The sequence below is a fragment of the Lewinella cohaerens DSM 23179 genome (genome assembly GCF_000379805.1).
In the GTDB taxonomy this organism is placed as follows: Bacteria; Bacteroidota; Bacteroidia; order Chitinophagales; family Saprospiraceae; genus Lewinella; species Lewinella cohaerens.
Map to the genome: position 1 here is coordinate 115,344 of NZ_KB903565.1, position 57,671 is coordinate 173,014.

At 46.1% G+C, this 57,671-nt stretch carries 45 protein-coding genes (2 of these 45 cut by a window edge); 25 read left to right on the forward strand and 20 right to left on the reverse strand.

Annotated elements, in window-relative coordinates; all coding sequences use genetic code 11:
- From A3EU_RS0121860 to A3EU_RS0121875, 4 genes are all read left to right on the forward strand, one after another.
- Window positions 1–136: the end of an adenylosuccinate synthase gene (locus tag A3EU_RS0121860; protein ID WP_020538339.1), read on the forward strand. 1,142 nt of this gene lie to the left of the window's left edge; the window shows 136 of its 1,278 coding nt (coding positions 1,143–1,278); the start codon falls outside the window, past its left edge; the stop codon is at window positions 134–136.
- A 12-nt stretch (window positions 137–148) separates the two neighbouring features.
- A complete protein-coding gene (locus tag A3EU_RS0121865) occupies window positions 149–847 on the forward strand; it encodes a hypothetical protein (protein WP_020538340.1) in 699 nt (232 codons plus the stop codon).
- A 44-nt stretch (window positions 848–891) separates the two neighbouring features.
- Window positions 892–2,025, forward strand: a complete 1,134-nt coding sequence (locus A3EU_RS0121870; RefSeq protein WP_020538341.1) for a 1-acyl-sn-glycerol-3-phosphate acyltransferase — start codon at window positions 892–894, stop codon at window positions 2,023–2,025.
- Between the two features lie 61 nt (window positions 2,026–2,086).
- Window positions 2,087–3,619 carry a family 20 glycosylhydrolase gene (locus A3EU_RS0121875; RefSeq protein WP_020538342.1) on the forward strand — a complete coding sequence of 511 codons (1,533 nt, stop codon included), beginning with the start codon at window positions 2,087–2,089 and terminating at the stop codon, window positions 3,617–3,619.
- Window positions 3,620–4,080: 461 nt separating this feature from the next.
- On the opposite strand, the gene A3EU_RS33175 is transcribed toward A3EU_RS0121875, so the two are convergent.
- On the reverse strand, window positions 4,081–8,034 hold the full coding sequence (locus A3EU_RS33175; RefSeq protein ID WP_020538343.1) for a T9SS type A sorting domain-containing protein: 3,954 nt from the start codon (window positions 8,032–8,034) through the stop codon (window positions 4,081–4,083).
- A 515-nt stretch (window positions 8,035–8,549) separates the two neighbouring features.
- Here A3EU_RS33175 and A3EU_RS0121885 point away from each other — a divergent pair.
- Window positions 8,550–9,908 (forward strand): dihydrolipoamide acetyltransferase family protein, encoded by a 1,359-nt coding sequence (locus A3EU_RS0121885; protein WP_020538344.1) that lies wholly within the window; start codon window positions 8,550–8,552, stop codon window positions 9,906–9,908.
- A 247-nt stretch (window positions 9,909–10,155) separates the two neighbouring features.
- Window positions 10,156–11,175 carry an adenosine deaminase gene (gene add, locus A3EU_RS0121890; RefSeq protein WP_020538345.1) on the forward strand — a complete coding sequence of 340 codons (1,020 nt, stop codon included), beginning with the start codon at window positions 10,156–10,158 and terminating at the stop codon, window positions 11,173–11,175.
- A gap of 220 nt (window positions 11,176–11,395) precedes the next feature.
- Here add and A3EU_RS0121895 read toward each other — a convergent pair whose 3' ends face one another.
- Entirely contained in the window at window positions 11,396–12,928 is a 1,533-nt protein-coding gene (locus A3EU_RS0121895) for an NADP-dependent isocitrate dehydrogenase (RefSeq protein WP_020538346.1), read from the reverse strand.
- Between the two features lie 102 nt (window positions 12,929–13,030).
- Here A3EU_RS0121895 and A3EU_RS0121900 point away from each other — a divergent pair, with 102 nt between their 5' ends.
- The gene (locus A3EU_RS0121900; RefSeq protein WP_020538347.1) at window positions 13,031–13,960 is read left to right on the forward strand and encodes a LysR family transcriptional regulator; all 930 of its coding nucleotides are present in this window, start codon (window positions 13,031–13,033) and stop codon (window positions 13,958–13,960) included.
- Here the strand turns inward: A3EU_RS0121900 and A3EU_RS0121905 are convergent.
- Together A3EU_RS0121905 and A3EU_RS0121910 are read right to left on the reverse strand one after the other, a co-directional pair.
- Complete coding sequence (locus tag A3EU_RS0121905; RefSeq protein ID WP_020538348.1) at window positions 13,950–15,200, reverse strand: CinA family nicotinamide mononucleotide deamidase-related protein; 1,251 nt, start codon at window positions 15,198–15,200, stop codon at window positions 13,950–13,952. The genes A3EU_RS0121900 and A3EU_RS0121905 overlap by 11 nt on opposite strands.
- A 10-nt stretch (window positions 15,201–15,210) precedes the next feature.
- Window positions 15,211–15,969 carry a biotin--[acetyl-CoA-carboxylase] ligase gene (locus A3EU_RS0121910; protein ID WP_020538349.1) on the reverse strand — a complete coding sequence of 253 codons (759 nt, stop codon included), beginning with the start codon at window positions 15,967–15,969 and terminating at the stop codon, window positions 15,211–15,213.
- A gap of 204 nt (window positions 15,970–16,173) precedes the next feature.
- On the opposite strand from A3EU_RS0121910, the gene rsfS reads away from it, so the two are divergent.
- From rsfS to A3EU_RS35080, 3 genes are all read left to right on the forward strand, one after another.
- Entirely contained in the window at window positions 16,174–16,563 is a 390-nt protein-coding gene (gene rsfS / locus A3EU_RS0121915) for a ribosome silencing factor (protein WP_020538350.1), read from the forward strand.
- 121 nt (window positions 16,564–16,684) lie between these two features.
- A complete protein-coding gene (gene ftsH / locus A3EU_RS31380) occupies window positions 16,685–18,703 on the forward strand; it encodes an ATP-dependent zinc metalloprotease FtsH (RefSeq protein WP_020538351.1) in 2,019 nt (672 codons plus the stop codon).
- A 111-nt stretch (window positions 18,704–18,814) separates the two neighbouring features.
- Entirely contained in the window at window positions 18,815–18,940 is a 126-nt protein-coding gene (locus A3EU_RS35080; protein ID WP_020538352.1) for a hypothetical protein, read from the forward strand.
- 101 nt (window positions 18,941–19,041) lie between these two features.
- Here the strand turns inward: A3EU_RS35080 and A3EU_RS0121930 are convergent, their stop codons facing one another.
- Both A3EU_RS0121930 and A3EU_RS0121935 read right to left on the reverse strand, forming a co-directional pair.
- A complete protein-coding gene (locus tag A3EU_RS0121930) occupies window positions 19,042–20,865 on the reverse strand; it encodes an AMP-dependent synthetase/ligase (RefSeq protein WP_020538353.1) in 1,824 nt (607 codons plus the stop codon).
- Between the two features lie 93 nt (window positions 20,866–20,958).
- On the reverse strand, window positions 20,959–21,525 hold the full coding sequence (locus tag A3EU_RS0121935) for a YqiA/YcfP family alpha/beta fold hydrolase (RefSeq protein ID WP_020538354.1): 567 nt from the start codon (window positions 21,523–21,525) through the stop codon (window positions 20,959–20,961).
- 126 nt (window positions 21,526–21,651) lie between these two features.
- On the opposite strand from A3EU_RS0121935, the gene hemA reads away from it, so the two are divergent.
- Window positions 21,652–22,881 carry a glutamyl-tRNA reductase gene (gene hemA, locus A3EU_RS0121940; RefSeq protein ID WP_020538355.1) on the forward strand — a complete coding sequence of 410 codons (1,230 nt, stop codon included), beginning with the start codon at window positions 21,652–21,654 and terminating at the stop codon, window positions 22,879–22,881.
- 141 nt (window positions 22,882–23,022) lie between these two features.
- On the opposite strand, the gene A3EU_RS0121945 is transcribed toward hemA, so the two are convergent.
- From A3EU_RS0121945 to A3EU_RS0121970, 5 genes are all read right to left on the reverse strand, one after another.
- On the reverse strand, window positions 23,023–25,968 hold the full coding sequence (locus tag A3EU_RS0121945) for a TonB-dependent receptor (protein WP_026211530.1): 2,946 nt from the start codon (window positions 25,966–25,968) through the stop codon (window positions 23,023–23,025).
- Window positions 25,969–26,015: 47 nt separating this feature from the next.
- A complete protein-coding gene (locus A3EU_RS31385; protein ID WP_020538357.1) occupies window positions 26,016–28,961 on the reverse strand; it encodes a TonB-dependent receptor in 2,946 nt (981 codons plus the stop codon).
- Between the two features lie 250 nt (window positions 28,962–29,211).
- Entirely contained in the window at window positions 29,212–30,186 is a 975-nt protein-coding gene (locus tag A3EU_RS33180; RefSeq protein ID WP_020538358.1) for a FecR family protein, read from the reverse strand.
- 123 nt (window positions 30,187–30,309) lie between these two features.
- Complete coding sequence (locus tag A3EU_RS0121960) at window positions 30,310–30,846, reverse strand: RNA polymerase sigma factor (RefSeq protein ID WP_020538359.1); 537 nt, start codon at window positions 30,844–30,846, stop codon at window positions 30,310–30,312.
- A 318-nt stretch (window positions 30,847–31,164) separates the two neighbouring features.
- The gene (locus A3EU_RS0121970) at window positions 31,165–31,752 is read right to left on the reverse strand and encodes a DUF3109 family protein (protein WP_020538361.1); all 588 of its coding nucleotides are present in this window, start codon (window positions 31,750–31,752) and stop codon (window positions 31,165–31,167) included.
- Between the two features lie 111 nt (window positions 31,753–31,863).
- Here A3EU_RS0121970 and A3EU_RS0121975 point away from each other — a divergent pair, with 111 nt between their 5' ends.
- The 6 genes from A3EU_RS0121975 to A3EU_RS0122000 all read left to right on the forward strand — a co-directional run bounded on the left by A3EU_RS0121975 (window position 31,864) and on the right by A3EU_RS0122000 (window position 37,548).
- Window positions 31,864–32,268 (forward strand): hypothetical protein, encoded by a 405-nt coding sequence (locus A3EU_RS0121975; protein ID WP_044086320.1) that lies wholly within the window; start codon window positions 31,864–31,866, stop codon window positions 32,266–32,268.
- A 95-nt stretch (window positions 32,269–32,363) separates the two neighbouring features.
- Window positions 32,364–33,677 carry a citrate (Si)-synthase gene (locus A3EU_RS0121980; protein WP_020538363.1) on the forward strand — a complete coding sequence of 438 codons (1,314 nt, stop codon included), beginning with the start codon at window positions 32,364–32,366 and terminating at the stop codon, window positions 33,675–33,677.
- A gap of 9 nt (window positions 33,678–33,686) precedes the next feature.
- A complete protein-coding gene (gene gcvH / locus A3EU_RS0121985; protein ID WP_020538364.1) occupies window positions 33,687–34,082 on the forward strand; it encodes a glycine cleavage system protein GcvH in 396 nt (131 codons plus the stop codon).
- A gap of 54 nt (window positions 34,083–34,136) precedes the next feature.
- Window positions 34,137–34,511 carry a VanZ family protein gene (locus tag A3EU_RS0121990; RefSeq protein ID WP_020538365.1) on the forward strand — a complete coding sequence of 125 codons (375 nt, stop codon included), beginning with the start codon at window positions 34,137–34,139 and terminating at the stop codon, window positions 34,509–34,511.
- 15 nt (window positions 34,512–34,526) lie between these two features.
- Complete coding sequence (locus A3EU_RS35310; RefSeq protein WP_020538366.1) at window positions 34,527–35,507, forward strand: energy transducer TonB; 981 nt, start codon at window positions 34,527–34,529, stop codon at window positions 35,505–35,507.
- 235 nt (window positions 35,508–35,742) lie between these two features.
- Entirely contained in the window at window positions 35,743–37,548 is a 1,806-nt protein-coding gene (locus A3EU_RS0122000; protein ID WP_020538367.1) for a tetratricopeptide repeat protein, read from the forward strand.
- Window positions 37,549–37,637: 89 nt separating this feature from the next.
- Here the strand turns inward: A3EU_RS0122000 and rpmH are convergent, their stop codons facing one another.
- The 4 genes from rpmH to serS form a co-directional block, all read right to left on the reverse strand.
- Window positions 37,638–37,793, reverse strand: a complete 156-nt coding sequence (rpmH, locus tag A3EU_RS33685) for a 50S ribosomal protein L34 (RefSeq protein ID WP_071596869.1) — start codon at window positions 37,791–37,793, stop codon at window positions 37,638–37,640.
- 95 nt (window positions 37,794–37,888) lie between these two features.
- The gene (gene frr, locus A3EU_RS0122005; protein ID WP_020538368.1) at window positions 37,889–38,452 is read right to left on the reverse strand and encodes a ribosome recycling factor; all 564 of its coding nucleotides are present in this window, start codon (window positions 38,450–38,452) and stop codon (window positions 37,889–37,891) included.
- 101 nt (window positions 38,453–38,553) lie between these two features.
- A complete protein-coding gene (locus A3EU_RS0122010; protein ID WP_020538369.1) occupies window positions 38,554–39,234 on the reverse strand; it encodes a zinc metallopeptidase in 681 nt (226 codons plus the stop codon).
- A gap of 114 nt (window positions 39,235–39,348) precedes the next feature.
- Window positions 39,349–40,623, reverse strand: coding sequence for a serine--tRNA ligase (gene serS, locus A3EU_RS0122015; protein WP_020538370.1), 1,275 nt, complete (start codon window positions 40,621–40,623; stop codon window positions 39,349–39,351).
- 373 nt (window positions 40,624–40,996) lie between these two features.
- On the opposite strand from serS, the gene rho reads away from it, so the two are divergent.
- Window positions 40,997–42,967 (forward strand): transcription termination factor Rho, encoded by a 1,971-nt coding sequence (gene rho, locus A3EU_RS0122020; RefSeq protein WP_020538371.1) that lies wholly within the window; start codon window positions 40,997–40,999, stop codon window positions 42,965–42,967.
- 502 nt (window positions 42,968–43,469) lie between these two features.
- Here the strand turns inward: rho and A3EU_RS0122025 are convergent.
- Genes A3EU_RS0122025 through A3EU_RS0122035 form a run of 3 tightly spaced genes read right to left on the reverse strand, consistent with a single transcriptional unit; the run spans window position 43,470 to window position 45,724 of the window.
- A complete protein-coding gene (locus A3EU_RS0122025; RefSeq protein WP_020538372.1) occupies window positions 43,470–44,309 on the reverse strand; it encodes a 5-oxoprolinase subunit C family protein in 840 nt (279 codons plus the stop codon).
- Window positions 44,302–44,997, reverse strand: a complete 696-nt coding sequence (locus tag A3EU_RS33185; protein WP_020538373.1) for a carboxyltransferase domain-containing protein — start codon at window positions 44,995–44,997, stop codon at window positions 44,302–44,304. Before A3EU_RS33185 ends, A3EU_RS0122025 begins: the two co-directional genes overlap by 8 nt.
- A complete protein-coding gene (locus A3EU_RS0122035; protein WP_020538374.1) occupies window positions 44,969–45,724 on the reverse strand; it encodes a 5-oxoprolinase subunit PxpA in 756 nt (251 codons plus the stop codon). Before A3EU_RS0122035 ends, A3EU_RS33185 begins: the two co-directional genes overlap by 29 nt.
- A 344-nt stretch (window positions 45,725–46,068) precedes the next feature.
- On the opposite strand from A3EU_RS0122035, the gene A3EU_RS0122040 reads away from it, so the two are divergent.
- From A3EU_RS0122040 to A3EU_RS0122055, 4 genes are all read left to right on the forward strand, one after another.
- Window positions 46,069–46,584, forward strand: a complete 516-nt coding sequence (locus tag A3EU_RS0122040) for a membrane protein (RefSeq protein ID WP_026211531.1) — start codon at window positions 46,069–46,071, stop codon at window positions 46,582–46,584.
- Window positions 46,585–46,758: 174 nt separating this feature from the next.
- The gene (locus A3EU_RS33190) at window positions 46,759–49,707 is read left to right on the forward strand and encodes a S8 family serine peptidase (RefSeq protein WP_020538376.1); all 2,949 of its coding nucleotides are present in this window, start codon (window positions 46,759–46,761) and stop codon (window positions 49,705–49,707) included.
- Window positions 49,708–49,712: 5 nt separating this feature from the next.
- The gene (locus A3EU_RS0122050) at window positions 49,713–50,267 is read left to right on the forward strand and encodes a dihydrofolate reductase family protein (protein WP_020538377.1); all 555 of its coding nucleotides are present in this window, start codon (window positions 49,713–49,715) and stop codon (window positions 50,265–50,267) included.
- 26 nt (window positions 50,268–50,293) lie between these two features.
- A complete protein-coding gene (locus A3EU_RS0122055; RefSeq protein ID WP_020538378.1) occupies window positions 50,294–50,788 on the forward strand; it encodes a hypothetical protein in 495 nt (164 codons plus the stop codon).
- Here the strand turns inward: A3EU_RS0122055 and cydB are convergent.
- Window positions 50,782–51,816: a cytochrome d ubiquinol oxidase subunit II gene (cydB, locus tag A3EU_RS0122060; protein ID WP_020538379.1), complete on the reverse strand. Its 1,035-nt coding sequence runs from the start codon at window positions 51,814–51,816 to the stop codon at window positions 50,782–50,784. The two genes, A3EU_RS0122055 and cydB, sit on opposite strands and share 7 nt — an antisense overlap.
- A 55-nt stretch (window positions 51,817–51,871) precedes the next feature.
- The gene (locus A3EU_RS0122065) at window positions 51,872–53,239 is read right to left on the reverse strand and encodes a cytochrome ubiquinol oxidase subunit I (protein WP_020538380.1); all 1,368 of its coding nucleotides are present in this window, start codon (window positions 53,237–53,239) and stop codon (window positions 51,872–51,874) included.
- Between the two features lie 264 nt (window positions 53,240–53,503).
- Here A3EU_RS0122065 and A3EU_RS0122070 point away from each other — a divergent pair, with 264 nt between their 5' ends.
- The 3 genes from A3EU_RS0122070 to A3EU_RS0122080 form a co-directional block, all read left to right on the forward strand.
- On the forward strand, window positions 53,504–54,922 hold the full coding sequence (locus A3EU_RS0122070) for an MBL fold metallo-hydrolase (protein WP_020538381.1): 1,419 nt from the start codon (window positions 53,504–53,506) through the stop codon (window positions 54,920–54,922).
- A 44-nt stretch (window positions 54,923–54,966) separates the two neighbouring features.
- Window positions 54,967–56,592, forward strand: a complete 1,626-nt coding sequence (locus A3EU_RS0122075; RefSeq protein ID WP_020538382.1) for a 4Fe-4S dicluster domain-containing protein — start codon at window positions 54,967–54,969, stop codon at window positions 56,590–56,592.
- A 200-nt stretch (window positions 56,593–56,792) separates the two neighbouring features.
- Window positions 56,793–57,671, forward strand: the start of a protein-coding gene (locus A3EU_RS0122080; protein ID WP_020538383.1) for a molybdopterin-dependent oxidoreductase. Its footprint extends 1,989 nt past the window's final position; the window shows 879 of its 2,868 coding nt (coding positions 1–879); its start codon is at window positions 56,793–56,795; its stop codon lies off the right edge, out of view.

Below are 57,671 nucleotides of genomic sequence, written 5' to 3' on the forward strand. Positions count from 1 at the left end.
TGTAGCCACCTATGGTATGCTGCCCGAGGCTGCTCAAGGGTTCATCACAGAAATGGAAGAACGACTTAAAGTACCAGTAACAATGGTGTCTACCGGGCCAGGTAGAAGACAGTTGTTAGAGAAAATACAAGGATAAAATAACAGAAGAATGCTGCAAGTTCCTATCTATCTGACAGTATTCTTTGTGTTAATTACTTTTACAACCACAGCCTTGTTTTGGTGGGTTTTAAAAGTGAGCAAAAACGCTGAGCACCAGCCAAAATGGAGCCGCCTTTTTTTAGGAGGGAGCTTCCTTTGGCTGGGGCTACAAGCGTTTTTGTCTTTTCAGGGCACTTATTATGAACACCTGGATGCGCTCCCTCCACGCATTGCGATTTTGGGATTGATTCCGCCGCTGATGCTTATTGTTACCCTGTTTTTACTGCCCAACGGCAAGCGATTTATAGACAGCCTGCCGCTGCCGTCGCTGACGATGCTTCATGTGATCAGGATACCCGTAGAGCTGGTATTATACGGCTTGTTTCTGGCGGGCACTATTCCCGAGTTGATGACCTTTGCAGGTCGGAATTTCGATATTCTTGCAGGGCTCACCGCACCATTGATTGTCTATGTCGGTTGGCGGCCCTCCTTTCGACGAAACTTGTTGATTGGGTGGAATGTGGTCAGTCTGGCACTCTTGTTGAATATCGTAATTCATGCGCTACTGGCGGCCCCCTTTCCTTTACAGCAGCTTGCTTTTGATCAGCCTAATATCGCTGTGTTGTATTTTCCCTTTAGTTGGTTGCCTACTTATGTGGTGCCGGTGGTATTGTTTTGTCACTTGGCGGCGTTACGGAAGTTGTATTAAATTTCAATATCGCTACCTTTAGCGGATAAACAAGTAAAACTACAATGGAGCAAACCCCATCTATTCGCCTAAGTGTGTTGGAAGATCACGAAGTGGAAGCTGCTGTCCAAGAACTTTTTGGAAGCGCAAGCCTGTTAGCGAGCATGAAGACCTTCATGCCCACAGAGCTGTATGAAGAGCTGCTTAGGGCTAAAGATGAGGTGAAAAGTACCCTTGATTTTCAGGAGAAAATGATGTTGGTGTTTCTGCGATTTGTACGCGAATTGAGTATTACCGAACTGACGAATAGCGGCCTCGAACAACTTGACCCATCCCAGAAGTACCTATTCATCTCTAATCACAGAGACATTGGCTTGGATTCGGCATATCTCAATAAAGCACTCTTTGAAGCAGGTTTTACGACCACTCAAATTGCCATAGGAGATAATTTGATGACCCACCGCTTGGCCGAATTGATTTTTCGGATCAATAAAAGTTTTGCAGTAGTACGCTCAGGTAGCCCTCGAGAGTTGTACCAGCACTCGGTGAGGATGTCTACCTATATTCACGAGATGGTCCACACAGGAAAGGATTCGATTTGGATCGCCCAACGGGAGGGCCGCTCCAAAGATGGTAATGACCGTACCCAAATTGGGATGCTAAAAATGCTCAGCCTTAGCAAGCAAGATGATTTGATTGATCATTTTGAAGAACTGAACATCGTACCGGTATCAATCTCCTATGAATACGACCCTACAGGCTTGGTGAAAACACTCAGTCATCTGCGAAAGCTAAATGATCCTGAATTTAAAAAATCTTTCACCGAAGATATCCAGCATATCTTACTTGGAATCAAAGGTCAAAAAGGGCACGTTCATTTCCATTTTGGCAAACCGATAAATTCGCGCTTACAACCCCTTCGAGCGCTAGATAACGCCAAGAAACAGCTGGAAGAACTGGTGGCCCTCCTGGATAAGTCTATTCACAATAATTACCGCCTGCATCCTATCAATTATATAGCGTGCGATTTGTTGCAAGGTGGTCAAAAGTACAAGTCCTACTACACGTCAGCAGAGCTGCGGGAGGTCAATGTTTTCTTCGAAAAACAGCTTGCGCTGCTTCCTTCCGATCAAATTGAAGATGGCCGTAAGTACCTACTGGGGATTTATGCCAATCCGGTTTGGAATAGGGAAGGGTAAAGTTAGAAGGCACTTTCAAAGTGCCTTCTAACTTTTTTTACATAAAACCATTTGCCCTGCCATGAAAAATCTACCCTTCTTACTGATCATTGCATTACTTGCGTCCTTTTCCTGCGAAAATCCTGCCCCTACCGATTTAAATAAAGCCGCACTAATCCCTTTTCCTAAAGAAATCTTTCCTACTCACGAACGATTTTGCTTGCAAAACGGCACTGTGATCCATGTGCAGGAGCACCTTCTTCCCTTTGCGGAAGCTATGGGGGAAACGCTAGCGGCAGCCACTAATCTGGACATTGTTGTTGAAAAAGGGGATGTCACAAGCGGCCCCAGCCACATCTATCTGGAATTACTGGGTGATGATATGGATGACGAGGGGCCAGAATCTTATGAACTGAATATTAAGAAAAAGAAAATCTACCTGGTCAGTAAGTCCGAGGCCGGCCTTTTTCGGGGCCTTCAGACACTGCTGCAGCTGTTGCCTACTACACCCACGGAGGACAATCACTGGGTCGTTGCCTCAGGGGTGATCACCGATGCGCCGCAGTATGACTATCGCGGGGCCATGCTCGATGTATCGCGTCATTTCTTTGGTGTAGACGATGTCAAGCGTTTTATTGACCTCATTGCTTTGTGTAAAATCAATTACCTCCATTTGCATTTAGCAGATGATCAAGGCTGGCGCATTGAAATAAAATCGTGGCCCAACCTCACTACCCACGGCGGTAGTACCCAGGTAGGTGGCGGATCGGGCGGCTATTACACCCAGAACGACTATCAGGAAATAGTGCGTTATGCGGAAAGCCGCTACGTGACTATCGTACCGGAAATCGATATGCCGGGCCATACAAATGCTGCATTAGCCTCTTATCCGGAGTTAAATTGCAATGGAGTATCTCCCGAGTTGTACACCGGTACGGAAGTAGGGTTCAGTACCCTTTGTACCTCCAAAGAAATTGTCTATCAATTTGTAGATGATGTAGTACGCGAGATTGCTGCCATGACACCCGGCCCTTATTTTCACATCGGCGGCGACGAATCACATGTAACTGCACTGGAAGATTATATCCCCTTCATCGAACGTGTGCAAGATATTGTTACCAAATACGACAAGCAGGTGATCGGATGGGATGAAATCTCCCACGCGGAGCTGCGGGAAGATGGCGTAGTACAATACTGGGCGATGGCCGAAAATGCGCTGCGCGGAGTAGCGCAAGGAACCAAGGTTTTACTCTCTCCGGCACATAAAGTATACCTGGATATGCAGTACGATTCTACTACAGAGTTAGGCCTGCATTGGGCAGCATATATTGAGTTGGATAGTGCCTATTTGTGGTCGCCGGAAACACTGGTGCCAGGTATTGGCAAAGAAAATATCCTTGGCATTGAGTCACCCCTCTGGACGGAAACCATCACCAATATGGATGAGATCGAATACATGGCCTTTCCACGTTTATTGGCCCATGCAGAGTTGAGTTGGTCACCAGCTGAGGCTCGTAATTGGGACCATTTTTCAGACCGACTAGTACGTTATGCGGAACACTTAAAGCAATTGGATATCGATTATTATGCTTCTCCGGTTATAACCTGGGAATAGAAGGCAAGTCTAATTATTTGGGGCCATGCCTTCTCCCGTCCCGACTTTTCTAGTCGGGACGGGATCGGCACCAGGCTATCCAGTCGCTACTGCTCCTTTTTATCCTTGTGTCCTCCTCCTCCTCCTCCTCCTCCGTGCGGCGTGCTACAGCCTACGGCTTGCGCACTGCTTTAGGCCGATGAGTAGGGCCAAGGAAGCACGTTTCTCGTATGAATTTGATCTTGGGCTTATCTCGCCCGTCACTAAGTGGTTTAGCTACGCTGATCGTCCTTCTAGTCCTCAGAGTTCAACGCAGTCAGAGCTAAAAAGGACAGATGGAAGTTTCCCATATCACATAGTAACGGGTATCGTTGCAAAATGGTCAAACAATAAAAAGGGTAGAAGAACAGACCTTGAAAATTAGGCTATCCCTCTACCCCTTTAATAATCATCTTTCTACCATTTGCCCTGAGGCAAATAGGTTACGCCTTGATAAAGCGCTTTGTAATCACTTGCTTGCCATCATTACTGCGCAGGAAATAAGTTCCGGCAGGTAAATTAGCAACATCAACGGTAGTGCGCACCTGATCGGCGCTGATAATGCGCTGATAAAGTACTTGGCCATTGAGGTCAACAATCGTTAATTCGATGTTCTCATTACTCACACTGTTTGTAGTGAGTGCTACCTGCAATTGATCTACAGCAGGATTAGGGAATAATTGCACCTCTAATATTGCTGGACCTTCCGTTACGGCATTGCTTTGCGGAATATTTGGTGCAAAACCTTCCGTACGGTTTACCGTAATAAAAATGTCTGATAGGTTGAAACAACCATCACTCAAAGCTACTTCGGCTGCATTATCACCCACAACGGCGATGATATTGCCGGTGTAAGCCAATCCCCAAACGCGGCAAATACCAGCAGGAGCATCTTCGAAATCCGCAGAATCACCGCTTGGTAAACCTAGTATGATGTTGTTTTCATCTGTAATAACGTAAGTGAAGTTCTCACCAACAGCAGCAGTGTTGACAAACTGGATAATATCTGCCTCACCATCTCCTACCGTTACGGTTACATTCGTTTCGCCATCAATGGTGCTTACCATACCACCGTTTACAGCAGTTCTTTCTACTGCAATTGGGTTCGATAAATCGAAGCAGCCTTGTAGGTCCGATGCATTTAAGCCTACTTCTGCACCTATAAGTCCGTCTTCGAAACTCAAGTGCCAAACCAGGCACGTCCCTTCGCCTGCGCCATCAAAATCTACGGCACTGGGCATTGGCGGTAAGCCTAGAATATTCCCTTGGTCATCGGTTACGACCCAAGCGGAGTTGCCGCCACTATTACCTATTAGCGTGATAGCTCCTTCTTCGATCATATCTGCTACGCCATCACTTACACAGAAGCTGAATGGACCACCTTCAAGCATGCCACCATCTGGCTGGTTACGATTCACGGTAATTGGATTAGAAAGGCTGAAGCAACCTTGTAGGTCCGCCGCGTTCAAGCCTACTTCTGCCCCTACAAGTCCGTCTTCGAAACTCAAGTGCCACACGAGGCAAGTACCTGCGCCCGCACCATCAAAATCTACCGCACTCGGCATTGGTGGTAAGCCCAGAATGTTTCCTTGGTCATCAGTTACGACCCATGCAGAGTTGGTGCCCGAGTTGCCTGTTAGGGTAATTGATCCTGGTTCCAACATATCAGCTACGCCATCACCTACACAGAAGGTAAATGGTCCGCCTTCAAGCGTTCCGCCCTCTGGCTGATTGCGATTTACACTAATAGGATTAGAAAGGTCGAAGCAACCTTCTAAGTCTGTGGCATTCAATCCCACTTCAGCCCCTACAAGTCCATCTTCGAAGCTGAGGTGCCACACGAGACAAGTACCTGCGCCAGCGCCGTCAAAATCTACAGCGCTAGGGGTAGGAGGTAGGCCGAGGATATTACCTTGTTCATCGGTTACCACCCACGCAGAGTTAGTACCACTATTACCTGTAAGAGTAATTGCATCTTCCGGAAGGTTGTCCACAATGTCGTCGCCTACACAGAAGGTGAAAGGTCCACCGGTAAGGAAACCACCGTTGCTGTTACAAAGGTTGTCACAATCTGCTCCTTCTACTCTGTTAATAGTAATAGGATTAGAAAGGTCGAAACAGCCTTCTAAGTCCGCTGCGTTCAAACCTACTTCAGCCCCTACAAGTCCGTCTTCGAAGCTGAGGTGCCACACGAGGCAAGTGCCAGCGCCTGCATCATCAAAATCTACGGCACTCGGCATTGGTGGTAAGCCTAAGATGTTACCTTGATCATCAGTTACAACCCATGCAGAGTTGGCTCCTGAGTTACCTGTTAGGGTAATTGATCCTGGTTCTAGCATGTCTGCTACACCATCTCCTACGCAAAACTCGTATACGCCCCCTTCGAGTGTACCACCGTCTGGCTGATTACGATTTACGCTAATCGGGTTAGAAAGGTCGAAGCAACCTTCTAGGTCTGCTGCATTTAAGCCTACTTCTGCACCTACAAGTCCGTCTTCGAAGCTGAGGTGCCACACGAGGCAAGTACCTGCGCCAGCGCCGTCAAAGTCTACGGCACTTGGCATAGGTGGTAAGCCTAAGATATTACCTTGATCATCGGTTACGACCCAAGCAGAGTTGGTTCCTGAGTTACCGGTAAGGGTAATCGCCCCTGGTTCCAACATGTCAGCCACACCATCGCCTACACAGAAGGTAAATGGTCCGCCTTCAAGGGTACCACCGTCTGGCTGATTACGATCTACGCTAATAGGATTAGAAAGATCGAAGCAACCTTCTAAGTCCGCTGCATTTAATCCTACTTCTGCTCCTACAAGTCCGTCTTCGAAACTGAGGTGCCACACGAGGCAAGTACCTGCGCCAGCGCCGTCAAAGTCTACGGCACTTGGCATAGGTGGTAAGCCTAAGATGTTACCTTGATCATCGGTTACGACCCAAGCAGAGTTGGTTCCTGAGTTTCCTGTTAGGGTAATCGCTCCTGGTTCCAGCATATCAGCTACACCGTCGCCTACACAGAAGGTAAATGGTCCGCCTTCAAGGGTGCCACCGTCTGGCTGATTACGATTTACGCTAATCGGATTAGAAAGGTCGAAGCAACCTTCTAGGTCTGCTGCATTTAAGCCTACTTCTGCTCCTACAAGTCCGTCTTCAAAGCTGAGGTGCCACACGAGACAAGTACCTGCGCCAGCGCCATCAAAATCTACGGCGCTAGGCATTGGCGGTAAGCCTAGAATATTCCCTTGGTCATCGGTTACGACCCAAGCGGAGTTGGTGCCTGTATTTCCAGTAAGGGTAATAGACCCTGGTGCTAGCATGTCGGCCACGCCATCACCTACACAGAATTCGTATACGCCGCCTTCAAGTGTACCGCCGTTCGGTTGGATACGATTTACACTGATTGGGTTAGATAGATCGAAGCAGCCTTCTAAGTCAGCGGCATTTAAACCCACCTCTGCACCTACAAGTCCGTCCTCAAAGCTGAGGTGCCATACGAGGCAAGTGTCTACACCGGCGCCGTCAAAGTCTACGGCACTCGGCATTGGCGGTAAGCCTAGAATATTACCTTGATCATCAGTTACGACCCAAGCAGAGTTGGTTCCTGAGTTTCCGGTAAGGGTAATAGATCCAGGTTCTAGCATGTCAGCTACACCGTCGCCTACACAGAAAGTAAATGGTCCGCCTTCGAGGGTACCACCATCCGGTTGGTTGCGATTTACGCTAATTGGGTTAGATAGATCGAAGCAGCCTTCTAAGTCAGCGGCGTTCAACCCCACCTCTGCACCTACAAGTCCGTCTTCAAAGCTGAGGTGCCAGATGAGGCAAGTACCTACACCCGCACCATCAAAATCTACGGCACTCGGTATTGGTGGCAAGCCTAAAATATTACCTTGATCATCGGTTACGACCCAAGCAGAGTTTGTTCCTGCGTTTCCGGTAAGTGTAATAGATCCAGGTTCTAGCATGTCAGCTACACCGTCGCCTACACAGAAGTTGAAAGGCCCGCCCGCAAGCATTCCGCCTTCCTGACCGCCATTACTGTCTATCTCTATAAAGTTAGCAGATAGGGAGTAGCAGCCAGAAGCCAGTTCTGTTTGACCAAGTATATCACCTACTTCGGCAGTGATTGAACCAATAAGGCTAAAGGTGTAAACCCGTAGGCCATCGCCCAGCCCCGAGAAGTCAATTGTATTGGCGTAGTCAATGTGAACGATAACATCATCGGCATTGATAACGACAAAAGCATGAGGCAAGCCCGCTGGTTTGCCTTTGAAACGAATGAGGATGGGCTCACTGCCATCATCACAAAAAGAAGCCTCGTAGCCAGGGGCTACGCTGATTTGTCCTGGAAAGCAAGGGAATTGAGCTTGGACACTCCATGAAAGGAGCATAGCGAATCCCATGAATAGTAGTCTTGAAAACATCATTTTGAGGTTTGGTGAAATTATAATGGTGTAATTTTGCACAGAACGGAGCATAGGTCTGGCTCGCGAATACTCGACGGAAGTAAGTATGCGTAGACTCTTTGTATGTCCAATAAATATTTAGATCAGGTGTAGAAAGAGGATCAGAACTGAAAAAGCTTCCCGAACCATTTCTTTCTTGCTGCGAAATAAGCGTATAGCTATCACAGAAGTATCACAGTAACCTTGCTATAGTATAACATGGTTACAATCACCGGGGAAATGTAGGTATTGCCGTATTATTTTAGGCTTTTTTGTCGTTCGCAAAACAAAGTTCTAGGAAAAGGTAGATTATTAATGCTTTGCCTAATTATTATCGTTGAAACGAGAAAAACCTTACTTTTGTGGTGCCCAAATTTCAGGTTTTTGAAAACCTGAGGTTTATAACCACTGTTTAATAGTTGGGCCTTGCATGGCTCAACTAACCAAGTAACCAAATTCAAAGTAACCGTTTTATGGCGCAGGTAGAATTGATAATGCCCAAAATGGGGGAGAGCATCATGGAAGCTACCATCCTCAATTGGGTCAAGAAAGAAGGCGACCAGGTAGAGATGGACGAGACGATCCTTGAGATTGCTACGGATAAAGTAGACTCTGAGGTCCCTAGTCCGGTCGCTGGCACGATCAGTAAGATCATGTTTCAGGTAGATGATGTTGTAGAGATCGGTAAAGTGATTGCGATCATTGCAACAGAAGGCGAGAACGCTACACCGCAAGCCAGCCCTAGTGTTGCTGAAGCTGCTCCAGCTAGTGCTCCTGCATCATCTAATGGTGCAAGTACAAGTACTAAGGTAGCTGCACCTGCACCTGAGTCTACTCCTCAACCCGCTCCTGCTACAGTAAGCGTTAGTTCTGGAGATCGTTTTTACAGTCCGTTGGTGCGTAATATTGCCAAAGAAGAAGGTGTTTCACAAGCAGAATTAGATGCCTTACCTGGTACCGGGAAAGAAGGACGGGTGACAAAAAAAGACATGCTGGCTTATTTGGAGAACCGCTCTTCCGCTCCGGCAGCTGTCGCTACTCCTCAGCCCGCTACTGCCCGGCCTGCTTCACCTGCGATTGATCAACCGATTGCTAGTTCAATGGCCGATGCCTCAGGAAGCGGTAACGTAGAGATCATCGAAATGGATCGGATGCGCCGTTTGATCGCTGATCACATGGTGAACTCCAAGCATACCTCTCCGCACGTAACCTCGTTCGTAGAGGCAGACGTAACCAATATCGTTAATTGGCGAGAGAAGAATAAGCATGCTTTCCAGCAGAAATTTGGAGAGAAAATTACCTTTACTCCGCTATTTATCGAAGCAATTGTACGGGCAATCCATGATTATCCAATGATCAATGTTTCGGTGGACGGAAAGAATATTATCCGCAAAAAGAACATCAATATTGGTATGGCTGCGGCCCTGCCTACGGGCAACCTCATCGTACCCGTGATCAAAAATGCGGATCACCTCAGCCTTATCGGGCTCACCAAAGCGGTCAATGACCTCGCTAATCGAGCACGGGGTAATAAGCTGAAACCAGAAGACATTCAGGATGGTACTTTCACAGTGACCAATGTAGGTACTTTCGGCAATGTTATGGGTACGCCCATCATCAACCAGCCGCAGGCAGCGATTATGGCAGTAGGAGCTATCCGTAAGCGTCCGGCAGTGGTAGAGACAGAATTTGGCGACCTCATCGCCGTACGGCACATGATGTTCTTGTCTATGTCTTACGATCACCGTATAGTAGACGGTATGTTAGGAGGTTCTTTCCTCCGCAGAGTAGGAGACTACCTGGAGGCATTTGACGCGAATAGAAGCTTGTAATAGTGTAAAAGTTAGGCGGGTGTAAGCGTGTAAAGGTTAATAACTCTTACACCTTTACACTTACCCAACCCTTACACTTGGCTTGGTCATGTTAGCATAATGCTAATCAAACCCAGCAGGCAGCCGAGGACAAGCCAGAAACGGAGGTCCCCCAGAAGTTGGTTTTCTTTCATATCAACATCCTTTTAATGTTTGTTCATCTCTTGTATACCAAAAAGGATGCCAACACAATTTTTTATAATATGTTATGAAGGGTTTCGCTACATTACCCAAGGTTGAGCTTCATGTGCATCTGGACTGTTCACTCAGCTTTGAGGTCGTAAAGCGGTTGCTTCCCGGGATAGATTTTGCCACCTACAAAAAACAGTTTACGAGTGGTGGGAAATGTACCAACTTGAAAGCCTACATCGAATTAGCCATCAGTGCCATTAAGCTGATGCAAACGAAAGAAAGCTTGATTTTGGTGACCAATGATTTAGTGATGCAGTTGGTTGATGATCAAGTGATTTATGCCGAAGTAAGATTTGCCCCTTTACAACATCTGGAACAGGGATTAAGCCCGGAAGAAGTAGTAGCAACGGTCTGTGAAGAGCTGGCGAAGGCTAATCAAAACCACCGAATCAAAGCTAACTTGATAGTCTGTACGCTCCGTCATTATTCGGAAGAAGAAAGCATGGCCACCGTTAAGTTAGCAGAAGCTTTTCGCAATCAGGGTGTAGTTGGCTTTGATCTTGCCGCCGACGAAGCCGGTTATCCCATCGACGCCCACAGGGCAGCTTTTGCTTTTGCTAAAGAAAATAATATCCCTTGCACTGCTCATGCTGGTGAAGCCTGTGGGGCAGAAAGTGTAAGGGAAACTTTGCAAGTATTACGCCCTCAGCGCATTGGGCACGGCGTACGTAGTATTGAGGACAAGAAAGTTATACAAGCATTGCTTACCCAAGATGTTCATCTCGAAATTTGCCCGAGTAGCAATGTGGTTACCAGTGTCGTTGATACGCTAAAAGACCACCCTGTCGATCAACTTTATCGGCAAGGGGTATCACTGAGCATCAATACAGATGGCCGTGCATTGGTTGATGTTGATTTGGCCCACGAATATGAGCAATTGATGCAAATTTTTGGCTGGGAAAAAGCACATTTCCTACAGTGTAACCTGGAAGCGATACGACACGCTTTTATTTCGGAATTAGAGAAGGAGGGCTTGCGTGAGCAGCTTTTGGCGGGATATGGGGGGCTGACTTCAGATAAAAAAGTCAGAAAATAAAAACTCCTTGGTTGCTTGCAACCAAGGAGGTAGAGTAATCGAAACAGAAAGCTAATTTTTAGTGTGAGGGCTACCATTGTATAGTTGCTGAAAACCTGTTAAGACAAAGCAACTCTCACTGTATTAAGTGCTTCGTACGAGGTACTTGGATTTGATCCCCTAATTATTGGCAAACGATTATACCAAGTACCCAGTACGAAATACTATGTGCCATAAAAAACTACTCCCCTTGACCTAGAGAATAAGCTCGCTTATCATTCATGTCGTACAGATTCTCTGTTTTGATAAAGTTGAGGCCTGCTAGGTGGAGCCGGCTCAATAGCTGTACCAATTGCAAGTAAGTGACAGGTGCAGTAGGGGTAGCGGAAGTGTTTTTTGTTTTACCTAGGTATTGTGTAGATACAAATCGACAACGCCAGTGATCGGTGCAGAAGGTTTCGGGCATACCGTTAGGGTATACTTTTACGCCCCGATTAGTGATCATTTTTAGTTGTAATTCCGCGCCAGCGAGCTCTTCCAGTTGACGACCAAGTACATCAGGGTTGCGTTCGGTGCCGGTCCAGTCAAGGAAGATGTCTATGCCCTTCAGTTCTTTTTTTACAGGTAGCGTAGGTTTCAATTTAATACTGATGGGGTCACCAACGGCTGTAGGAGTGATTCCCTTGAAACGACGAGGAGATTGGCCAATTCTTTTGATTACAGCTTGGGCAAAGTCTTGCGTGCCTACCCGTAACTGGGTGTAGTTTTCACTGGCAATATCGGCGGTGTGAATACCATCTTCAAGGGTACAAAGCAAGGCATTCATGATCTTGGCAGCCGTTTCATTCTGCCCCAGATGCTCTAGCATCATGCAGGCGGCGTGGAGTAGCCCAGAGGGATTGGCAATGTCTTTCCCTGCAATGTCGGGCGCTGAGCCGTGAATCGCTTCAAACATCGAAATATGATCACCAATATTAGAAGAACCTCCCAAGCCAACGGATCCTGCGACTTGAGCAGTAATATCGGAAATAATATCACCATAAAGATTCAGGGTCACGATAACGTCAAAGCGTTCCGGGTTATCGGCAAGGTGCGCGGAGCCAATGTCAATAATATAATGCTCTGACGTGATCTCAGGATATTCTTTAGCAACTTCCCGGAAGACCTCGTGAAACAAACCATCGGTGTGTTTCATAATGTTGTCTTTGGTCATACAGGTCACCTTTTTTCGACCGTTGACGCGGGCATACTCAAAAGCATAGCGAACGATGCGTTCACAACCTGGCCGTGAAACAAGCTTTAGACACTGTACTACTTCAGGTGTTTGTTGGTGTTCGATACCAGCGTAGAGGTCTTCTTCGTTCTCTCGGATCACGACGAGGTCCATGTTGGGGAAGTGACTCTGCACGTAAGGCGTATAGGCTCGGCATGGGCGCACGTTAGCGTAAAGCCCCATAGTTTTACGGATAGTTACGTTCAGGCTCTTGTACCCACCACCTTGTGGTGTTGTAATCGGACCCTTAAGGAAAGCTTTGTTTTGGCGAAGGCTTTCCCAGGCATCGGTACTAATACCCGAAGTGTGACCATTGAGGTACATTTTTTCGCCAATTTCTATTTTGTCGTAAGTCAATTGTGCACCAGCTGCTTCCAAAATAGAAAGGGTAGCTTGCATAATTTCTTTTCCTACGCCATCTCCCTCTGCAATCGTAATGCGATCAGGTAAGCTGTTTTTTAACTTGTCAGAGTTGGGTTGAATGATCGTATTCAGCGACATAAATTGATTTTTTTAGTTTTGTTTTATTTGATAAGGTAAAGTGAAGTCAAATAGTTTATTTACTTTTATTTATATTTTTAATCTTTTTTATTTTGTTTTATTATGAATTATACTTTGCATCAGCTGCGCATTTTTCGCGAAATTGTCAAAACACGCAGTGTTACAAAGGCTTCTAAGGCATTACACTTGTCTCAGCCAGCAGTATCTATTCAATTAAAAAAGCTACAAGATCAATTTGAAATTCCTTTGACGGAAGTCATTGGGAGGCAGATATATATTACGGAGTTTGGAGAAGAAGTAGCCGAGGCTTGTGATCGCATATTGGATGAAGTCTATTCACTGAAGCATCGAACCCTGGCTTATAAAGGATTCCTGACAGGGCAGTTGAAGATTTCGGTGGTAAGTACTGCAAAATACGTGATGCCCTACTTCTTACCAGAGTTCTTGGGCAGGAATGAGGGTATTGATATCGTTATGGATGTAACCAATAAAGCAAGTGTGGTCCAAAGCCTGAGGGAGAACGAAGTAGATTTCGCGATGGTTTCTGTTATGCCTACAGATTTGGCATTGAACAGTATCGAGTTGATGAGCAATAAACTCTACCTCGTGGGAAGTGCCAGTAGAGTGGGAAAGCTCAAAAAAATAGACAAAGAGGTTTTAAAGACGTCACTGTTGATTTACAGAGAAGAAGGCTCAGCCACCCGCCAACAGATGGAGGAATTCCTTACAGAAAACGAACTTCCGGTTACCAAGCGTATGGAATTGACCTCTAATGAGGCTGTAAAACAAGCCGTTATTGCAGGGCTTGGTTATTCTGTTCTTCCTTTGATCGGGATCAAAAATGAAATTGCAAATGGGAGTATTCATGTTATTCCTTTCAAAGGGTTACCTATGGTTACTTCCTGGAGTTTGGTGTGGCTAAAGAATAAAAAATTCTCTCCTGCAGGAGCAGCTTTCCTACAGTTCTTGCGTGATGAAAAAGAAACTATTATTCTGGATAAATTTCAGTGGTTTGAAGATTTTAAATCTTAGGGTCTTTTAAAAAATTCCACAATAAACCTAGCGCCCTGCTGCTTGCATACTGAATGTTCTTCTCCCTGTCTTTAGTGCCATGCAATAAGAAGGTCTCTGTTTTTTTATGATTCCCTACGGCAAGCCAAATGGTGCCAACGGGCTTTTCGGGCGATCCACCACCTGGGCCAGCAATTCCGGAAATCGCAAGCGCTACGTCTACATTCAAAGCTTTTAAAGCACCCGCTACCATTTCTATAACGGTTTGTTCACTTACCGCGCCATGATCATTGAGGGTCGTAGGGCTCACGCCCAAGAGGTTTTCTTTTACCTTATTGTCGTAGGCGACGATACTTCCTTGGAAATAAGCCGAAGCACCGGAGATGGAGGTGATACGATGGGCCACATAGCCGCCTGTACAACTTTCCGCAGTGGCTAAAGTGAGATTTTTTTCCAAAAGCAAGCGACCTACTTCTGCTTCGATAGTAGTAGTACCCTCACCGAATACAAAACCCTGAAGACGCTCCAGAAAAGCATCGCCATAAGTTTGCAAATCGGTTTGCAGTTGCTCTGCATCGCCAGCGCGCCCTGTCAGGCGTAGCCTTACTTGTCCTAAACTGGGCAGGTATGCTAGGCTGAGGTGAGCAGGCAGTTGGTCTTCTAGATCTTCGATTTGGGCAGCCAGGCGCGATTCTCCTTCGCCTATCGTCAGGATGGTACGATGGGCAATAGGCCTGATTTTGTGCCGCTTACGCAAACGGGGAATAACCTCATGGGTAAGTAGGTATTCCATTTCGTAGGGAACACCAGGCATGGAGACAACGATCTTATCGTCTTGCTCCATCCACATACCGGGGGCAGTACCCATTTTATTGGTGAGTAGCAGCGCATTTTCTGGCATGTAGCACTGCTCGCGGTGAGCAGGTGTAGTGCTGCGGCCTAGCCGTTGAAAAAAGTATTCGATCCGCTCCCAGGTCACTTCACTAAAGGCCATCTCTACGCCAAAGTAAGTTGCCAAAGCCTTTTTGGTTACATCGTCCTTGGTAGGCCCCAGTCCCCCGGTCATCAGCACAATATCACTGTGGCCCAGCGCTTGTTTGAGATTGTCAATGATTTCTGGAAGGGTATCCGCAATGGTTAACTTGCGGAAGATTTCCATACCATGCAAGTTGAGCTCGCGGGCCATGAAAGCGGAGTTCGTGTCGATAACCTGACCAATCAAAAGCTCATCACCAATAGTGAGAATGGTAATTTTAGGCATAAAGGGTAGTTTATAAGAATGCGACTTCTTTGAGATCAAAGTACTGAACATGCGTTTCCGGCATTTGGATCGCCAATTTACCGGTTTCCTGTACACCAATGATTTGTCCTGTGAAAATTTTTCCAGAATCTACTTCCTGGAACGAATGCCATTCCTGGTAACGATAGAGGTTTCGAAGATAATCAGCACGGATGATTGCCGGATTGCTTTTGAGCTGGAAATATCGTGCTTCTAATCGTTGAAAGAGAAGGTGTTGAACTTCTTTCCTAGCTACCTCTTTGCCAAGGTGTTGTTGTAGAGAACCTGGTCGCGGAAGCACTTTAGGAAAATCCATTTCGTTGATATTTAGTCCTATACCTACAACACTGGATTGTAGCAATAATCCAGAAAGACTGTTTTGGATAAGGATGCCTGCTAGCTTTTTATCAGCTAGATAAACATCGTTGGGCCATTTGACAAATGCCTTCGCACTGGCAAAATGGCTGATGGTATCGGCAACAGCCAATGCCACCGCCTGGGAGAGTGAAAATTGCTGTCGCGCAGCTAACCATCGTGGTCGGAAAATGACACTCAGAAGCAGGTTTTTGCCAGGGCTGGCGTACCAACTACTGCCAATTTGTCCTCTGCCGGCGGTCTGATAGTCCGCTGATATGACAGTTCCTTCACTTGGTGTGGTTTTTGCTACTTTTTCTAATGCAAGGGCATTAGTTGAAGGAACCTCCGTAAAGTGGTGGACAACATTTCCGACGAAAAGGGTGTTGAATTTCAACTAAAGGGATTTTTTTTGCTAGCTTTGGAACAGCACAAAAATAAATTGGGCTTTTGTATTTCAAATAGATGACAAAACGATTCACCTTAAGTGTGTTATCTATTTGAAATACCTAAAAAAAAAGAACTATTTACTTTTTGCGCAATACTTTTGTTACTGTAAAAGTAATGTACCATTACGATAATAAATAAACTATTCAATAATTTGAGTCAAGCCGTTCGATTAAACCAGCAAACTAGCTGGACCCAAGAGGAACTAAATGATATAGTAATTGACGCCATCCAGGATATCAAAGGTAAGCATATCGTCAAGTTGGATTTACGTCGTATAGAGGATGCTCCTACTGATTTCTTTATCATTTGCGAAGGAGATTCCAATACTCAAGTAAAAGCTATTGCGGATAATATATCCATGCGACTCAAAGAAGAGTTGGGGACTTTTCCTTCTAATGTAGAGGGGGTGGGAGCCAGCAATTGGGTTTGCCTGGATTATTTTAATACGGTGATACACGTCTTTTATCGAGAGACCCGTGCATTCTATGAGTTAGAGGACTTGTGGGGCGACGCCCAGTTTACGGAGTACGAGACGCTTTAAAGTCTTCCAAAAAAGCCCCTGTGACGGGTATACAGCTCTTTTTGTCGATTGACGTTAACGATTTTCCTACTTACGCGTTAAAGTTAAGGAGTAGGAAATCAAAGAAAACTATTTGCCAAGAATGGAAAACGAAAATAAAGGCAATCCAAATGAAGGTGGGCCGAAGTTTAGCTCTTATTGGATTTACGCAATAATTGCGGTATTTCTGCTGGGGTTGAATTTTTACACGATGTCGGAAGGCAGCCGTGAGCCTATCCAATATGATCGGCTAGAGGAAATGATAGCAGATAATGCTGTAGAGGATATCATTGTGGTAACCAACCTCAAGCAGGCTCAAATTTACCTTAAGGAAAGTAAACTTACTGAGGAACGCTATAAAGATGCTGCGCAAGGTAGCTTTAGCCGTGATCGCTTTCACTACCGTATGGTCATTGGATCTACGGATCAGTTTAGTGATGATTTAAAAGAAATCCAAGAAGCCGAAGGTATTCCGCGTGAAGATTGGATACGCCCTACCTTTGAAACAAGACAGGATTACATTGGGAATATTCTTAGCTGGTTATTGCCGATTGTAGTGATTGTTGCGATCTGGATTTTCATCATGCGTCGCGTAGGCGGTGGAGGTGCAGGTCCAGGCTCTCAGATTTTCAATATTGGAAAATCAAAAGCTACCCTGTTCGATCAGAATAGCAAGGTCAATATCACTTTTGCAGATGTTGCTGGCCTGGATGAGGCAAAAGAAGAGGTGATGGAAATTGTTGATTTCCTAAAGAACCCGAAAAAATATACCGTTCTGGGAGGTAAAATCCCTAAAGGCGTATTACTGGTAGGCCCTCCGGGAACTGGTAAAACCCTTTTGGCTAAAGCTGTAGCGGGAGAAGCTGCTGTACCTTTCTTCTCGATTTCCGGATCGGATTTCGTAGAAATGTTTGTAGGTGTTGGTGCTTCCCGTGTGCGTGATCTATTCAAGCAAGCCCGCGAAAAAGCACCCTGTATCGTCTTTATTGATGAGATCGATGCGATTGGTCGTGCTCGTGGCCGTGGAGGAATGCAAGGTGGAAACGATGAACGGGAAAATACCCTGAATCAGCTGTTGGTGGAAATGGACGGCTTTAGTACCGACAAAGGAGTTATCCTAATGGCGGCAACCAACCGCCCGGATGTTCTTGATACGGCATTGTTGCGCCCTGGTCGCTTTGATCGCCAGATTGGTATTGATCGCCCGGATATCAAAGGCCGAGAGGCTATTTTCAAGGTACACCTCAAGACCATAAAAACTGCTCCGGAGATAAACCCTGCAGTTTTGGCAGAAATGACGCCTGGTTTTGCTGGGGCTGAGATTGCCAATGTCTGTAACGAAGCAGCACTGATTGCCGCTCGACACGAGAAGGTGGCTGTTGAGCTGGAGGATTTCAATTACGCTTTGGATAAGGTTATTGGTGGATTAGAGAAGAAGAACAAACTAATTCCGCCCGACGAGAAAAAAATCATCGCCTATCACGAAGCTGGCCATGCCCTTTGTGGATGGTACTTGCCTCACGCAATGCCTTTGGTTAAAGTTACCATCGTACCCCGAGGAGTAGCGGCATTGGGTTATGCGCAGTACCTGCCTAAAGAGCGTTACATTACACGTACGGAGCAGATGCTAGACCAGATGTGTATGACTTTTGGTGGTCGTGCTGCGGAAGAAGTAGTATTTCAGAAAATTAGCACTGGTGCCCAAAATGATTTGGACAAAGTGACGAAGATGGCCTACGATATGACGACCATCTACGGCATGAATCCGAAAGTTGGTCAAGTAAGCTTCTATGGCATGTCCAAAGATGCTTATCAGCGCCCTTACAGTGATGATACGGCTACCCTTATTGATGATGAAGTACGCAAACTACTGGATTCCCAGTATGAACGTGCCCAGAATCTACTTAATGAGCACCGTGATAAGCTCGAACTGTTGGCCCATGAGTTATTAGACAAAGAGGTTTTGCTGAAAAGCGACCTGGAAAAACTTATTGGACCACGCCCGAGCGATGCTGATGAAACGGAAGCACAGGAATGGGTCGGTGTTGTCGATAATGCGAATTCCACAGAATTGCCAAAACAAACACCTCCACCGCCTCTACCCAAAGGAGAGGACGTTTAAAATATTGTCAGAGAATCACTTTGGAGGAGTGGTTACTTAGCTAAGTATTGGCTGTAAAAAGATTTTTTATCATCTTTGCAGCATCAAAGTTAACCACTAAACAGATTGACCATGTCTGACGAAATAAAAAACGTAGGTAGCAAAGGCTATTTCTTCCTGTTCATGTTTATCGCATTTTTACTATTTATCGTACTTGTGGTAAGCATTTACAATTACAACTTTAAGTTTTTGAGCTAATAGCATTAGCTTAGAATAAGCTGCTCTTAGCAGGAAATGTAAATGGGGTCATTGTTGCAGCTGCAACAATGACCCCATTTCTTTTTAATAGACTGACTTGTCTATACATTGTACATCATCTCAATCTCTTTAGCGAATTTCTCCAGGATGACTCTTCTTTTTAGCTTCATCGTAGGCGTCAATTCTGCGGTAGAACCATCCTCCTTCGTCGCATCCCATGTTGTTGGAAGGAGTGTGAATTTCTTGATCTGCTCGATCTTGCTAAAGCGAGGGTTCATACTATCAATGATCTGTTGATAGTGGGCAATAACCTTGCTGTTACTCACCGCATCCTGGAGGGTTGTCCATTTGATACCATTGTTCGAACAATAGTTTTCTAAAGCTTCCGGAGACGGGACAATAAGCGCCGATACAAATTTCCGTTTGTCACCAACGACCATCATTTGCTCGATTAGGAAATCTTCTTTGCAGAGACTTTCTATAGGGGCAGGGGCGACGTATTTCCCTCCGGATGTTTTGAGGAGTTCTTTTTTACGATCCGTGATTTTAACAAATTTATTCCCTTTGGCGCTGGTCACCCAAGTGCCAACATCGCCGGTCCTGAACCAGCGCTCTCCGTCAACCTCTTCGATAACTTTTGCGGTTTCATCAGGCTTGTTGTAGTAACCCATCATTATATTAGGGCCTTTAGCCATGATTTCTCCTTCTCCTTCTCGGTAATCTCCTGAAGTATCAATGCGGATTTCCACATCAGGGAAGGGCATACCCACTGTTCCCATGTAGGCTCCGTCGGCTTCGTAGCGGTTAAAAGTAAGCCCCGGAGAGGTTTCCGTGAGGCCATAAGCTTCGCGTATTGGAATACCCGCCGCAGAGAATACTCGCATGATTTTTACTGGGCAGGGGGCTGCACCTGTGAGAATACCTTTTACTCGTCCGCCCAGCGCTTCCCGCCATTTGCTAAAGATGAGTTTGTCGGCAATACCCCATTGTATTCCCGTCAAGCCACCGAATTGTTTATCGTAATCGTAGGTGTCAGTTAGGCCAAGTGCCCAAAAGAAGAGTGTTTTTTTGAGACCGGTAAGGTCTAGCCCTTTGTTGTAGATTTTTTCATACACTTTTTCTAAAAGACGAGGTACTGTCGTGAAAAAGTGAGGTTTGATAGCTTGCAAGTCTCCTGTTTCGCCACCCAGGTTGTCTGTGCCGGTAAAAACAATGTTGATCCCGTTGTAGACAAAAGAGTAGGCAGCTGTTCGTTCAAAAATATGACAGAGCGGTAAGAAACTCAGAGCAATTTCTCCGGTGTTGAGCGGTAAGTATGCTTTAACGGCCTTTACATTACTGACAATGTTGTTGTGCGAAAGCATAACCCCCTTCGGGTTGCCGGTAGTGCCACTGGTATAGATAATCGTGGCCATTTCTTCGGGTTGAATGGCAGCTTTACGCTGTTCGACTTCTTCCTGCCCTCCTTCTGCAAAAATATCTTCCCAGTAAGGGCGCCCTTCTTGCCGGTCCAGGGTGTATATGTTCTCCAAGGTGGAAACATTAGGCTTAGCCGAAGTTACTTTATCGTAAAGGTCGCCTTCGCCAGCAAAGCAAAGTTTAACCCCGGCGTCATTGAAGATGTATTCGTATTCCACCGGACTGATGGTAGGATAAACAGGTACATTGATGGCACCTATTTGCTGCAAACCAATATCCATGATAGTCCATTCTGGTCGGTTTTTATAAACAACCAGTGCTATCTTATCGCCGGGTTGTACTCCCAGTGCGATTAGACCACGGCTTACCTGATTGGCCTTTTCAATGACTTCATCCGTACTGTAGTAAGCCCATTCTCCACTGGTTTTACGACCACCTATTGCTTGCGCTTGGGGGAAATGTTCTTTTTGATAATGGATAAAATCAAATAATCTAGTGGGCTCCATGTTCACAGTTTAGAATTTAGATAAAAATACAGGATTGTCAGGGTAGTTGGAATATTAGTCTGGCGAAAATAACTAAAAGCAAATAAAAGAAGGCTATCTGTTTGCGAATTCCTTTTTCATTAGCTTTAAAACTTTTTCAAATTTGCTAAATCGGTGCCCGGCACCGGGAAACCATTGTACGTGAGATTGGGTAAATTGTTCGGGTATTTGTTGGTGATCAAGTACTTCGTCATCATTGGCCAAAAAAAAGTACAGCAGTTTTTGGTTTTGCTGATGATCGGCCTCCGATTTCATTTTTCCAAGTATTGTCAGATAATCTCGCTTGAAGTGATATGCACGACCTTGTGTCCAGGTTTTAAAAACACCAATTCCTCGATCATCAAGTGTAATGTGTGGTTTTAAAGAAGGGTTGAAAAGTAAAGCCTTTAGCTGATGAAGAGCGCTGTAGTAATAGGCATAAAATCCTCCTAAAGAGGTGCCCACCAATAGCGGAGGTTCTGTGCAATTGGCAATGCAGGCTTCAATAACCTCCTGTACTTCCAAGGGGTGAGCAGGCAGGTCCGGCGCTTGTACATTGGCCGTCGGGAAATGCTTTCGGAGTGCTGTAGTCTTCCAGCCTTCTCCGTCGCTATTAAAACCATGCAGGTAAATAATATCCATAAGGTGATTTTTGTCACTAAGGTCATGGCAAAGATCATTAGATTTCCTCACTTTTTGTTACAAATGCGTGACACGGAATCTGGCTTGCTTTTTTACCTTTGTCCAAGTCGTTGAAGGCCTTACTTTATGCTGCTACAATACAAAATTCTTACTGTAACTCATCGCCATACGAACCTAAGTCGTATTGGTGATTTTTCATTGCCTGCTGATGACCAGGGGGCTGTAAGTGATTTGTTGCAAGGGCTCAAACAGCAATTTCAATTGGATGAGCTTTTTTATGTGGCTACGTGTAACCGAGTATTGTTTCTGTTTGTCACAGAAAAAAGCCTTGATGAACATTTTGTTGAGTACTTTTTTCAATCGATAAATCCATCTTTGGAGACTAAGGCGATCAAAGAAAGTGTGCGAGGGTTTGAAGGAATGCCAGCAGTAGAGCATTTTCAGCAAGTAGGCTGTTCTATTGACTCTCTGGTTGTAGGCGAGCGCCAAATATTAGGCCAGCTGAGAGAAGCTTTTGACCAAGCTAAAAAGCGCGGCCATATAGGAGATTATTTGCGACTATTGTTTCAGCGTATGGTCGCTGCGTCTAAAGATGTTTACTCCAATACCCGTATTGGAGAGAAGCCGGTTTCAATTGCTTCTTTAGCTGTGCGCAAGATGCTGAGTTCCCACCTGAAGGCAAATTCAAGAATAGTTGTTATTGGTGCCGGCCAGACGAACACGCTGGTAAGTAAATTTTTGCTCAAGCACAATTTCAAAAATGTAACGGTATTTAATCGAAGTCTGGCGAAAGCTGAAAAGCTGGCAAAAAAATTTGCTGGCGAAGCTTTCCCATTGACTGAATTGATCAATTATCGAGAAGGCTTTGATTGCCTAGTCGTCTGCACAGGAGCGAAAGAACCTATCCTTAATAATGTCATTTATACCAGCCTACTTAACGGGGAAGACGCCAAAGGCAAAGTCATCGTTGATTTGGCTATTCCTCATAATACCGACCCGGAAATTTTTCGGACTTACCCCGAGAGCCTTTACATCGAGATAGAAGGCCTACGGCAGTTGGCTGATGAGAATCGTTCCTTTCGGGAAAAAGAGTTAGCGATCGCTGAGCAACGGTTGCAGCAACACATCGAAGCTTTTCCGCTCAATCTACAACAGCGGCAATTGGAAATTGCTATGCGTGAAGTTCCTTCTGCTATCAAAGCGGTACGCGTAAAAGCCGTTAATGAGATCTTTCGTAAAGATATCGAACAGATGGACGATAATTCTCGTGCTCTCCTTGATGAAGTTCTGAGCTACATGGAGAAAAAATGTATAGGTATCCCTATGCGCGTTGCACGCGAAACGCTGATTAACTAGAAATTCCCCAAAATTAGAGTTGTTAATATTAGCCATGAAGGTGCTGAAACAAGATNTTAAGCACCTTCATGGCTAGTGGTCTGTCAAGTTCAAAAAAATCGGTTGCCCGACCTCTTTGATTTGACAGACCATTAGGTTTCTTTACTTCAATGTAAAGGCTACCCGTGCAAACAAGAAGCGGCCACCAAAGCTAAATTGGGGCGAGCGACGAGAGTACACAAAGCGTCCATCCGACTGGAAACTAGGATCAGCCTCGTCTGGATAAACATCCAGCAAGTTGTTGGCTCCAAAAGTGAAGTTGAGGTTGTTCGCAACTTCATAGCCTAATGACAAATCAGTAATGACTTTGCCTGCATTGTAAGGATCAATACTCTTGTCTGTCTGATTTAAATCAGCATCAAAGATATCAGCATTGGTCGCTTCGGTAGTTTCTCCGAAGTAGGTGTTACGTAGGTAAACGGTCAATTTGTTCAGTGTAAGGGTGTTGCCTAAGGTAACTTTTACCCGAGGAACAGCTTGCTCTAAATAAATCCGACTGGTCTGATCAAAATAGGTGTCGACCAACCCTTTCTCTCTTAATAAGTCGGATGCATTGATGCCGTCTTCCTGATCCCAAGTGGTCTTGGAAATAGTAGCAGCAAGGTCACTACGCAATGTTTTTCCTCCAGTGCCAAGGCTGGCAGAATGAGCAATAACAATGTCAATACCCTGTGAAGTAGTGTTGATTGCATTGGCAAAGAAAGCAGCCTGTGTAGCACCAGCTTGATTGAAGATAGACTGAAGTTCAGCATCATCACCAGGGCCAAACTGCCCGGTGAGGATAACGCGATCATCGATACCTACCTGGTAAGCATCAATAGTGAAACGAAGGCTGGCAGCAGGAACCTTAGCAGTGAAGCCAAAGCTTACACTCTGGGAGGTTTCTTCTTTCAGTTCAGGAATTCCAAGCAACTTGGCTGCACGAGAAGTATTGGCAAAAATACCTACTTCCTGAGGGACAGAAACACCATCTACCAAGTTAAAAATAGTAGAAGTACGACTGAAGTGAATCTGGTGTAAGGAAGGTGCACGGAAGCCAGAGCTAGTACCTGCACGAATGGCAAAGTTGTCGCTGACCTTGTAGCGCCCTGTCAATTTGTAATTGAATGTAGAACCAAAGTCAGAATAGTTCTCAAAACGTACAGCACCACCAAGAAGGAATGCTTCACTCAGGTCAAATTCTGTATCCAGGTAAAGCGCTGCACTGGAACGGTTAGCATCCACCGCATTGGTAGGCAGGAAGCCTGCAAAACACTGGGCACCAGAAGGACGGTTACGACCAAAATAATCAAGCACCAATAGTTCGTCTGGTGTAGCTGGAGTTACCAGGTTACCATTTTGATCGTAGTTGCCGTAAGATTGCTCAGAACCAGCAGTTACATTATAGTTTTCGAGTCGATACTCTCCTCCAAAAGCAACGTTAATGCCTTTGCCTGCTGCACCATCAAAATACTGAGAAAGGTCAAAGTTAGAGGTGGATTGGGAAAAGCTATGACCACCAGCATCGAATTCTGTTGGAGAGCTACTCCCCAGCGTAGCATTGTGAGTGTCGGTTATATTGTAAAGAAATTCATTGTAACCATACACGGTGCTAAAGTCTGCATTCCAGTCACCAACCATTCCCCGCAAGCCTACACCGAAACTACGGTCAATAATGTTAGAATTGATCTTAGGTACAGTACCATCAGCGTAGATGGAAGTAGTGGTGCGATTTTGAGAAGGAAGACGATAGAAACAGCCAGAACAACCCCGGCGATAGCCTACACCTGCAAAGCTATAAAGCTCGGCGTTATCGCCAACAGGAAGCTCCATGTTCGCAAAGAAATTGCCACCACGTACTTCCGACTGACCGACTAGCATATTGTAGTCACTGCGTTCCTGATTTCTTGCGCCCAACTCTTGAGTGGTTGCATCAAAATCAAGGACACCAGCTAAGCCACTGATATCGGTGAGGTCATTTAGTGCCTGGAGGGTTCCACCGTCAAGGTAGCTTACATCTTGTGCATAGGTCTGAACTTGCTCCAGTGTTAGGTTGCTTATGTCAGCACCGTCAGCAGCAGCTACCCGCTCAATACCATTATAGGCATTAAATATTTGGCCAGAGAATTCCTGCATTCTGCTGGTCTTCCCCCGATAGTTGAATTCACCGCTGAAGTTGATAAAACCACCTTCAGTACCTAAAGGTAAGCCGTAGTTCATCCCCAGATTAATTACTTCACCGTCTGCACTTTTGGTTTCACCACCAAAAGGTCCGATACCATCAGAAAAGTTAGCACCAGTAGTAAGGCTAAGAGCCAATTGGTTGACATCCTCGCGGAGTTTTACATTGATAACACCTGCAATGGCATCTGTACCGTACTGCGCTGCTGCACCATCACGAAGAATTTCAATTTTCTCAATAGCAGAAGCCGGGATGGCGTTGAGGTCTGTTCCTACATTACCACGACCAAAAGTACCATTCACATTCACAAGGGAAGTCGTGTGACGTCTTTTTCCATTAACCAACACCAAAACCTGGTCTGGCCCTAAGCCACGTAGAGAGGCTGGGTCAATGTGGTCGGTACCATCTGAAATGGTTTGAGTGTTAGAAGAGAACGAAGGCGCCGTCTGGCTCAATAGTTGATTGATACTCACCTGTGGCGCTTTCGAGGCCAACTCACTTACATTAATCACATCTACGGGCACCGCAGATTCAAGGTTGGTACGGTTAGATGCCCGGGTACCAGTAACGACCACTTCGTCGATAAGTACACCACCGGCAAGGTTGAAATCAGCAGTAGCGGTTCCTCCAGCCGCAACAGTCACCTGCCTGGTTTGGGTAGAGTAACCTACATAGCTTGCTACAACTTTATAAGTTCCAGGGTCAACAGTAATGCTGTATTTGCCATCAAGGTCAGTAACTGCACCTTTTAAAGTGCCATCAATTCCGACCGAAACACCATATAAAGGCTCGTCTCCATCAACGATGGTACCGCTAATGGTGCCTTGTTGGGCAAAACCTATGACGGAAAAAGCCATAAGTGAGAGAAGTAGATAAAACGGTTTCATAACTAATTAATTTAGTGAATAATAAGTCTGTACTAATTATAATAGCGTCACCAGCTAAGCTGACAACTCAAAAGACAGTGTGTACCCCAGACTCCAAATTGCTGAACATAGCGGCTGTATTGAAAGACACCATTGTTCGTATTTGCACTGTGCTGATGTCGGTCTGGGTAAATGTTGAAAATGTTCCGGGCGTGAAGCCCACAGCTAATATTTTGCCGAGCTTGCCAGCGCAGCGATAGATCGGTGATCCATTTAGCACGGAAAGTCTGATCACGGCTAGCTGGTTGTTGAGAATAGTTATTGACAACCCAGTTGTCTGGCGATCCGTCATTGGGATGATGATAGGTAACCGCACCAAAGCGGGTGTTTTGTATAGCGAATTGCCAGTTTTTAACGGTCCAGTTAGCCTGCGTAATAATCTTGCTGTCGGGTTGGGCTTGCTCTAGACGGGCACGATCTTCTCGATTAAAAATGACTGTTTCTAAGCCCGTTAATCCTTCAGGGAGTGTTATTTTTGTCAGACGAGTTCGGTTCAAGCTGGCGGCAAGGCGTACCTTCAAAATGCCAGCTTCCCACTGCCAGTTGCGAACTAAGCCCAGGTCCAAACCATAAGTCGTTGTAGCAATAGCATTAGAGAAAAATTGTACCCGATCAAGTCCATTGGCATCGAGCATGGCTGCTAACATTGGATGATTTTGCCCGGTGAGCTGACTGCCTAGTACAATTCGATTTTGAATATCTACTCGATACCCGGTGAGACTTATTGTTCCTCGATCTTGAATAGGCCAGGAAATCTGTAAGGAAGAATTGTAAGACCGCTCTGCTCGTAACTGGCCAACACCGAGTGCACGGGTCAAAGGGTGTTCACTGTTGAGTTGAGCGATTTCTGCACCTACGAGCTTGTCCCCCTCTGGTACAAATTGTAAGCTTTGACTACTGAAATACGCTTGTGCCAACGAAGGAGGGCGTAGGCCGGTGTTTAATGCTGCACGAATTTTAGGACCACTATTCAGACGATAAGTGAGAGCTGCTTTTCCTGTCAGAAAACTACCGTTGTCGATCCAGGATTCGCCACGTAGCGCCAATGCATAATGCCAGCGTGGGTTTATATATTGGTGAAAAAGAAGATAGGCCGACCAAGAGCTACGCCAGACGCGGGCCGTATTTTCGGGACGATAACCAGGAAAAACCTGGATGCCCCCTTCTTGCTGATCTTCTGTGTCGGTGTTGTAATTTTTCCAACTCCACTCTTCACCGGCGACTTGGCGGAAGAATTCGTTACGCCATTGAAGACCTACCTGCCAAGCAGATTGCTCGTCTGCACTTGTTCTACTGGCATCACATTTTGTAATCAGCTGACTATACAGCAAGCTCCCGGCTCGGGCACTAGTAGGTGATTGTAGCCCTAAAGAAGCATTGTTGGAGTTCTTAATAAGGAAATTGACTTGATTGAGGCCAACGTTTTGATTTATATCCACCTGCCATGCGCCCAAATTTCGTCGCCAGCCGCTGAGCCAGGAAGCATCCATGATGCGTGGATGGATTTCTGGTGAAAACCCCCAGGGATACAGGCCAGATTGTTTGTGTTGTTGGTAGGGGAAACGATAGAATCCACGAGCTGTTCCTGTACGGAAATTGGCACCGCCAAATTGATAGAACTGCCCATGGGTACCAATTTTTCGTTCATGGCGAACAAAGCAGCCATAGTTGCGAATAGCTGCACTGCCGACTTCCATAACACGCTGCCCTGAAAATCCGGTCTGAGAAAAAAACGCTGCTAACGAATCTGGCTGTTGATCACGGCTGTCACCAAAAACGTTACCGTTGTAGTTGCCGGAACGATTAACAGAGCTCCGTGCATCTAAACGCCAGCTCAGGTGGATGAAATCCCGTGGTGTTTGACGAATTTGCCAATGACCATTGAGCCCCGCCTGGAAACCATCACCAGCAGTGGTAATACCATTCATGAAATGTACAGATGAGGGCGCAATACTGTCTTTAAGGACAACATTGATAACGCCAGCAATGGCATCAGATCCATACTGAGCAGTGGCACCATCAGGTAATATTTCTACACGTTCAATGGCTGATAAGGGAATGGTGTTTAGGTCTGTTGCTACGCTACCCCGACCGATGGTGTTGTTGACGTTGACGAGGGCGGAACTGTGCCGTCGTTGCCCATTAATCAATACANCCAATTGATCAGAACCAAGGCCTCTGAGGGTTGCAGGGTCAATATGATCTGTACCGTCACTGAGGGTTTGGTAGGTCGAATGAAAGGAAGGTGCTGCGTATTGTAGTAATTGGCCTAAATCAGTAAGTGGGAGGTTGCCCATCTCTTCTGGCCCCAACTGTTCCGCATCTGTATTGGGAGACAAGTACGCCAATGAGTGAGGTGCCCCCCCGAGTACTACTACCTCGGTAAGGTCAACACTGCTCTCTAGCATGACATTAAGCTGTTGTTTTTGCCCAAAAGGCAGCCAAATTAAGGTGTCTACTGTTTGATACCCTATATAACTGACCTGTAATTGGGTTTGCCCGGCGGGAATCCAAAATTCAAAAAGACCAGTTGGGTCGGTAGAGGCTCCGCGCTGACTACCAGGGTGAAAAACGGAGGCTCCTGTCAACGGCTCCCCCCGATCATTGTATACGTATCCACGTATTTGACCATAAGGATGACGAACTTGAATAGCCCAGAATCCATCATCTATTTCTGTAAATGTAAGAGAGGTTTCTTTACTCAGTTGATCGAGAATATCTTCCAGGTGCTTGAAAGAGGTGAGCCAAGCGGGATCGAAATACTGGCCACGAACGAGCTGTGTTTCGTAAAGAAAAGCACACTGGTATTTCTCTTCCAGGAGCTCGAGTCCGTCAGTTAATAGCAATGGTGTGCGGCTACCGTACTGTGCACGAAGAAGGTCGGTATTACCTAGCCCTGATAGGAGTAAGTAAATTAATATCCATCGCAGCTTTGTACCTTTTCGAGCTACCATTGCTGGTAATTGTTTAGAATATTGGTTTTAGGCATAGGATACTCCCTTTATGGCATTACACCATAAGCCCAAAACAGTGATTAATCTGTTGTGCAATTGTTGTTTTCGTTGCTTTTAAGAAACAGCACGAAAATAAAAAGCGATTTTGTTTTCATAATAGTTGAATAAACGCTTCATTTTAAGTGTTTTAACTATTTGGAAAACTTAGAGAAAATCGCGGTTTATTTTCTGCGCAATACTTATGTGCGATCTATTGAGGTTGTTTAGCGGAGAACATAATCCGTTCTCCGTCTATTTGAGCATTTATGCCCAATGACACGGAAATAGCATTGATCAGCATTTTTAGATTTTTTGCTGGTGCTGTTCCGCTTAAACTATGCTGTTGCAATTCGCCATTTGCTATAATGACATCTTTGCCGTAGTGTTCTTCAATCCGCAAGGCAATTTCCGACAGAGGCATTTGGTCAAAATGCCAGCGGTCATTACGCCAGTCGGTGAAAATTGCTGTTGTAACTTCTCGAATCTGTGAGGGCTCATTGGCCTGCCAATAGTATTGTTGCGCTGGGCGTAGTACCTGGAATGGTTGACCTTGGTCCACAATAGAGACACTTCCTTCAACGAGGGTAACCTGGCGTCTATTTGAACGATTTACAACATTGAACTCCGTTCCCATTACTTTTATGCCAAGTGTGTTTGCTTTCACGACGAAGGGCATACCTGCTTGGGTGTTGGCTGGGCTTACGTCGAAATAGGCCTCTCCTTCAAGATGTACTTCCCGGACACCCTGGGCGGCCCATTCATCTTCCCACCAGAGGTGTGAATTAGCACGAAGGTTTACAGTCGTGCCGTCTGGCAAGGTCAGTTGTTGCTGTTCTGCAAAATCAGTACGAAAATCGGAGCTGTTAGGCCACATAAACCAGGCGGCTAAGCCTATGAGTAAAATAGCAGCAGCTTTTTGCCAATGCCGGGCCAGTAAGTATATTCGCTTTGGTTTTTCCTGAGTAAGTTGCTGCTGTAGTTTCTGCCACGCTGCGTCAGTTGCTATTTCTGGCGTCACGTCTTGGAAGTGTAACTCTTGGAGCATCAGTTGTGCTTGATGCGCAATTTCCTGATGTTCGTCAGATTTGACCAACCACGCTTCCCAGTAGGCCTGATGTAGCTTGCCTTCCGACATGCTCCACGCTACAAAGCGATCATCTACCAATAAGTCTTCCGGTTTTAGCATAATGTTTGTTCCCGGTTTTGGGAAAGTGTTTCTTGCTGAGCTGTCATAGTGCTATAAGCTTTCATCACGCCTGCTATACCCTAATGACGGATAGCTTTCTATTTTGTACTCAGCTGGGGATAATTATTTTTCAGGTAAGAGTTGGATTCGTAGCTTTTTTAGAGCGCGATATGCAGAATTACGAACCGATTGGTACTTCATTCCCATGATTCCAGCGATTTCAGTATAGGCTACCTTATTATAAAAACGTAGATAAATAATTTCTTTCTGAACAGGACTTAACTGTTGGATTGCTGCTTGTAATTTTTCTTCTGTTTGTGTTTTTCTTTCTTGTTCATACTCATCTGGAGAGCGTGATTGGACGATTTGCAGGTTTAGCAAATGTTGGCTATGGGCTTTAGATTGCCTTAAATAATCGATAATGCCAAAGCGTAAAGTTTGAAAAAGGTAGGGCTTTACCTTAACGGAAAGCGGCAATGTTGCTCGTTTTTCCCATAGTTTAAGGAAGCATTTCTGGAGTTGGTCCTGGACAACAGCGTGATCGCTAAGCATGGTAAAAGCATACTGGTACAAATCACGGTAATAGTGTTTGAAAAGATAGGCCAGTGCTTTTTGGTCTCCGGTACGCAGTAGTTGCCATTGTCGATCCGTTTCGCTCAAGTTTCAAGTTGAATTATAGAGTGTTAAAGCCAAAACAAGTTGAAAAATAAGCATTTTTTTATTGACCCAATGAGTTCAAAACAAAAACAGCCATAGTAGAATATACCATGGCTGCTAATAAAAATCCAACTTCAAAAGGGGATTTCGCGAATCTTTATGTTAGAACTCTCATCAAGAGAGCAAACAATATGTCTTTAAAGCTACTGTAGCATTAGATCAATTATTCTGCCGCAGCAGAACTTTGGGGGGGAGCTAATTTCGCTGTTCGGTAGCAAAACTAGGTAAAATGTGCATTATTTGCAAGGGAACGGTAGTTTTTTATTCTTTTTCGGTAAGGGTGTGCTTGGCGTACTGGTCAAGTTCGTCATAAAATTCAGCGCCATATTTGCGGATGAGCGCTTCTTTCGCAAAGCGATAAACCGGTAACTTCGCAGCTTTGCCTTTGGTGCAGGCTGCTGTACAAATATCCCAACGATCGTAGTTTAAGGCTTCAAAATTCGTTGATGAATTTTTGGTGATCCGTATTGGATAGAGGTGGCAGGAGATGGGTTTACGAAAAGAAATATCTCCTGCTTGCCAAGCTTGTTCTATACCACATTGGGCTTTTCCTGTATTGTCAAGGGTCATATAGGCACAGGGCGCATCGTCAATTAACGGTGTACGATACTCTCCGTCTTCTTCGTCGATGAGGTAGAGGCCTTGACTGGCAATAGCAGCACGTCCAGCTGGGCTTAGGTACGAGCTGACGGTTGGATAGGTCTCTTTGAGTAGGGCAAGTTCTTCTTCCTCGAGAGGAGCGCCTGCGTCTCCTTCCCAGCAGCAAGCACCTTTGCAGGCGTCAAGGTTACAGAGGAATTGTTCTTCTACCAGTTCGTCACTGACTATTTTATCTTGAATGATGATCATTGTCGGAATTATTGCTTATCAACTGCAAATATGCAGAACAATTGGACATTGTTCCCTACAATTGTCGTACTTTAGCCACCATTAGTATAGTACAGTAAAGTTTGATAAACTATGAAAATTAAGATGTTGCTCTTTTTTCTCCTGTTGGGAGGGATTGTTAGTGCTCAAGAACGCTCAGCCGCAGTAGAACAGGCGGTACAAGAACAGACAGCCCGCTATAATCTAAGCGCCGAGCAGATTGTTCAGATGTATGTTGTTGAAGAGCGTCGGGAACGTAATCTACAGGAAATTGAAGTGTTGCGCGAATCTAACTACCGTTTGTATTTGGAGAAAAAGCAATCTGTGCGTAAGAATAGTGAAGGTACTATCCGCCAAATCTTGCATAAAGAACAGCGCTTTATCCTGGATCAGGAGCAGGCAGCTTACCGTCAGGCAACTTCTAATCTCATTCAGCAAATGCGTCAGGATGGGAAGTCCAAAGAAGATATTGAGTTGGCATTGCTGGAAAGAAGCTAACCGTAATAACTTAAATGGGTAAACTGGCAGCGGTTGTTGAACAAAATCGGAAGCTGCTTTATTATTTAGGAACTAAATAACGCTAAGAATTATAAATGGATCCTCTCAAACAGAGATTTTACGAAAAGGCCTCAGCCCTTGCCACAGAAATGAAGGCCCTGCTCAAGGAGCATGGTAATACCAAAATTGATGAAGTAAAGCTAAGCCAGGCTTTTGGTGGAGCACGCGGCATCAAAATGATGATTTGGGAAACCTCCCAGCTAGATGCTCACGAAGGTATTCGCTTCCGGGGGTATTCTATTCCGCAATTAAAAGAACTACTGCCAACAGGGCCAGACAATGAGCCAAAGCCAGAAGGCCTCTTTTGGTTGATGCTAATAGGAGAAATCCCTACAGCAGAGCAGGTGGATTGGTTGACTGACCAATTGCGTGACCGGGCACAAGTGCCGGCTCATACCTTTACGATGTTGGATAGCTTGCCTGTAGATACTCATCCTATGACCCAGTTTATTCTGGCCATCACGGCGATGCAGACGGACAGCGTATTCGCTAAACGCTATGACGAAGGCATGTCCAAAGCGGATTATTGGGATCCGGTCTATGAGGACACGCTTAATATGATTGCCCGTCTACCGCGGATAGCTGCATATATTTATCGTCGTTCTTTCCATGATGGAAAGCATATCGAACCTGATCCACAATTGGACTGGGCTGCTAATTACGCTCACATGCTGGGGATTCCTGGCAAAGGGTTCCAAAGCCTAATGCGCTTGTATCTTACGATTCACGCGGACCATGAGGGCGGTAATGCGTCAGCTCATACTGCTCACTTGGTTGGTTCTACACTTAGTGACCCTTATCTGTCTTTTGCCGGAGGGATGACTTCTTTGGCTGGTCCGCTTCACGGATTAGCCAACCAGGAGGTAATTAAGTGGATCTTTGAGATGCTCGAAGAATTGGGGACACGTACCCCTACGAAAGAGCAGATTGCTGATTATGTGAATAAAACGCTTTCAGAAGGTAAAGTTATTCCTGGTTATGGCCACGCGGTATTGCGTCAGCCTGACCCCCGCTTTACAGCGCAGAAGCGCTATGCAGAAGAACATCTGGCAGACAGTGATATTGTACAGGTAGTCTGGAAGGTATTCGAAGTGGTGCCTGGGATTTTGGGTGAATTAGGAAAGGTGAAAAACCCTTGGCCTAATGTTGATGCCCATTCAGGAGCCATTTTGGTTCATTATGGATTGACAGAGTACAGCTATTATACGGTACTTTTCGGGGTGTCTCGTGCACTGGGGGTACTTGCAGCCGGTTGTTGGTCTCGTGCTTTGGGTATGCCACTGGAACGCCCGAAATCACTCACTACCGAATGGGTGAAAGATTTTTTAAAAAAACAAAACGAAGCATAATATCTATCAATGAATATTCCTAAGGAACTCCTGTATACCGAAGACCATGAGTGGATTCGGGTGGAAGGTGATGTTGCCTATGTCGGCATTACCGATTTTGCACAAAAAGAATTGGACGAGTTGGTCTATGTGGAAGTTGAAACAGTAGGAGAGACACTGGACGCTGGTGAAGAATTTGGAACAGTAGAGGCGGTGAAAACAACCTCTGAGTTACTAATGCCGGTAGGTGGTGAAGTTCTTGAATTCAACAAACAGATTGATGATTCAGAAGGAGATGACCCTACGTTGATCAATAGTGACCCTTACGGGGAAGGCTGGATAGTGAAGATTAAGATCAGTGATAAGGCTGAGTTGGACAATTTACTTTCCGCAGAGGCCTACACAGCTTTGGTGGTAGCGGAATAAATAAGCGCTAAAAAGTGAAAAAAATATTGACCTACCCACCAAAATTATTTGGGAATGCATCTTGCACGGCGTAGTTCTTTAATTTACATCGTTTTTACGCTTGTTTGGACGGTGGTTATTTTCTATTTATCGACAATGCCGGGGCCACAATTACCTCGAATCGATTGGTTAATGACCCCGGATAAGTTTGGACATGTTGCTGTTTACGGTATTTTGGCAATGGGAATATTCTTCTCGATAAAGTCTTATTATACAAGCAGCAAAACTGTTTATCGCTGGTCTTTTTTATTGGCAAGCGGTTACGGAGTAGCAATGGAATTGATACAATTTAGCTTTTTTCCTGATCGCTATTTTGAATTATGGGACATTGTTGCTAATATTATCGGTGCTTTTATAGCACTATGGCTATTGAAAATTATTTATCATTAATAAACCCTTTTTCGCATGACTATGCTATTATTTGCAAAGGGCGGTTTGGGATTACCCGTTTTTCTGCTTGATATTCAGGCAGGATTCGATGGTGGCTTCTGGGCAAACAGTTCAGCTTTATTGCTGATGCTGGTTGTACTGATCGTAGCCCTTGTCGGTTTGGGCATATGGATGCGTTCCTACTTTCGTCAGCAGACGGAGAAAGGATTGACTGGAAATCTGGCTGCGTCCGGAAGTCCTTACGCAAACCGTACCAAGTACGAGAAGGTCGACGCTTTCAAAATGAGCGGAACGTTTTTCAACCTGGGATTAGTGGTAGCTATTGGCCTTTCGGTCATGGCTTTCGGCTGGTCTAATTTGGAAGAAAAAATTGATATTCCGGAAGGCGCCCTCGAAATGGAGGACGACATCATTATGGAAGAGCCTCCCCGTACTGCTGAACCACCTCCACCTCCACCACCACCTCCACCGGTGATCGAGGAAGTACCTGATGATACCATCTTGGAAGATGACACTCAGACGGACAACAGTACAACGGTTGATGACAAAGCTCCTCCTCCGAATATTGACAAGGGGCCTCCGCCTCCACCACCACCTCCTCCACCACCACCACCGCCACCAGCGGTGGAGGAAATTTTCAAGGTGGTTGAGCAAATGCCACGTTTCCCTGGTTGTGAAGACAAAGGGTCTGAAGACGAGAAAAAAGCATGTGCTCAGACGGAACTATTGAAGTTCATCTACAAAAACATCAAATACCCTGCAATCGCACGGGAAAATGGCGTGGAAGGAACTGCTGTAGTAACCTTCGTTATCGAGAAAGACGGTAGTGTAACAGATGCTCGAGTTGTACGTGATATTGGTGCCCAGTGTGGCGACGAAGCACTACGAGTTGTTAAGCTGATGAATGCACAAGGTCTTAAATGGACACCGGGTAAGCAACGTGGTCGCGCGGTGCGTGTACAGTTCAACCTGCCGGTGAAATTTAAGCTTGAGTAAAAGAATAAGAAGTGAATCAAAAAACTAGAAAAGCACTATGTTTTTCTGAGACTTTGTTTCGAACTTCTGGTTTTTTAGAATGGCTAAGTTGCTTTTGGCAGCTTAGCCATTTGTCTTTTTGTAGTCATGGAAATGAGAAAGCAACTTTTATGGCTAGGTGCCGTTTTTATTAATGCACAGCGATATCTACCTTGCAGAACGCAAAGTAGCTGAGAAGAATACAAGTTAGACCACAATGACACGATACCTGATAATATTGATCGTAAGCTTAATAAGCCTAACCATTGGTAGTGCCCAAAACGCTCGCTTGGCGCAGCAGTATTTCCAAAATGGAGAATACGAAAAAGCAGCGGAGTTATATGCTGACCTTTACCAGAGCAATGGTAATAATGATTTTTTCTTTGATCGCTATTTCGATTGTTTACTGGCATTAGAAAATTACGATGAAGCCGAAACGGTCATTAAGCGCCAGATTCGACGTAATGATGGTAATGTACAACTCAACGTCTCTTATGGTACCTTGTTAGAACGCTTGGGGCGCTATGAGGAAGGAGAAGAACAGTTTCGGTCAGCCATTGAGAATATCCCTGCCGATCAATACTCGGTAACTCGCCTTGCTAATGCCTTTATCCGGCAAACCAAGTATAATTTTGCAATTGAGACCTATGAAAAAGGTGCCGTACTGCTTCGTGATGAGCGTATTTTTTCCTACAATTTAGGGGACCTTTATCGGCGAATGGGGGAAAGCCAACCGATGATTGGCGCTTATCTCAATGCAATGGATGATAATCCTGATCGGATAAGCCAGCTAAAAATAATTTTTCAACGCTACCTTTCGGAAGCTGATTATCAGGAGTTACAAACACAACTTTATGAAAAAATTCAGGGAGGAAATGAAAACCCTGTTTTTCCGGAGTTATTAGCTTGGGTATTTGTTCAACGCAAAGATTATCGCAATGCCCTACGTCAGGTGAAAGCGCTTGATCGGCGATTGAATGAGAACGGCCTGCGAATTTATGAGCTGGGAGAGATCGCCATAGAGGATAAAGACTACGATGCGGCGATCCAGGCTTTTGATTACCTGGTGGAAGAAAAAGGGCAGTCTTCTACATTGTACCTCGACGCTAAACGGCAGGCCTTACGTGCTCGCCGGGCAAAGTTAGTAGAGGGATATGCCTATACCCAGGAAGAACTCGTGGAACTGGAAAAGCAATACCTATTCTTTTTAGAAGAGTTTGGTNGCAATCGCGCCACGGCAGCGATTATTCTCGAGTTGTCGGAATTACAGGCTATTTACATGGATAAATTGGATAGCAGTATTGTGTTATTGGAAGATATGACCACTTTCCCTGCCACGGACCCTAATGTACAGGCACGTGGAAAGTTAGCTTTGGCTGATTATTACCTGATGAAGGGTGATATTTGGGAATCGACGCTATTGTATTCACAGGTAGATAAAGCTTTCAAAGAAGATATCCTGGGGCATGAAGCTCGTTTTCGTAATGCGCGGTTGGCCTATTACAATGGTGACTTTCAATGGGCTCAGGCTCAATTTGATGTCTTGAAGGCGTCGACCTCAAAGCTTATCGCTAACGATGCGCTGGATTTATCGGTTTTCATCATGGACAACCTTGGGTTGGATACCACGACGCAAGCACTACAAATGTATGCTGATGCCGACTTACTGGTTTTTCGCAACCAGTTTGATGCAGCCTTCGCTAAAATGGATAGCCTCTTAGTTGCATTCCCTGACCATTCTTTGCAAGATGATATTATGTATCTGAAAGCTGGTGTATTCCGTAAAAAAAGAGAATATGAGGCTGCTGCTGAATTGTACGAGCAAATTGTTGAGAAATTCCCTGAAGATATCCGGGCTGATAATTCTCTTTTTGCCTTAGCAGCATTGAATGAGAATTTCTTGGGTGATACGGAAAAAGCAATGACTTTGTACGAAAACCTCTTTATTGATTATTCGGATAGTACTTTTGCAGTGGAGGCACGTAAGCGATTCAGGGCATTGCGAGGGGATAATCTAAATTGATGATAAGTATCCTAATTTAGTTAAACACAAAAAGCGCTTTCAGCCATTGGCTGAAAGCGCTTTTGCGTTAGAAACAAAAAGAAGTAAAATTACTTCGAGTGTCTCTGATCGCTGACGGTCAGTTTATGACGGCCCTTGGCCCGGCGGCGTGCCAGTACCTTGCGCCCGTTCTTGCTGCTCATGCGCGAGCGGAAGCCATGCTTATTGCTGCGTCGTCTGCGGGAAGGTTGAAATGTTCTTTTCATCGCTTTTATATTTACTAGCAGCGAAAGACTGCCGCTTTTTCCAAAAGTGTCGCAAAGGTAAGAGGAATAATCTAAGTATCCTAACCTCCAGGTGATTAAATGGTGAGAATATCGCCCTCTTTGTGTTCTATGTGGGTGTCTACTTTTGTTTCGTAGGATTTTACCAGCTTCTGGGCTTCGTCTTCCGCGCGTTTTCCTGCATCTTCAGGGTAGCCGTCTTTGACTGCTTGCTTGATACCGTCCATCAATTCTTTGCGGACACTGCGGATACTTACTTTGGCTTCCTCCCCTTTTTCTTTGGCGGTTTTAACCAGCTGCCTACGGCGATCTTCGGTAAGTGGCGGAATAGAAATGCGAACCAATTCACCATCGTTTTGTGGTGTAACCCCCAAGTTGGCTTCAAAGATTGATCTTTCAATAGGGGGGATCATAGTCTTTTCCCAAGGTTGGATCGTGATAGTGCGGGCATCAGCCACAGCAATATTGGCCACTTGGCTCATCGGCGTTTGAGAGCCATAGTAATCCACGAGCAAGCCTCCAACGAGCTTGGGGTTAGCTTTGCCGGTGCTTATCCTTGATAATTCTTTTTCAAGGTGCTCTATACTATGATCCATGCTTTCTTTAGCTAAGGAAAAGTATTCATCAATATCTTCTTGCATAATAAGTCATTCAAGGTAAAAAAAGGGGGTATCCCTATAAAATGCTCCCAAAGATAAACAGCAGCGCATCAATATCAAAATACTTATTTTTTGCGCAATAACTAGTCGCGACCAGCTAAGCTCATAATGAGGTACAATAGTACTACGAGCGAAGATAAAGCAGCTACGACGTAAGTGGTTGCTGCCCACCAAAGCGCATCTTTAGCACCCTCGTGCTCGCTACCACGGGTATAGTTACTTTCTTCCAACCAAGCCAATGCCCGGTTGCTGGCGTCAAACTCTACGGGTAGAGTCACCAAACTAAAGAGGGTTGTGATCCCAAAAGCGGCAATAGTGAGGTACAGCAAAAAGTTGCTGCCTGCTACGCCAAACATCCCTAAAGCAAACAATAAGAGGTACTGCTGAGCCTTAGCCGCTAAGCTTACAGCGGGTACCATAGCCGAACGAAATTTTAACCAGGCGTAAGCGGTGTTGTGCTGTACAGCATGCCCACACTCGTGTGCCGCAACAGCTGCAGCTGCTACGTGTCGGCCATGAAAGACCTCGGGGCTGAGGCTTACGGTCTTCGTAGCAGGGTTGTAGTGGTCGGTCAGCATTCCCTGTCCTTGCGCGATCTTTACGTCGTGGATACCATAGTGCGCTAGCATGGTCTGCGCAACCTCGGCTCCTGATCTTCCATTGCTGAGCGGCACATTGGAATAACGTCTGAATTTCGACTTGAGTCGATTGCTTACCAACATGCCGATAAAAGAAAAGATGCCAACGATGACAATATATCCCATTAGTCAAGTTTTTTTTGAGTTTAAGATCATGCTGGGGCTTTGCTTTGAAAGGAACGCAATCAAAATAAATCCCCAGCAAAATCTTATGACGTAAGACCTCGCGAAAGGTTACGTTTAAATGGTCGTGAAGCCTGTGTAGCTATGCAAGACTTTTGGTAAAACAATACCATCATTAGTCTGGTTGTTTTCCAATAAAGCAGCATAAATACGGGCCAAAGCCAACGCACTACCGTTTAGGGTGTGAGCGAGTTGGGTGCCCTTGTCTGTGCGGTAGCGAAGCTTTAGGCGGTTGGCCTGGAAGTCTTCAAAGTTAGAGACAGAGCTGACCTCTAGCCAACGGTCCTGAGCTGCAGAATACACCTCGAAATCGAAAGTCAGTGCAGAGGTGAAACCAAGGTCTCCACCACATAAACGCAAGATGCGGTAGGGGAGTTCGAGCTTTTGCAGAATGCCTTCTACGTGCTTAAGCATTTGCTGAAGGGTCTCGTACGATTTGTCAGGATGCTGAAGCTGAACGATTTCGACTTTGTCAAACTGATGCACGCGGTTCAGACCACGCACATGTGCGCCATAGGAACCTGCTTCCCGTCGGAAACAAGGCGTGTAGGCCGTCATTTTAATCGGGAAGTCTTCTTCATTGAGGATGACATCACGATAGACATTGGTAACGGGTACTTCAGCGGTAGGAATCAAATAAAGGTCATCCTCGTTGACGTAATACATCTGCCCTTCTTTATCAGGGAGTTGCCCGGTGGCAGTGGCTGTTTCTTCGTTGACCAGGTGTGGAGGCACGATTTCTTCATAGCCGGCAGCAGCAGCTTCATCAAGGAAAAAGTTGATTAAAGCACGCTGAAGGCGTGCACCTTTCCCCCGGTACAAAGGAAAGCCAGAACCAGTGATTTTTACACCCAACTCCAGGTCAAAAAGGTCTTTCTCTTTGGCGAGTTCCCAGTGTGGACGAGCGTTTTCTGGTAGTTGAGGTAGCGGCCCATCCCAAGCTTTGAATACTTCATTGTCCTCGTCAGTATTGCCAGCAGGCACTGATTCGTGAGGCATATTGGGAATAGTATAGAGCGCTTGGCGTAGTTCTTCTACGGTGTTTTTTAGATCCTGCTCCAGTACAGCTACTTTTTCTTTAAGTTCTGAAACTTCTTGGCGCAACTCAGTGGCTTTGTCTTTTTGACCAGATTTGAAGAGGTCACCGATCTGACCGGAGAGCTGATTGCGCGTGGCGAGTGTACTGTCCAGTTCTGTTTGCAGCGCTTTACGCTGATCATCGAGGACTAGTGTCTGGTCAACAATCTGCAAATCTTCTTCTTTGAAGTTGCGTTTTAGTAGGCCAGCTTTAAGCTGGGCAAGGTTTTCGCGGATAAATGAAGTTCTGAGCATCTAACTTTTTGCTTGTTTGCCTTGTTAATACAATAGAAAGCAGGAAAAAATTACCGAAAAGCAGTATTTTTTGCAAAGATAGTATTTGGATTAAAAAAAATAACGCTATTTTTGCGCTGCAAACATGCCAAGCTACTCTTCCACCTTTGTAGTCCCTACAATCCTTGGGTGAGCATCTTTACAGCAATTCTTAGTTTTCCCTGGTTGACATGATGTCATTTTTCAATTCCTCGAATGCTGCGAGGAGCTTCATGTCGAATACTAGTCAGTAAGAAAAGCCCTTTACGCATTATTGCACCCTACAATTTTGGGACCTCCCAAAATAATCTACTCTCCTAAACTTTCCGTACAAGAAAAAGTAACATTACTCTATATGTTTGATATTTTGCAGTTGAATGACATGCTCGTCCCCGAGCTGAAGGATCTGGCTGAGAAAATGGGCATGACCAGCTACAAGCGCCTCAATAAACAAGAACTTATCCTCAAAATTCTGGACCACCAGGCCGTCGTTGGCGCTGCTGGCGGTGTGACCCCCGCACCTAAGAAAGAAGCGAAGCCTAAAAGTACAGCTAAAGCTAAAGCACCTGCTTCAAAGCCAAGCCGTAGTCGTACCGCCCCTAAAAAGGCCGATGACAAGAAAGCTGACGATAAGAAAGAAGAAAAAGAATCACCGGATAATCAGCGAGATTCTGAAGAAGATCGCGCTGCCCGCCGTGCTAAAGCAGTACGTAAGCGTGGTCGTCAAGACGATGACAAGAAGGAAGAAGGAAGCGATGACCGTCGTGACCGTCGTGACAACCGTGATGGAGATGACCGTCGTGACAATCGCGATCGCCGTGACAACCGTCGTGATGGAGATGATCGCCGTGACAATCGCGACCGTCGTGATAACCGTGATGGAGATGACCGTCGTGACAATCGCGATCGCCGTGACAACCGTGATGACCGTCGTGATGGAGATGATCGCCGCGACAATCGTGACCGCCGCGACAACCGCGATGATCGAGATGATCGCCGTGACAATCGCGACCGTCGTGACAACCGTGATGATGACCGTCGCCGTAATAATGACGGCAAAGATGATCAAAACAATGATCGCAAAGACCAAGATAATGGTGCAGGTCGTGATGATCGCCTACGCCGCGAAGACAAGAAGCCTCAAAGAGAGGAAAAACCTCGCCGTGAGCCTAAAGAGAAGCCAGAAGATGTATTCGATATCGAATTAGATGGTATTATCGAAGGTGAGGGTATCCTGGAAATGATGCCTGATGGCTACGGTTTCCTGCGTTCTGCAGACTATAATTACCTAACCTCTCCGGATGATATATACGTTTCTCCTTCTCAGATCAAATTATTTGGTCTGCGTACGGGAGATACGGTACAAGGTGCCATTCGCCCTCCGAAAGAAGGAGAGAAGTACTTCGCTTTGCTACGTGTGTCTAAGATCAATGGTCTAGACCCTAGAGAAGTGAGTGAGCGCGTACCTTTCGATTACCTTACTCCTTTGTTCCCAACGGAGCGGTTCAAGCTGACTACCTCGCCTACCGGGCGCGATTTCGGTAATCGCCTGATCGATATGTTTACGCCCCTTGGTAAAGGACAGCGTGGCTTAATCGTAGCGCAGCCAAAATCTGGTAAGACTTTCTTATTGAAGGATATTGCCAATGCTATTTCTAAAAATCACCCTGAATCTTATCTGATTATCCTACTCATCGACGAACGTCCTGAGGAAGTAACAGACATGAAGCGGAGCGTGAAAGCAGAAGTAATTGCTTCTACGTTTGATGAGCCTGCTGATAACCACGTACGTGTGGCGGGCGTGGTACTCGAAAAGGCAAAGCGGATGGTAGAATGTGGTCACGATGTAGTAATCCTGTTGGATTCGATCACTCGTTTGGCCCGTGCTTACAACACCGTAGCACCTGCCAGTGGCAAGGTACTTTCTGGTGGTGTAGAAGCCAACGCGCTACAGAAGCCTAAGAAATTCTTTGGTGCTGCCCGTAATATCGAGCATGGTGGTTCACTCACCATTTTAGCGACCGCGCTTACCGAGACGGGCTCTAAGATGGATACGGTGATCTTCGAAGAATTCAAAGGTACTGGCAACATGGAGCTTTCACTGGATCGCAACCTCGCTAACAAGCGGATGTACCCAGCGATTGACCTTACTTCTTCCAGTACTCGTCGCGAAGACTTGCTTATGGATAAAGACACCCTACAACGGATGTTTATCCTACGCAATCACCTTTCGGATATGAAGCCAGACGAAGCGTTCGATTTCTTACGCAAAAATATGATCCACACTTCTAGCAACGATGAGTTCCTCTCTTCGATGAATAGTTAGGAGGTACTGGGTACTTTGTACTAGGATTCATCAATAGTTGAAATCCACGAGGTACAATACGAATAATAAAAGACAGGCTGCTCCGAGCGAATCGGGGTGGCCTGTTTTGGTATAGGGTATCTTTTGGGTTGTGTCGGTAATGGTGTTGTGGGTGTAAACGCCATTATGATACGGCTGTCCACCGCTTCTTCGTGCAGTGCAGGGTAAGATACCCTGCTCTACGGAGCGATTATCATCCCTCGTTCTGCTCCGCCTTTTGCGATTATCTCATAGTGAAATCGGCTTAGTATCTTCTTGCTTTAACTTTGCTGATCGTTTTATTTCCCCTAGAGGTTCAGGGTTGACCAGGCCTAGCGATGTGGAAGGGTAGCGCCGCCTTAAAGCGGTGCTAGACAGCCTGTTGCTTGCTGTGCCGAGGGCCAGTAAGCAACAGGCTGGCCGAGCGGGTAGCGAGCCCTGCAACGTAGCGCCTCCGCAAAAAGCGGGGGAGGCTCCAAGGAATTCAAGTACTCGTTTTCAACCTAAACCTCACCTCTCTCCCCAATGGAATCTGATTCAAAGTAGTTAAATGCCGCTCCTGTAAATAAGCAATGCGTGGATAACCTCCGGAAATCTGGCCATCCTGAAGAAGGACGATAGGCAAGCCGCTAGGGGGCAACTGAATGAACCCAGGCAAGACGGGCAAGCTGTGCTCTAGTTGGTAGCTTGTACTTTCGAGCCGGTCTCCTTGTAAGCGGAGGCCCATGCGGTTGCTGTCGCTGCCGATGGTGTAGGTGATGTCTTGAAGCTGGCGCTGGGCTACACCGCTTAATAAGGCAAACTCTGGCCCGGGTAGGATGGGGATGTGTTTTGCTTCGACGCTATTCTCTTTGTTGCTTTTCCATTCGATGATATCGCCTTTTTTTAGCATCCGACCCTGGTAACCACCTATGCCGGCGTTGAGGTAGGTGGCGTAGGAATTGTAGACTTTATCCACTTGCAAAGTGCCGTCGATGGCAAGGTAGCCCCGCAAACCATTTATGGCCATTTTGCCGATGAGGATATCCCCAGGTTTGATATCGACGACGGTATGGACTCCCACTGGGGTATCGTTGAGTTTCCATTGAAAATCGGCTCCACTAATGGCAATCTGAGCAGCATCGTGAAATTTTATCGTAGGTGCTACGGAAGTACATTCTATCAGAGGCGCATTTTCGGATAGGTTCAATAAAAGGAGGGCGATCTTGGCCGCATTAGGGTCCATCGTACCCGACGGAGGGATGGCGTAGTAGGCCAAGCCCTTGCGGCCCACATCCTGGATGGTGGTGAGCAGGCCCGGTTTGATGATCTCTAAGCTAGGCATTGTAGGCGATGAGGTTGAGTTGTTGAGCATTGATTTGAGCAAACTCCTCTGAGGTGATTTGGGTGCATCGAATCCGGTCTTCTAAATTCAGCGGAAGGGGAGGCAATTGGGGTATTTGCAGGATTGAAACGGGCACCTGGCCAATGACGTGCCAGCCTCCGGGACTGTCGAGCGCATACAAACCCAGGTATTTGCCACCAATGGCCACGGAATTGGCCTTTACGTATTTTGCGGGTACCGACTTGCGGGGAACGTGCAGGGCTTTGGGTAAACCATCTAGATAAATGAAGCCGGGTAAGAAGCCAAACATGGCTACGGTGAAGTCTGTCGCCAAGAGCTGGTGGATAATTTCTTCTTTACTCAATCCGGTAACCCTGCTTACGTCTTGCCAATCTTCGTGATCTGAAAAATAGATAGGCAGGCGGTAGGTGTTAACGGCTTGTTGGTTGGAGGGTTGGAGGGTTGCGAAGAGGTCAATTTTGGGGGCGTCGAAAAGGCCGTTTAATTTTAAGCAGATCTCTCGTTCGGTGACAATGACCTCGTCGATGAAATCGAACTTTTTTTCGTAAATGAGCTCACCTAGCGTGGCTAAGGTACCTTCCTCTTTTGCATGAATGAGCAGGAAGTCATTGTTGAAGTTTTGAACCTTGAATTCCGAATTATGCAGGTGCAGTGATCTTAACGTCATGTTCTCTCAAGTAATTATAAATGGTTTGGCTCAAACTTACGGCTCCAGGTGTGTCGCTGTGGAGGCAGATGGTGTCTACCTTTATTTTCGCTGTCGTTCCATCTGCAAGGCGGACTTCCTTATTTAGAAATCCTTTTATTTGCGCCAACACATCCTCTGGATTGCGAAGGACGGCATCGGGGTAAGCCCGACTTCTAAGCTGGGTTGCTTGCTCGTAGCGGCGATCAGCGAAGCCTTCTTGGATGACGCCAACCCCTTGAGCAGCGCAATAATCAACGATGTTAGCATTAGCTAAAGTTACAATTTTAAGGGCAGGGTCGATAGTTTTGATGGTACTCACGAATAGCTCTGCTAAGGTATCGTTTACTAATAAATCATTGTAAAGTGCCCCGTGAGGCTTCACGTGAAGGAGGCGTTGGCCGTAACTTTCTACGATGCCTTTGAGGGCGCATGTCTGATAAGTTAAATCTGCCATCAATACCTCTGGATCGACTTTTAGCGACTTCCTGCCAAAATTTTCCCGGTCATTGTACGAAGGGTGCGCTCCGATTTTGACACGGTGTTTAATGGCTGCCCGAATCGTTTGGGTCATGAGTTGCGGGGTTCCGCTGTGGAATCCGCAAGCGATGTTGCAGGAGGAGATGAAGGGCATGATCTGTGCATCGTAGTTGCGGATTTGCCCTTCTTTTAGTTCGCCCATGTCGCAGTTGAGGTCGATGGTCTGCATGGTGGAATGTAAGTCTGGTTTGGTGGAAGTGAGGTTTAAAGTTACTGCTTTTGGGATTGTTTATTTAGGTGCGAGGTGCGGATTTCCTCTCGGACAGAGGATTGTCCTCCTCCGCTCTTCGAGCACCTCCTCCGAAGGAGGACAAGGTTGCTGTTTTGGGGGAGCGGTAAAATAGTGCGCAAGGCGAGGCCTCAAAGACGCATAACCTGAACGACATTGATGGATTGTGTAGGATCTTAGGAAGTGGAAAAACAACTCTTTATCGTTGGTCTAAACCGGGGTGATCTCCCTACTTTTGCCTCAATTTATAAGTAATCAACTTCTCAATAAATAGAAAATTCACTATGGCAAAACCATCTTCTACTTCCATGACTATGCGCGTTATTCACCGGTACCTGGGGTTTTTCCTGGTAGGTATTATGGCTGTTTACTCGATGAGCGGCATTGTACTGATATTTCGGGATACTGATTTTCTTAAATTAGAACACCACTTTGATAAGCAGCTGGAAGCTAATATTAGCCCTGAAAACCTGGGGCAGGCGCTTGATCTCCGCAAGTTAAAAGTAGATAAAACAGAGGGTGGGGTTTACTATTTTAAAGAGGGTACTTACAACAGTGCTACTGGAGCAGCCAGCTATACTTTGAAGGAGTTGCCCACGATTCTGAAAAAAATGACGCATTTGCACAAGGCAAAATCATCGGAGCCATTGTTTTTTCTCAACATCTTTTTCGGCTTGTCGCTCTTGTTTTTTGTGATTTCTTCTTTTTGGATGTTTATGCCCAAGACGGAAGTTTTCAAGAAGGGCTTGTATTTTACCTTGGGCGGTATTGTACTGACGTTGATTTTGCTGTTTGTGTAAAAGGGGAGTTATAGGGTGTAAAAGTTGGAAGCGTGTAAAGGTGTAAAGGAGGGTTCAACTTACTGGCAGGTATGAGAACTGTAGCACGCTTTGCAAAGTGTAATTTTACGGTGTTAACCTGCACCTTATTGGCTAACTTCGCGTTTAGCAAGTTAATCCCATAAAATTACGCTCATGGCTCGTTACAGCATTTTACTGCTACTCTATCTGGTTTTTCAGTTAACTCAAGTTTCGCTTAGTGCCCAATCTTCTGCTTTTGTTGCGGGAGAATTGTTGGTGCAAATGGAAGCGGAATATAGCCTCCCATCCTGGTTACGGGACTGGAACCGTACACACGCTGATCAGCAGCAGTTGACGTTGGTGAAAGAAGTGTCTCGCCCGGTGAATATATGGTTGGTGAGTTTTGATGAAATGACTGTTTCTGGCGATGAACTGATCATGGCTATTCGCTCCGATCGCCGTATACGTGCCGTTCAGCATAACCATAGTGTTACGTTGCGTGCCGTGCCGACGGATGCCCTTTTTGATAGCCAATGGCAATATAGTAATACAGGCCAAAGCGGGGGTACTATTGATGCCGACATTGATGCCGTAGAAGCTTGGGATGTAACCACTGGCGGCAATACGCTCACTGGCGATACCATTGTAGTGGCGGTATTGGATAATGGTATCGATGTCACGCATCCTGATTTTCAGGCCAACCGCTGGTACAACCACGCTGAAATTCCGGACAACGGGTTGGATGATGATAACAATGGCTACGTGGATGACTACGAGGGGTGGAGTACCGTGAGTAATAACGACAATATTGCTGGCGGATCGCACGGAACGGCCGTTTCGGGCATTATTGGTGCTGATGGCAATAACGAACTGGGCGTAACGGGGGTGAACTGGCACGTAAAGGTGATGCATATTCGCAATAATTTCAATTCCTCCGAAGACAAAGTGATTGAGGCTTATTCTTATGCCTTGGAGCAACGCCAACGTTACAATGCTTCCGGTGGGGCAGAGGGTGCTTTTGTGGTGGCTACCAATGCTTCTTGGGGAGTAGATGAAGGGCAGGTGGCTGATGCACCGATATGGTGTGGTTTTTACGATGTGCTTGGTGAAGCTGGAATCATCAATTGTGCAGCCACGGCCAATGACGATATAGATGTTGAAGTATTCGGAGATTTACCTACGGCCTGTCCGAGTGATTACCTCATTGCTGTGACCAATACGGATCATAACGATATAAAAGAAGTAGAAGCAGGCTACGGCGCCATTAGTATAGACCTGGGCGCGCCTGGAACGGGAGCTTACAACATTACTAATGGCGGCGCTTATGGCGGTTTTGGTGGTACCTCTGGGGCGACGCCTCACGTAGCAGGTACGGCGGCGCTGTTGTACAGTTTGGACTGTCCGGCGCTTTCGGCACTTACGGCGGCTGACCCGGCGGCGGCGGCATTGCTCATCAAGGAAGCGATCCTGGCGGGGGTGGACCCTAATACTTCACTGGCAGGGATCACTACTACAGGAGGAAGATTGAATGTGGCCAACAGCATCCAGTATCTACTGAGTTTATGTGACGGCTGTATCCCTGCAAGCTCGGTTCAATTGGCCGACTTTAGTGTTTCAACAGCGACGATCGTTTGGAATACCAATGACAGCCTGGAGTCTGTTGATTTGCGCTGGCGGGCTATTGGTGAGATGAACTGGACCCTGGTAACCGATGCCCAAAGCCCCTTGGTAATCTCTGGACTGACGGCATGTGGGAGTTATGAGTACCAGGTGCAATCTAATTGTGCCAGTGATGTGATTCCGTTTGGCAACAGCCGCTTTTTTACTACTGATGGCTGCTGTACCGCTCCGGAAAATGTGGAGCTTACGCCTCTGGCCGACGAGATTATGTTTTTTGTTTGGGATGCCGTCACAGCGGCTCAGAGCTTTGAGCTTCGCTACCGGGTGCAGGGAACCAGCCCCTGGACGGTATTGTCGAGCACGCTGCCGCAAAACACCATTAGTGGCCTGGAACGCTGTACGATTTATGACTACCAGCTGCGTACCGTTTGTGCCGATGAAGTAACAGCCTGGACTGCTTTGACTACTTTCATTACAGGCGGCTGTGGCCCTTGCCTGGATCTGGATTACTGTATGCCGGAGAATGTGTTCTCTACGCAATATGAGCATATTGCACAAGTAGAAATAGGAGGTTTCTTTACGAATGCTTCGAGTGAAGAATCCGGAGGCTATACTGATTTTGGGCAGTTACTTGTAGCGCCAGTATTAGAAGCCGGAGTGACCTATCCGATCTTGTTGACGCCCGGATTTCCTGATACTGGGAGCGCCTCGGAAGATTGGCGCATTTGGTTGGATCTTGACCACAATGGAAGTTTTACAACCAATGAGATCATTTTTGATGGCGATCCTTCTTCTGACCCGATCAATGAATTTATTACTATTCCTGCCAATACCAACCTTGGCGTGACCAGAATGAGAATCATGATGCAGTTTAGTTTGGCCAGTTCTGGCCCTTGCCCGTTTGTTGGGAGTTTTGGAGAAATTGAGGATTACTGTATAGAGGTCATTGCCCCTGAAGAATGTGCTAGCCCAGTGGGTTTTGCACGGGATCTACTGGGTGCTAATAGTGTAGAAATCACTTGGGAGGCAGTTCCCGGAGCGCTAGATTACCAGGCAGATTACCGCTCGGCGGGTGGCGTCGATTGGCTGCCAGTTATGGTGACAGGTAATCAGGTGTTACTCTCTGGTCTGGATAGTTGTGCCGCTTACACTTTACGTGTAAAAACGCTGTGTAATGGATCAGAAAGTGAGAGCTATAGTTTCTATGATTTTAATACTTGCCTTATAGGTGGAGTTGACTTGTTAGGGAATGAAAAAAACTGGGTGCTAGCTCCAAATCCTTTCCGTGATCAACTAGAAGTAAGGGCATTGAATTTTCCGACTAGTGGGGAGATGACTTTGGCAATTATAGATGGATTGGGCCGGCCATTGATGAAAGCAGATTGGCCGATAGGGCAAGGGAGTAGCAGGATTAATATGACTGATTTTCCAGCGGGTTTATACACCGTCGCTTTGTACAGGGATGGCCAATTGTGGAGCGTGAAGCGGGCGATAAAGCAGTAAGATAAATGAAAAATAAAAATAAAAACAAAGTATTTATAGCCACCAGTTTAGATGGTTTTATCGCTGATAAAAATGGTCAGTTAGACTGGTTGTTTTCTATCCCGAATCCGGATCAAATAGACATGGGATATGCCGCATTTACAGGCCAAATAGATGCGCTGGTGATGGGACGAACTACCTTTGAAACAGTTTGCGGCTTTGATGTCGACTGGCCTTATAAAAAGCCAGTGTTTGTGTTGAGCCGCACCTTGACGGAGATACCTGCGGGTTATAAGGGTAAAGTTTTCCTGGTGAAGGGTACTTTGACAGAGGTTTTAGCACATATTCATGAGCAGGGTTTTCATCACCTTTATATTGATGGAGGGACGACGATTCAGAGCTTTTTGAAAGAAGACCTGATTGATGAGATGGTGATCACCACCATTCCTGTACTGTTAGGTGGAGGTTCTCCTTTGTTTGGAGATTTATCAGCGACATTGGCATTTGAGTGTACAGGATCAACGATTTTCCTGGATAAGGTGGTGCAAAATCACTTCAGAAGAGTCCGAGAAGATAATTAAGGTACAGCAATTGATCATTTGTATAAATGGAATTAGAAGCCAAATACGAAAAAATCCTATTGGAAATTTATGCATCAGAGGGTCAGTGCTTCCCTAGGGGTGAGATTTCTGTAAAAGAAAAGTTGGAGGAAAGAGAAATACAATTGCTTCTAGATTTTTTAGTAACCAAAGAGCTGGTTGAATTTGATAAAACAGACGATGCGTATTATTTAACGACTGAAGGATATGAGCAAATAGAAGGAGTTTTAGCTTTGAAAGAAGCAGGTGAAACGATGGCAAACATGGAGTTTGCACATACACTAAAGAAAGAAAAAAGGTATAAAGCTCGACTTGTTTTTATAGGATTATTGGTGTTTATCGGAGGGTATTTCGCCTTGAGCGGAATAAAATTGAGTATTAATCCTGAGGTAGAATTAAATGAAGAAATATTCAACAATGTCCGAGAAGAAATAGAATTTAAAGTGGATTCGCTAATAAAAGAAAAACGCAAGGGGCAGTTAATTGAAGAAACTCATCAATAGCTGGTCTCATCTAGTTCCACTTTTCCGGCAAAAGTTTTGTAAACGAAAAAAGTATAACCACTGACAAGCGGTATCCCAATTGCGGCAAAAAGCAACATGATACCCAGCGATTTCTCTGAAGAAGCGGCATTGTATACATCCAGGCTATAAGCCGGATCAGTAGTTGATAGAAGAATGGTTGGGTAGACTTCGATGGCTACCAAGACGAGCAAAAAAGCGATGCTAAGTGCCGAAAAGAAAAAGGCTTGCCGAAACTTGCGCTTGCTGGCCAAACGAGGGATGTTGGCGATACTCAAAAAAGCTAGAATAGGAACGATAAACAATGCCGGGGTCCCACGGAAATCATCGGATAAATGCGGGATATAAATCAAAGTGTAGAGACTGGTAATACTGAACAAAATAACGAAGGCAATAATACCTCGCTTGAGCAATATGGTGAGTTTGGCGTACAGTCGCCCCTCTGTTTTCATCAATAGGTAGATGGCACCGTGCATCATGAATAAGGCCAGCGTAGTAAGTCCCATTAAAATAGCATAAGGATTGAGAAAGGCCAACCAGTCGCCGGAGTATTCTTTGTCTGCTCCGATGGGCATCCCTTGCAATACATTGCCCAATACAACCCCTAGTGCTATTGCCAAGGTAATACTGGCTACACTGTAGGTAATATCCCAGGTTTTTCGCCACCACAGCATGGGTTCCTTACTCCGGAATTCGATACTGATAGCGCGGAGAATCAAAAATAGGAGAAACAACATAAACGGAATGTACATGGCCGAAAAAAGGGTAGCGTAAACGTGCGGGAAACCTGCGAAAAGTGCGCCGCCGCCAATGACCAGCCATACCTCGTTGCCGTCCCACACGGGGCCAATGGCGTTGAGGGCAATCCGGCGACTTTGTTCCTTACGGAAAAACAAATGCCAGGCACCGGCACCAAGATCAAAACCATCAAGAATAGCATAGCCGGAGAAGACGGCTCCTACTACCAAAAACCATAACGTGGGATAATCAAAGCCAAGAAAAGTTGCCATAAGGAAAGGAATTAGAATTGTTGTTATTGGAATAGAAGGTGTATAGCATCACTGATTACCCATCAATCATGGCCTTTTGTTTTGGTCGTTGATCTATGAGGTCTTGGTCGTCGGGGCCGTGTTTGATCTTCTTGTTGAGGAGGTAGATAAAAAGAGCGAAAAGCAATAGATAAACAATGCTAAACATAATAAGTGAAAAGAGGACCTGATTGGCTGTTACAACTTTGGATAAGGCATCGGAGGTGCGCAAGTGGCCATACACCACCCAAGGCTGTCGGCCCATTTCGGCAGCAAACCAACCTACCTGATTGGCCANTTGGGGGAGCAGTACCGCCCAAGCAAAAATGGTGAGTAGCCAGCGGTGTTCGAAAAGCTTGCCACGCCACCATTGCCACGAAGCGTAGAGTGTGAGGCCGATAAGGGCCATTCCAATGGCGATCATCAGGTGGTAAAACTGAAAAATGGCATTGAGTGCCCCCGGGCGATCTTCTTCCGGGAAGGCATTGAGCCCTGTTACGGGGGCGTCGAAGTCAAAGTGGGTAAGAAAACTGAGTCCGCCTGGGATTTTGAGGCCCGTCACTTGTTGTTTTTCTTTATCTACCCAGCCGACTAAGTACATGTCTGCGGGTGCTAACGTATCGAAGTGGCCTTCTAGCGCCGCCAGCTTGGCAGGTTGATTTACAGCGACACCATCAGCTGAGCGGTGTCCGGTAAATAACTGCGCCAGCGAAAAAACGGTAGCGACACCCAGCGCAATCTTGAACGCTTTCTTAGATAATTCCACATGCCGCCCTTTCAGAAGGTAATAAGCATGGACACTCATTACGAGAAAGGCCCCTGCCAGAAAAGCTCCAATCCATACGTGAGAAAGGCGATCGACACTAGAAGGGTTGAAGACCATGGCCCAGAAATCGGTAATCTCTGCCCGGGCTTCCATCCCTTCTCCTACAATGTGATAGCCTGCCGGGGTTTGTTGCCAGCTGTTGGCCACCACAATCCATACTGCCGAGAACATGGAACCCAGCCAAACACCCAGCGTAGCAATGAAGTGAACCTTGGAACTCACCCGATTCCACCCAAAAAGCAAGACGCCGAGGAAGCCACTCTCTAGGGCAAAAGCAAAAATGCCCTCGGCGGCAAGCGCGCTACCAAAAACATCACCGACGTAGCGGGAATAGGTCGCCCAGTTGGTGCCAAACTCAAATTCCATGACAATGCCCGTAGCAACACCAATACCAAAGGTGAGTGCGAAAATTTTCGTCCAAAAACGAGCCATCGTCTCGTAAATTTTGTCACCGGTGCGGAGATACTGCCCCTCCATGATTACCATAATCAGGCCTAGCCCAATACTGAGTGGAGGGTAGATGTAGTGAAAAGAGATGGTAAAGGCAAACTGGAGTCGGGAAAGAATTTCAACGTCCATCAGCACTTGTTTTGAGCGGTTAAGAATTCGTTAGTTCTATTAGTTTAAACAGCATAGAGCAACGCTTTAATAGCACCTTTTAAGGTTTTTTTTCTTGTTTAGAGCCATTCTATATAGAATGTAAAATACCTGAAAAAACTTGACTTTCTGAGTGATCAGGATCACGATTAGAAAAAAGGAACACCGGGACACTTTAATATATGAACACATTTTCATACTTTTATCCGGCAACTAGCTGTTTTGTCAAAAGAAAATAGAGAAAGAATGATTATTGAGCAAATTTATACAGGATGCTTGGCCCAGGGAGCTTATTATGTAGAAAGTGAAGGCGAAGCAGTTATTATTGACCCTTTACGAGAAACACAGCCCTATTTGGAACGTGCCAAAAAGAATGGTGCCAAGATCAAATATATTTTTGAGACTCACTTTCATGCCGACTTTGTCTCGGGGCATCTGGATCTAGCAAAGAAGACGGGGGCAGTAATTGTTTATGGTCCTACTGCTGATACAACTTATGAGAAGCACCTTGCTACTGACGGAGAAGAATTCAAAGTAGGAGCGCTCACCTTCCGGGTTTTACATACCCCTGGGCATACGCCAGAGAGCACAAGTTATCTATTGCTGGATGCCAATGGGAAAGAGCACGCTGTCTTTACCGGTGATACATTATTTATTGGTGATGTAGGGCGCCCTGATCTGGCTCAAAAGAAAGGAAGCCTAACGAAGGAAGACCTAGCAGGATGGTTATACGATAGCCTGAGGAATAAAATTATGACCTTGCCTGACGAGACGATTGTCTACCCTGCACATGGTGCTGGTTCAGCTTGTGGTAAAAACATGAGCTCAGAAACGTGGAGTACCCTGGGGGAGCAAAAAGAATCGAACTACGCCCTGCGTGCGGACATGACCAAAGAGGAGTTTATCAAGGAAGTAACAGATGGCTTGCTACCTCCTCCTCAGTATTTTGCTAAAAATGCAAAGCTTAATAAAACCGGCTACGAAAGTATTGACGAGGTGATGGAAAAAGGTGCTAACCCTTTGAATCCGCGAGAATTTGAAGCCGTTGCAGAGAGTACCGATGCGTTGGTTTTGGATGTGCGCAACCGCGAAGATTTTGTACAGAGCTTTATCCCCAATTCGATTTTTATAGGTTTGGATGGCAGTTTTGCGCCTTGGGTAGGTGCATTGATTGCTGATTTGCAGCAGCCGATTTTACTGGTTGCTCCAGAAGGTCAGGAGGCCGAAGCCGTAAAGCGCCTCGCGCGAGTAGGTTACGATAACACCCTGGGCTACCTTGAAGGAGGAATGGCAGCATGGAAAAAAGCAGGAAAGGAAGTAGACGAAATTGAAAGCATCACGGGAGCGGAGTTTGCGAAGCAACAACAAGCAGGAGAAATTCACATCCTGGATGTGCGCAAGCCCGGCGAATGGTCGGGAGAGCACCTGGAAGGTGCCCAGCATTTTCCTTTGGATTTTCTGAACAACCACATGGGGGCTATCGATCCGAAGCAAACTTATCATATACACTGCCGCAGTGGTTATCGATCTACAATCGCGGCCTCTATCCTGCGAGCGCGGGGCTTTAAGAACCTCATCAACGTGCAAGATAAGTTTGAAGATTTTGGGAAAGCAGGAATGGAGGTGACTGACTTTGTTTGCCCAACCACCCAAGTGAACGCCTAACGAATTCGATGCTGTTTCTAAGCTTTTAGCAAAAAAGAAAATTTATGAAATATGGTTTTGTCATAGACAATCGGAAATGTATTGGTTGTCATGCTTGTACTACGGCCTGTAAATCGGAGCACAATGTACCCGTGGGTGTCAATCGTACGTGGGTAAAACAAGTCGAAAAGGGTGAGTTTCCCGATTCTCGGCGCTTGTTTTCGGTGATGCGTTGCAACCATTGTACAGATGCACCCTGTGTGGAAATTTGCCCGACGGAGGCACTCTTTGTGAGAGAAGATGGCATTGTAGATTTTGATAAAGATCGCTGCATCGGGTGTAAATCTTGTATGCAGGCCTGCCCTTATGATGCCCTCTACATTGATCCGGAAACAAGTACAGCGGCCAAGTGTAATTACTGCGCCCACCGCATAGATGTAGGCCTGGAACCTGCATGTGTAAATGTATGTCCAGAGCATGCGATCATCTCTGGTGATATGGAAGACGCTGGTTCGGAGATAGCCCAGTTGCTGGCTCGCCAAGCCGTGAAAGTTCGAAAACCTGAGAAAGGTACTCAGCCTAACCTGTTTTATATTGATGCGGATGAAGCGTCGCTGAACCCATCGGCAACAGTGGATACAGGGAAATATCTTTGGAATTCGCAAACAACGGGCGTAGGGCATTTTGCAAAAGAAGCCGAAAAGCTGGCCTTTAGCAATGGTGATGTGATAGCAGCTGTACTGGAAGCCAATAACCAATACACCAATGCGGGAGAAGTAGCCAAGGATGGTCCCAAAAAATCGGTAGAAGTACTGATGGGCAAAGAAGCCCGCCGGGTATACGACACCCCAAACAAAGGAATTCTTTGGGGCTGGGAAGTATCGGGTTACGTATGGACCAAGGCAATTTCGGCAGGTGTACTGCTGGTGCTCTTTTTGGCAACGTTTTTCGGTGATGCAGTACCTACTACAGCTACGCAGTGGTGGGCCTACGGACTGGGCTTGGTGTTCTTGTCGTTGACCGGTTTATTACTGGTTATGGATTTGGACCAGCCAAAGCGCTTCCTTTACGTATTGCTGCGGCCACATTGGGGGTCTTGGCTGGTTAAAGGTGGGTACACGATTACCGTTTATGGCGGCTTGTTGACACTGTTGATGGTTGGACTATTTTTCGGATGGGAAAGCCTAAATGAAATAGCGACCTGGATTACCGCTGCCGTGGCGATTGTGGTAGCTGTGTACACGGCATTTCTGTTTGGGCAGGCCAAAGGCCGTGATTTTTGGCAGAGCCCGACGCTGGCTATCCATATGTTGGTACATAGCTTTATGGCAGGCGCAGCAGCCTTAGCGCTGGTTGCTTTACTGACCAGTGACAGCTTGGGGTGGACCGACTTCCTGGCAACGGTAATGGCTGTGGGAATTGGGGTGAACCTACTGACGATGGTAGTAGAATTGACGATGACGCACCCTACCGTTGCGGCCCACGAAGTGGTAAAGATGATAACGAAAGGTCGCTATGCAAGAACCTTTTACCTGGGAGCAGTACTGCTGGGTAATATTATTCCACTAGTGCTATTGCTGATGGGGGCTAGCCAGATGATGATAGCTTTGGCAGGTATAATGGTACTAGCTGGTATTTATTTCACTGAAAAAATATGGGTGGAAGCGCCACAGCGGATTTCGTTGAGCTAGGGTACTCACCACCCTCAATTCTGCGAATTGATCCCGCCAGCGGGATATAGCGTCGGAGGAGGTAGTTCCAAAAACGCGCAAGCTGCCTGGAGGGCCCGAACGAAGTGAAGGGCCACGCCCATGAAATGGCGGGGCGGAGCAAGGCGAACCCCAGAAGGGAGCGACCCGAAGGGATGCGCCCAAAAAGAAAAATAAGAAGCATGACCAATAAGCAACCAAGTTTTATAGAAAGGATGGCCGAAAAGTTGGGCCTAATTCCTGATTTGCAACAAAACCGGAACCCGGATTTGGAACGTATTGCTCCGGAAGGTGAACTTACCCAATTTCCGCCGATGGAGCAGTGGGACGACTGGACGGAGTATGAAGCAACGGAGCACCCCAAGCGGGTAAAACGCAACTATACGATAGTGCCAACGACCTGCTTTAACTGCGAAAGTGCTTGTGGATTAACGGCTTATGTAGACAAAGACAGCCATGAAATTCGCAAATTTGAAGGCAATCCTCACCATCCGGGCAGCCGGGGGCGGAATTGTGCTAAAGGGCCAGCGACGATCAACCAAATTACTGACCCCGACCGCATCTTGTATCCTCTGAAGCGCGTAGGTGAACGCGGCGAGGGCAAGTGGGAACGCGTGAGCTGGGACGAGGTGCTGGATGATATTGCAGGACGGATACGCAAAGCGCTGCAAGAAAAACGAAACAATGAAGTGGCCTACCATGTGGGGCGCCCCGGACACGAAGGCTATGCCAACCGGGTGATACAGGCCTGGGGAGTAGATGGACACAACAGCCATACGAACATCTGCTCGTCGGGTGCTCGCTTTGGTTACAATATTTGGTACGGTTATGATCGGCCCTCGCCAGACCATGCCAATGCCAAGTTTATCCTTCTGATTTCTGCCCACCTAGAGAGTGGTCACTACTTTAATCCGCATGCTCAGCGTATTATTGAAGCCAAGATGAAGGGGGCTAAGCTGGCCACCATGGATCCGCGCTTGTCGAATACGGCTAGTATGTCGGATTATTGGCTGCCTACCTATCCGGGCTCAGAAGCGGCGGTGATGTTGGCGATGGCAAAA

Coding starts and splice junctions, on each gene's coding strand:
- A3EU_RS0121865 (WP_020538340.1), top strand. CDS start 149: ATGCTGCAAGTTCCTATCTATCTGACAGTATTCTTTGTGTTAATTACT.
- A3EU_RS0121870 (WP_020538341.1), top strand. CDS start 892: ATGGAGCAAACCCCATCTATTCGCCTAAGTGTGTTGGAAGATCACGAA.
- A3EU_RS0121875 (WP_020538342.1), top strand. CDS start 2,087: ATGAAAAATCTACCCTTCTTACTGATCATTGCATTACTTGCGTCCTTT.
- A3EU_RS33175 (WP_020538343.1), bottom strand. CDS start 8,034: ATGGGATTCGCTATGCTCCTTTCATGGAGTGTCCAAGCTCAATTCCCT.
- A3EU_RS0121885 (WP_020538344.1), top strand. CDS start 8,550: ATGGCGCAGGTAGAATTGATAATGCCCAAAATGGGGGAGAGCATCATG.
- add (WP_020538345.1), top strand. CDS start 10,156: ATGAAGGGTTTCGCTACATTACCCAAGGTTGAGCTTCATGTGCATCTG.
- A3EU_RS0121895 (WP_020538346.1), bottom strand. CDS start 12,928: ATGTCGCTGAATACGATCATTCAACCCAACTCTGACAAGTTAAAAAAC.
- A3EU_RS0121900 (WP_020538347.1), top strand. CDS start 13,031: ATGAATTATACTTTGCATCAGCTGCGCATTTTTCGCGAAATTGTCAAA.
- A3EU_RS0121905 (WP_020538348.1), bottom strand. CDS start 15,200: ATGCCTAAAATTACCATTCTCACTATTGGTGATGAGCTTTTGATTGGT.
- ftsH (WP_020538351.1), top strand. CDS start 16,685: ATGGAAAACGAAAATAAAGGCAATCCAAATGAAGGTGGGCCGAAGTTT.
- A3EU_RS35080 (WP_020538352.1), top strand. CDS start 18,815: ATGTCTGACGAAATAAAAAACGTAGGTAGCAAAGGCTATTTCTTCCTG.
- A3EU_RS0121930 (WP_020538353.1), bottom strand. CDS start 20,865: ATGGAGCCCACTAGATTATTTGATTTTATCCATTATCAAAAAGAACAT.
- A3EU_RS0121935 (WP_020538354.1), bottom strand. CDS start 21,525: ATGGATATTATTTACCTGCATGGTTTTAATAGCGACGGAGAAGGCTGG.
- hemA (WP_020538355.1), top strand. CDS start 21,652: ATGCTGCTACAATACAAAATTCTTACTGTAACTCATCGCCATACGAAC.
- A3EU_RS0121945 (WP_026211530.1), bottom strand. CDS start 25,968: ATGAAACCGTTTTATCTACTTCTCTCACTTATGGCTTTTTCCGTCATA.
- A3EU_RS33180 (WP_020538358.1), bottom strand. CDS start 30,186: ATGCTAAAACCGGAAGACTTATTGGTAGATGATCGCTTTGTAGCGTGG.
- A3EU_RS0121970 (WP_020538361.1), bottom strand. CDS start 31,752: ATGATCATCATTCAAGATAAAATAGTCAGTGACGAACTGGTAGAAGAA.
- A3EU_RS0121975 (WP_044086320.1), top strand. CDS start 31,864: ATGAAAATTAAGATGTTGCTCTTTTTTCTCCTGTTGGGAGGGATTGTT.
- A3EU_RS0121980 (WP_020538363.1), top strand. CDS start 32,364: ATGGATCCTCTCAAACAGAGATTTTACGAAAAGGCCTCAGCCCTTGCC.
- gcvH (WP_020538364.1), top strand. CDS start 33,687: ATGAATATTCCTAAGGAACTCCTGTATACCGAAGACCATGAGTGGATT.
- A3EU_RS0121990 (WP_020538365.1), top strand. CDS start 34,137: ATGCATCTTGCACGGCGTAGTTCTTTAATTTACATCGTTTTTACGCTT.
- A3EU_RS35310 (WP_020538366.1), top strand. CDS start 34,527: ATGACTATGCTATTATTTGCAAAGGGCGGTTTGGGATTACCCGTTTTT.
- rpmH (WP_071596869.1), bottom strand. CDS start 37,793: ATGAAAAGAACATTTCAACCTTCCCGCAGACGACGCAGCAATAAGCAT.
- frr (WP_020538368.1), bottom strand. CDS start 38,452: ATGCAAGAAGATATTGATGAATACTTTTCCTTAGCTAAAGAAAGCATG.
- A3EU_RS0122010 (WP_020538369.1), bottom strand. CDS start 39,234: ATGGGATATATTGTCATCGTTGGCATCTTTTCTTTTATCGGCATGTTG.
- serS (WP_020538370.1), bottom strand. CDS start 40,623: ATGCTCAGAACTTCATTTATCCGCGAAAACCTTGCCCAGCTTAAAGCT.
- rho (WP_020538371.1), top strand. CDS start 40,997: ATGTTTGATATTTTGCAGTTGAATGACATGCTCGTCCCCGAGCTGAAG.
- A3EU_RS0122025 (WP_020538372.1), bottom strand. CDS start 44,309: ATGCCTAGCTTAGAGATCATCAAACCGGGCCTGCTCACCACCATCCAG.
- A3EU_RS33185 (WP_020538373.1), bottom strand. CDS start 44,997: ATGACGTTAAGATCACTGCACCTGCATAATTCGGAATTCAAGGTTCAA.
- A3EU_RS0122035 (WP_020538374.1), bottom strand. CDS start 45,724: ATGCAGACCATCGACCTCAACTGCGACATGGGCGAACTAAAAGAAGGG.
- A3EU_RS0122040 (WP_026211531.1), top strand. CDS start 46,069: ATGGCAAAACCATCTTCTACTTCCATGACTATGCGCGTTATTCACCGG.
- A3EU_RS33190 (WP_020538376.1), top strand. CDS start 46,759: ATGGCTCGTTACAGCATTTTACTGCTACTCTATCTGGTTTTTCAGTTA.
- A3EU_RS0122050 (WP_020538377.1), top strand. CDS start 49,713: ATGAAAAATAAAAATAAAAACAAAGTATTTATAGCCACCAGTTTAGAT.
- A3EU_RS0122055 (WP_020538378.1), top strand. CDS start 50,294: ATGGAATTAGAAGCCAAATACGAAAAAATCCTATTGGAAATTTATGCA.
- cydB (WP_020538379.1), bottom strand. CDS start 51,816: ATGGCAACTTTTCTTGGCTTTGATTATCCCACGTTATGGTTTTTGGTA.
- A3EU_RS0122070 (WP_020538381.1), top strand. CDS start 53,504: ATGATTATTGAGCAAATTTATACAGGATGCTTGGCCCAGGGAGCTTAT.
- A3EU_RS0122075 (WP_020538382.1), top strand. CDS start 54,967: ATGAAATATGGTTTTGTCATAGACAATCGGAAATGTATTGGTTGTCAT.